The organism is Borrelia sp. P9F1, assembly GCF_030436115.1.
Taxonomy (GTDB): domain Bacteria; phylum Spirochaetota; class Spirochaetia; order Borreliales; family Borreliaceae; genus Borrelia.
This window is the reverse complement of the sequence record NZ_CP129407.1, coordinates 114,760-172,430: the sequence shown is the minus strand read 5'-3', so window position 1 is coordinate 172,430 and position 57,671 is coordinate 114,760. Positions and strand designations below refer to the sequence as shown.

At 33.6% G+C, this 57,671-nt stretch carries 50 protein-coding genes and 1 pseudogene (2 of these 51 only partly in view); 36 read left to right on the top strand and 15 right to left on the bottom strand.

Features of this window, described 5'->3' with window-relative positions; genetic code table 11:
• Nucleotides 1-1,497: the 3' portion of an SH3 domain-containing protein gene (locus QYZ68_RS00835; protein ID WP_301383666.1), read on the top strand. It extends 558 nt beyond the left edge of the window; 1,497 of the gene's 2,055 nt are visible here — the last part of the coding sequence; its start codon lies off the left edge, out of view; its stop codon occupies nt 1,495-1,497.
• Nucleotides 1,498-1,525: 28 nt separating this feature from the next.
• Here QYZ68_RS00835 and infA read toward each other — a convergent pair whose 3' ends face one another.
• Complete coding sequence (gene infA, locus QYZ68_RS00830) at nt 1,526-1,747, bottom strand: translation initiation factor IF-1 (RefSeq protein ID WP_301383664.1); 222 nt, start codon at nt 1,745-1,747, stop codon at nt 1,526-1,528.
• A 166-nt stretch (nt 1,748-1,913) separates the two neighbouring features.
• Between infA and QYZ68_RS00825 the strand changes: the two genes are divergently transcribed.
• The gene (locus QYZ68_RS00825; RefSeq protein ID WP_301383662.1) at nt 1,914-2,291 is read left to right on the top strand and encodes a TraR/DksA family transcriptional regulator; all 378 of its coding nucleotides are present in this window, start codon (nt 1,914-1,916) and stop codon (nt 2,289-2,291) included.
• Nucleotides 2,292-2,299: 8 nt separating this feature from the next.
• On the opposite strand, the gene QYZ68_RS00820 is transcribed toward QYZ68_RS00825, so the two are convergent.
• Nucleotides 2,300-3,442: an OmpA family protein gene (locus QYZ68_RS00820; RefSeq protein WP_301384386.1), complete on the bottom strand. Its 1,143-nt coding sequence runs from the start codon at nt 3,440-3,442 to the stop codon at nt 2,300-2,302.
• 177 nt (nt 3,443-3,619) lie between these two features.
• On the opposite strand from QYZ68_RS00820, the gene malQ reads away from it, so the two are divergent.
• The 4 genes from malQ to QYZ68_RS00800 all read left to right on the top strand — a co-directional run bounded on the left by malQ (nt 3,620) and on the right by QYZ68_RS00800 (nt 9,862).
• Nucleotides 3,620-5,107 (top strand): 4-alpha-glucanotransferase, encoded by a 1,488-nt coding sequence (malQ, locus tag QYZ68_RS00815; RefSeq protein WP_301383660.1) that lies wholly within the window; start codon nt 3,620-3,622, stop codon nt 5,105-5,107.
• Nucleotides 5,108-5,186: 79 nt separating this feature from the next.
• Complete coding sequence (locus tag QYZ68_RS00810) at nt 5,187-7,034, top strand: putative glycoside hydrolase (protein WP_476390615.1); 1,848 nt, start codon at nt 5,187-5,189, stop codon at nt 7,032-7,034.
• 20 nt (nt 7,035-7,054) lie between these two features.
• Nucleotides 7,055-8,032: a calcium/sodium antiporter gene (locus tag QYZ68_RS00805; RefSeq protein ID WP_301383658.1), complete on the top strand. Its 978-nt coding sequence runs from the start codon at nt 7,055-7,057 to the stop codon at nt 8,030-8,032.
• 75 nt (nt 8,033-8,107) lie between these two features.
• Nucleotides 8,108-9,862, top strand: a complete 1,755-nt coding sequence (locus QYZ68_RS00800) for a hypothetical protein (RefSeq protein WP_301383656.1) — start codon at nt 8,108-8,110, stop codon at nt 9,860-9,862.
• A 1-nt stretch (nt 9,863) separates the two neighbouring features.
• Here the strand turns inward: QYZ68_RS00800 and QYZ68_RS00795 are convergent, their stop codons facing one another.
• Nucleotides 9,864-10,031: a hypothetical protein gene (locus tag QYZ68_RS00795; protein ID WP_301383655.1), complete on the bottom strand. Its 168-nt coding sequence runs from the start codon at nt 10,029-10,031 to the stop codon at nt 9,864-9,866.
• Between the two features lie 77 nt (nt 10,032-10,108).
• On the opposite strand from QYZ68_RS00795, the gene QYZ68_RS00790 reads away from it, so the two are divergent.
• Nucleotides 10,109-11,707 carry a hypothetical protein gene (locus tag QYZ68_RS00790; RefSeq protein WP_301383653.1) on the top strand — a complete coding sequence of 533 codons (1,599 nt, stop codon included), beginning with the start codon at nt 10,109-10,111 and terminating at the stop codon, nt 11,705-11,707.
• On the opposite strand, the gene alr is transcribed toward QYZ68_RS00790, so the two are convergent.
• The 6 genes from alr to QYZ68_RS00760 form a co-directional block, all read right to left on the bottom strand.
• Nucleotides 11,699-12,799: an alanine racemase gene (alr, locus tag QYZ68_RS00785; RefSeq protein ID WP_301383651.1), complete on the bottom strand. Its 1,101-nt coding sequence runs from the start codon at nt 12,797-12,799 to the stop codon at nt 11,699-11,701. The two genes, QYZ68_RS00790 and alr, sit on opposite strands and share 9 nt — an antisense overlap.
• A gap of 55 nt (nt 12,800-12,854) precedes the next feature.
• Complete coding sequence (locus QYZ68_RS00780) at nt 12,855-13,523, bottom strand: BB0158 famile outer surface lipoprotein (RefSeq protein WP_476390614.1); 669 nt, start codon at nt 13,521-13,523, stop codon at nt 12,855-12,857.
• Between the two features lie 246 nt (nt 13,524-13,769).
• Nucleotides 13,770-14,501, bottom strand: a complete 732-nt coding sequence (locus QYZ68_RS00775) for a S2/P23 family protein (protein ID WP_301383647.1) — start codon at nt 14,499-14,501, stop codon at nt 13,770-13,772.
• Nucleotides 14,502-14,721: 220 nt separating this feature from the next.
• Complete coding sequence (locus QYZ68_RS00770; RefSeq protein ID WP_301383645.1) at nt 14,722-15,138, bottom strand: hypothetical protein; 417 nt, start codon at nt 15,136-15,138, stop codon at nt 14,722-14,724.
• A 3-nt stretch (nt 15,139-15,141) separates the two neighbouring features.
• Nucleotides 15,142-15,477 carry a hypothetical protein gene (locus QYZ68_RS00765; RefSeq protein ID WP_301383643.1) on the bottom strand — a complete coding sequence of 112 codons (336 nt, stop codon included), beginning with the start codon at nt 15,475-15,477 and terminating at the stop codon, nt 15,142-15,144.
• Between the two features lie 108 nt (nt 15,478-15,585).
• Nucleotides 15,586-16,722, bottom strand: coding sequence for an LIC_12708 family protein (locus tag QYZ68_RS00760; protein ID WP_301383641.1), 1,137 nt, complete (start codon nt 16,720-16,722; stop codon nt 15,586-15,588).
• A gap of 62 nt (nt 16,723-16,784) precedes the next feature.
• Here QYZ68_RS00760 and secA point away from each other — a divergent pair, with 62 nt between their 5' ends.
• Together secA and QYZ68_RS00750 are read left to right on the top strand one after the other, a co-directional pair.
• Nucleotides 16,785-19,481: a preprotein translocase subunit SecA gene (gene secA, locus QYZ68_RS00755; RefSeq protein ID WP_301383639.1), complete on the top strand. Its 2,697-nt coding sequence runs from the start codon at nt 16,785-16,787 to the stop codon at nt 19,479-19,481.
• 13 nt (nt 19,482-19,494) lie between these two features.
• Nucleotides 19,495-20,106 carry a superoxide dismutase gene (locus QYZ68_RS00750; RefSeq protein ID WP_301383638.1) on the top strand — a complete coding sequence of 204 codons (612 nt, stop codon included), beginning with the start codon at nt 19,495-19,497 and terminating at the stop codon, nt 20,104-20,106.
• Nucleotides 20,107-20,205: 99 nt separating this feature from the next.
• Here QYZ68_RS00750 and nagB read toward each other — a convergent pair whose 3' ends face one another.
• Nucleotides 20,206-21,009 (bottom strand): glucosamine-6-phosphate deaminase, encoded by an 804-nt coding sequence (gene nagB, locus QYZ68_RS00745; RefSeq protein ID WP_301383636.1) that lies wholly within the window; start codon nt 21,007-21,009, stop codon nt 20,206-20,208.
• Between the two features lie 32 nt (nt 21,010-21,041).
• A complete protein-coding gene (gene nagA, locus QYZ68_RS00740) occupies nt 21,042-22,247 on the bottom strand; it encodes an N-acetylglucosamine-6-phosphate deacetylase (RefSeq protein ID WP_301383634.1) in 1,206 nt (401 codons plus the stop codon).
• A 174-nt stretch (nt 22,248-22,421) separates the two neighbouring features.
• Here nagA and fliD point away from each other — a divergent pair, with 174 nt between their 5' ends.
• From fliD to QYZ68_RS00715, 5 genes are all read left to right on the top strand, one after another.
• Nucleotides 22,422-24,422: a flagellar filament capping protein FliD gene (fliD, locus tag QYZ68_RS00735; RefSeq protein ID WP_301383632.1), complete on the top strand. Its 2,001-nt coding sequence runs from the start codon at nt 22,422-22,424 to the stop codon at nt 24,420-24,422.
• A gap of 115 nt (nt 24,423-24,537) precedes the next feature.
• Nucleotides 24,538-25,539, top strand: a complete 1,002-nt coding sequence (locus tag QYZ68_RS00730) for a flagellin N-terminal helical domain-containing protein (protein ID WP_301383631.1) — start codon at nt 24,538-24,540, stop codon at nt 25,537-25,539.
• Nucleotides 25,540-25,671: 132 nt separating this feature from the next.
• The gene (locus QYZ68_RS00725; protein WP_301383629.1) at nt 25,672-26,790 is read left to right on the top strand and encodes an ATP-binding cassette domain-containing protein; all 1,119 of its coding nucleotides are present in this window, start codon (nt 25,672-25,674) and stop codon (nt 26,788-26,790) included.
• 5 nt (nt 26,791-26,795) lie between these two features.
• Nucleotides 26,796-27,695, top strand: coding sequence for an ABC transporter permease (locus tag QYZ68_RS00720; RefSeq protein WP_301383627.1), 900 nt, complete (start codon nt 26,796-26,798; stop codon nt 27,693-27,695).
• A gap of 33 nt (nt 27,696-27,728) precedes the next feature.
• On the top strand, nt 27,729-28,610 hold the full coding sequence (locus QYZ68_RS00715; RefSeq protein WP_301383625.1) for a glycine betaine ABC transporter substrate-binding protein: 882 nt from the start codon (nt 27,729-27,731) through the stop codon (nt 28,608-28,610).
• Here QYZ68_RS00715 and yidD read toward each other — a convergent pair.
• The gene (yidD, locus tag QYZ68_RS00710) at nt 28,599-28,892 is read right to left on the bottom strand and encodes a membrane protein insertion efficiency factor YidD (protein ID WP_301383623.1); all 294 of its coding nucleotides are present in this window, start codon (nt 28,890-28,892) and stop codon (nt 28,599-28,601) included. The two genes, QYZ68_RS00715 and yidD, sit on opposite strands and share 12 nt — an antisense overlap.
• Nucleotides 28,893-29,003: 111 nt before the next feature.
• Between yidD and QYZ68_RS00705 the strand changes: the two genes are divergently transcribed.
• From QYZ68_RS00705 to QYZ68_RS00685, 5 genes are all read left to right on the top strand, one after another.
• Nucleotides 29,004-30,257, top strand: a complete 1,254-nt coding sequence (locus QYZ68_RS00705) for a TolC family protein (RefSeq protein ID WP_301383622.1) — start codon at nt 29,004-29,006, stop codon at nt 30,255-30,257.
• A gap of 12 nt (nt 30,258-30,269) precedes the next feature.
• Nucleotides 30,270-31,232 carry an efflux RND transporter periplasmic adaptor subunit gene (locus QYZ68_RS00700; RefSeq protein WP_476390613.1) on the top strand — a complete coding sequence of 321 codons (963 nt, stop codon included), beginning with the start codon at nt 30,270-30,272 and terminating at the stop codon, nt 31,230-31,232.
• Nucleotides 31,233-31,249: 17 nt separating this feature from the next.
• Entirely contained in the window at nt 31,250-34,474 is a 3,225-nt protein-coding gene (locus tag QYZ68_RS00695; protein ID WP_301383618.1) for an efflux RND transporter permease subunit, read from the top strand.
• A gap of 11 nt (nt 34,475-34,485) precedes the next feature.
• Nucleotides 34,486-34,779: a PG0541 family transporter-associated protein gene (locus QYZ68_RS00690; RefSeq protein WP_301383616.1), complete on the top strand. Its 294-nt coding sequence runs from the start codon at nt 34,486-34,488 to the stop codon at nt 34,777-34,779.
• Nucleotides 34,780-34,991: 212 nt separating this feature from the next.
• On the top strand, nt 34,992-36,884 hold the full coding sequence (locus tag QYZ68_RS00685; protein ID WP_301383614.1) for an AMP-binding protein: 1,893 nt from the start codon (nt 34,992-34,994) through the stop codon (nt 36,882-36,884).
• A gap of 1 nt (nt 36,885) precedes the next feature.
• On the opposite strand, the gene QYZ68_RS00680 is transcribed toward QYZ68_RS00685, so the two are convergent.
• Nucleotides 36,886-38,763 carry a penicillin-binding protein gene (locus QYZ68_RS00680; protein WP_301383612.1) on the bottom strand — a complete coding sequence of 626 codons (1,878 nt, stop codon included), beginning with the start codon at nt 38,761-38,763 and terminating at the stop codon, nt 36,886-36,888.
• A gap of 131 nt (nt 38,764-38,894) precedes the next feature.
• On the opposite strand from QYZ68_RS00680, the gene hisS reads away from it, so the two are divergent.
• On the top strand, nt 38,895-40,265 hold the full coding sequence (hisS, locus tag QYZ68_RS00675; protein ID WP_301383610.1) for a histidine--tRNA ligase: 1,371 nt from the start codon (nt 38,895-38,897) through the stop codon (nt 40,263-40,265).
• 44 nt (nt 40,266-40,309) lie between these two features.
• Here the strand turns inward: hisS and QYZ68_RS00670 are convergent, their stop codons facing one another.
• The gene (locus QYZ68_RS00670; RefSeq protein WP_301383608.1) at nt 40,310-41,440 is read right to left on the bottom strand and encodes a tetratricopeptide repeat protein; all 1,131 of its coding nucleotides are present in this window, start codon (nt 41,438-41,440) and stop codon (nt 40,310-40,312) included.
• A gap of 182 nt (nt 41,441-41,622) precedes the next feature.
• On the opposite strand from QYZ68_RS00670, the gene QYZ68_RS00665 reads away from it, so the two are divergent.
• The 15 genes and pseudogenes from QYZ68_RS00665 to rseP all read left to right on the top strand — a co-directional run bounded on the left by QYZ68_RS00665 (nt 41,623) and on the right by rseP (nt 56,637).
• Nucleotides 41,623-42,567: a tetratricopeptide repeat protein gene (locus QYZ68_RS00665; RefSeq protein ID WP_301383606.1), complete on the top strand. Its 945-nt coding sequence runs from the start codon at nt 41,623-41,625 to the stop codon at nt 42,565-42,567.
• Nucleotides 42,568-42,597: 30 nt separating this feature from the next.
• Nucleotides 42,598-45,303, top strand: a complete 2,706-nt coding sequence (greA, locus tag QYZ68_RS00660; RefSeq protein WP_301383604.1) for a transcription elongation factor GreA — start codon at nt 42,598-42,600, stop codon at nt 45,301-45,303.
• Nucleotides 45,304-45,354: 51 nt separating this feature from the next.
• Complete coding sequence (recA, locus tag QYZ68_RS00655) at nt 45,355-46,392, top strand: recombinase RecA (RefSeq protein ID WP_301383602.1); 1,038 nt, start codon at nt 45,355-45,357, stop codon at nt 46,390-46,392.
• Nucleotides 46,393-46,427: 35 nt separating this feature from the next.
• Nucleotides 46,428-47,158 (top strand): annotated as a pseudogene (locus QYZ68_RS00650) (pseudouridine synthase).
• Nucleotides 47,155-47,814 (top strand): (d)CMP kinase, encoded by a 660-nt coding sequence (cmk, locus tag QYZ68_RS00645; RefSeq protein WP_301383600.1) that lies wholly within the window; start codon nt 47,155-47,157, stop codon nt 47,812-47,814. Before QYZ68_RS00650 ends, cmk begins: the two are co-directional and overlap by 4 nt.
• 10 nt (nt 47,815-47,824) lie before the next feature.
• Complete coding sequence (locus QYZ68_RS00640; RefSeq protein ID WP_301383598.1) at nt 47,825-49,486, top strand: 30S ribosomal protein S1; 1,662 nt, start codon at nt 47,825-47,827, stop codon at nt 49,484-49,486.
• Complete coding sequence (locus QYZ68_RS00635; RefSeq protein WP_301383596.1) at nt 49,479-50,081, top strand: tetratricopeptide repeat protein; 603 nt, start codon at nt 49,479-49,481, stop codon at nt 50,079-50,081. Before QYZ68_RS00640 ends, QYZ68_RS00635 begins: the two co-directional genes overlap by 8 nt.
• 20 nt (nt 50,082-50,101) lie before the next feature.
• On the top strand, nt 50,102-50,866 hold the full coding sequence (locus QYZ68_RS00630) for a hypothetical protein (protein ID WP_301383595.1): 765 nt from the start codon (nt 50,102-50,104) through the stop codon (nt 50,864-50,866).
• 13 nt (nt 50,867-50,879) lie between these two features.
• Nucleotides 50,880-51,158, top strand: coding sequence for a hypothetical protein (locus QYZ68_RS00625; RefSeq protein ID WP_301383593.1), 279 nt, complete (start codon nt 50,880-50,882; stop codon nt 51,156-51,158).
• A 409-nt stretch (nt 51,159-51,567) separates the two neighbouring features.
• Nucleotides 51,568-52,341: a 30S ribosomal protein S2 gene (rpsB, locus tag QYZ68_RS00620; protein WP_301383591.1), complete on the top strand. Its 774-nt coding sequence runs from the start codon at nt 51,568-51,570 to the stop codon at nt 52,339-52,341.
• 12 nt (nt 52,342-52,353) lie between these two features.
• Complete coding sequence (gene tsf / locus QYZ68_RS00615) at nt 52,354-53,190, top strand: translation elongation factor Ts (RefSeq protein WP_301383589.1); 837 nt, start codon at nt 52,354-52,356, stop codon at nt 53,188-53,190.
• 38 nt (nt 53,191-53,228) lie between these two features.
• Complete coding sequence (frr, locus tag QYZ68_RS00610; protein WP_301383587.1) at nt 53,229-53,783, top strand: ribosome recycling factor; 555 nt, start codon at nt 53,229-53,231, stop codon at nt 53,781-53,783.
• A 4-nt stretch (nt 53,784-53,787) separates the two neighbouring features.
• Nucleotides 53,788-54,480, top strand: coding sequence for a polyprenyl diphosphate synthase (gene uppS, locus QYZ68_RS00605; RefSeq protein WP_301383584.1), 693 nt, complete (start codon nt 53,788-53,790; stop codon nt 54,478-54,480).
• Between the two features lie 4 nt (nt 54,481-54,484).
• The gene (locus QYZ68_RS00600) at nt 54,485-55,333 is read left to right on the top strand and encodes a phosphatidate cytidylyltransferase (protein ID WP_476390632.1); all 849 of its coding nucleotides are present in this window, start codon (nt 54,485-54,487) and stop codon (nt 55,331-55,333) included.
• 17 nt (nt 55,334-55,350) lie between these two features.
• Nucleotides 55,351-56,637: an RIP metalloprotease RseP gene (gene rseP / locus QYZ68_RS00595; RefSeq protein WP_301383580.1), complete on the top strand. Its 1,287-nt coding sequence runs from the start codon at nt 55,351-55,353 to the stop codon at nt 56,635-56,637.
• Between the two features lie 11 nt (nt 56,638-56,648).
• Here rseP and trhA read toward each other — a convergent pair whose 3' ends face one another.
• Nucleotides 56,649-57,338: a PAQR family membrane homeostasis protein TrhA gene (trhA, locus tag QYZ68_RS00590; RefSeq protein WP_301384383.1), complete on the bottom strand. Its 690-nt coding sequence runs from the start codon at nt 57,336-57,338 to the stop codon at nt 56,649-56,651.
• A 220-nt stretch (nt 57,339-57,558) separates the two neighbouring features.
• Between trhA and QYZ68_RS00585 the strand changes: the two genes are divergently transcribed.
• On the top strand, nt 57,559-57,671 hold the 5' end (the start) of the coding sequence (locus QYZ68_RS00585; RefSeq protein ID WP_301383578.1) for a PTS transporter subunit EIIC. 1,579 nt of this gene lie beyond the right edge of the window; only the first 113 of its 1,692 coding nucleotides appear in the window; it begins with the start codon at nt 57,559-57,561; its stop codon lies beyond the right edge, outside the window.

Below are 57,671 nucleotides of genomic sequence, written 5' to 3'. Positions count from 1 at the left end.
GTTAAGGATGCGATGATTGATAGGACTCCTATATTTGGAAACATTAAGTATAGAACTTTCAATAGTAGAGAAATTTTGGACGTGCCTCTTTATAATTTTATTTTGACTCCTCTCAGGGGGGCAAAAGATGTTATTATTCCTAGTATTTCTTTTCATGTAGACGAGCATATTAGCCGTGTGGTTCCTGAACTTTTTTTAAAAGTTAAACCTATTCCTGAAGAGGTTAAGTCTTTAGCAGTTGGTAACTTTAAGATTGAATACGAGTTTCCAAACTTAAGTTCTATTGATCAGGATACCTTTACTGTTTTGATAAAAATAACAGGCCAAGGAAATCTTCCGCATATTCGTTTTCCAGAGATTGAAACTTATAATGCAAAGGTCATTTATAAGAAAGAGAATTACAACTTTGAACCTTCTAAAGATGGTTATAAGGGTAACATATCTAAGATATATACCATTAAGCCGGATAATAGAGGAAATTTATTTTTAAATATTGGTGAGTTTACTTACCTAGAACCTGAAGAGGGGAAGGTTTATAGGCTTGAAGGTAAGCGGTTAAAATATGAATATTATGGAGAATTTAAAAATAGCGATGAATCTGCTAGGGATTTATTTTCTGATTTTAGGTTGCTCTCGTATCACGATATCTTAAATTATAAGAACAAAACCTTTCTGTTTTTTGTGCCTGCTTACTATTTGGTTTTAATACCAGGATTTTTGTTTTCTTTAGTCATTTTTATTAGATATAAAAGATTTTTTGTTGCTTCAGGTTTAGGGTTAGTGATTTTAATATTAACTTTTAGCGTTAGCCTTAATGCTATAAGTGATGGTTCTTTTTCAGAAGAAAGTGTAAATGATCTGATTGAAAGTTACGAATCAAAAAACTATGAGGATTCGCTTAACAAATTGGATAATATTATAAAGAAAAATTCAAGTTATTCGGGACTTTGGTTAAATAGAGCACTTATTTTGAGCAAGATGGAAAAAGATTTTGATGCAACTTATTCTGCTTATAAAGCGTTTTTCACTTCACCAAGTAATGAAACTTTTTACAAAATTGTTGATTTGATTGAAGCTAGGAGTGGTGTTAGTGAGAATATTAGGAATAATAGTTTTGTGTTTTCTAATGTTTTTTTCATCTTTAGTTTGATTTTAATAAATGTTTTAATAATAGTGCTTTCTTATAGATTTTATGCAAGGAATTTAAAGAAGATAATTTTGTTCTTGCTTTGTCCTGTTATCTGCTTTGCTTTGTTCCAAACATATTATTTCTATACAGAGCAACAGGCCGAAATTGGAATCATTAAAGGAGACTTAGTTTCTCTCTATAAGGTTCCTGACAACTTCTCAAGGAGCTGGAAGTTTATAAAGGGCAATGTAAGTGTCTATTTGCTCGATAGAAAAGACGATTTTGTGCTTATTCAAACGAGCCACGGGCTTCAGGGGTGGGTTTATAAAAACTTTATTTCATCTGTTAAGGATAACTTAATAACCTGATACATAAGCGTAAACAGGCTTCCTCAAGTTATTTCTCTCTGTATATTATTCTTCCCTTAGTAAGATCATAGGGCGAAAGTGCAACCTTCACCCTATCGCCGGGGACTATCTTAATGAAGTGTTTTCTCATCTTTCCAGATAAATGAGCCAAAACTAAATGTCCATTTTTAAGTTCTACTCTAAACATGGTATTAGGAAGAGATTCTTTAACAATACCTTCGGTCTCAATAGCTTCTTCTTTAATATCCAAAACGCCTCCTTTTATTCATACAGCATGATAGATTGTACACAATTAAGAATATCATTGCAATTATTTTTTAATAAAAATTAATGTTCTAGTTTACATTGTATGGGATTGTTTATATAATTACACGAAGTTTTTTAAAAATTGTAATTTATTATAGGGAGGTAGGATCATGCAGAAAAGTAATTTTGAGCATGAGTTTGTTTTAAAGATGAAAAATCTTCTTTTGGAAGCAAAAAAAGAAATATTGAATTCTATAAAATCTGTTGAGGATAGTAAGAGGGAAATTATTAGCAATGATCTTCATCTTAAAGATGTGGTTGATATTGCCTTTGACAACATGGATGGAAACAACCTTGAAGCTTTAAGTTCTGTTGAGAAAAAGAACCTTCATTTAATAAATCAGGCACTTTATCGTATTTCTCAGAATACTTACGGAAGGTGTTTAGCTTGTGATAAGGACATTGTAAAAGAAAGACTTGAAGCTATCCCCTATGCATTTTTGTGCATAGGATGCCAGACTAAAAAAGAGAAAAAGAGGAGAAGGTAAAATTGTGTTCAATTATTCAGAATTGTGATCTCTACTCTTCGATTTTTTGATGCTAAATGAGATGAGCTCTCGTACTTAGGTTTCTTAGCACCCCATCCTTTGAAAAATATTTGGTCTTTGTTTTTTACTTTCATTTTTAGTAGGTAGTCTCCAATTGAATGAGCTCTTTTCTCAGACAATTCTTGCATTTCCTGTTCTGTTCCAAATTTTGCTGTATGTCCTTCTATTAGAATATTGTTGTCTTTAAATTTTTCTAGTAGCTTGGCTATGTGGTTTAGCTTTGTGTACTCCTTTTTCATTACTTGAAAAGAATCAGGATGAAATTCAATATCTAAGCTTAATTTAATTCCCTTTTCGATTTTCTTTACATCAACAGAGGCTATTTGTTTACTCTTAATATACTCTTTGACTTCATTTTCCACTAGGCTGTCATTTTGCAATTCAACAGAGATTGTCTTTCCAGATGAATTGCCAACCATCTTAATATTATCTTTCTCGTTTTTCATTTCAAATACATACGTATCATTGTACTTATACGTATTTCCTGCTGCCGAATCAAAGTAGATTATTTGGCTAACTTTTTGAGAGAACGAGATGTTTTTTACATTATAGTTAGACTCGTAATTTGAATGAATAACATCGTAATTTTTCCCTTTTATTCTTTCTTTGCCTTTGTATACGTAATGTACATCAAATTTCACAATGAAGTCTTTTATTTCTTCTGAGATAGTAGAAGCTTGAATATATTCCTCTGCTGGATATGTCCAGGTCTCATTTATCCTTATGGGCCTTTTGGGGAATCTTGGAATGCCCCTAACGGAGGGCCGTTTTTGGCTGTTATTTATTCTATACTCACCTTGGCCATTTATACTGAAATTACCTTCAAACTCCTCTTTAAGCAAAAAGACATCACGCTCGTGATCCCTTTTTAGTACCCTAAAATAAGATCTAATGTCGGCAAAGTCGTCTTTTACGTCCTTTACCTCGCTTGAGACTTGAATACTTGTTTTAGTTTTTGCATTAAGTATCCCATTCAGATAAATCACTTGATTGTCTGTGGTTTCTATTCTAAATTTGGTTCCTTTAGCGTACTTAAATTCCAACGTCTCTGAAGCGATCAATAGGTGTGGCACCAATAACGATAAAAAAATAATTTTAAAATCCACTCGAGGAATTATATCACAATTTTGATGATATCTTCAGTTGGAAATATTTCATTAAATCTTTTTAATAAATCTTCAATGTTATTTCATTTTAGCTATAATAATTGTAGGTAGATTATTGTTTTAAATTTTTAATTAAGTCTAATATTTTTTGAGGTATAAATTATGAGAAAAAGTGGAATTTTACTAAGCATTAGTTCTTTGCCTTCTAAGTATGGTATTGGAGATTTGGGAAAGGGGGCTTACAAATTTATAGATTTTCTAGCCGATTCATCGCAAACTTATTGGCAAATATTGCCCTATGCACCTACAGATTTTGTAGGCTCTCCTTATTCCAGTTGTTCAGCCTTCGCGGGTAATATTAATTATATTGACCTAGAAGGCATTGCTAGATTTATTGATACAGATTTAGCTACTCTTGAATGCTTGGAAAATAGGTACGTTGATTATAATAAGCTCAAAAGAGTTAAGGAAAATGTTCTAAGAAAAGCTGCTTTGAATTTTTTGCATAGAGCAACTGAAGGTGAGATGAAAAAGTTTGAAAAATTTATGAAATCTGCTTCTTATTGGCTTTTAGATTTTTCAAGCTTTGTTGTTTTTAAAGAGTATTATTCTAAATCAGAATCTTCGGAAAACTTTAATGTTTTATTTAGTAGAGAAATTCTTAAGAGAGATAATAAGGCCCTAGCCAATCTCAGAGAAACTCTTGGTATTGATATTAAAGTGCAACAAGTTTTGCAGTATTTCTTTTTTTCACAATTTAGTGCCTTAAAGAACTATGCTAATGCCTCTGGAATCAGCATAGTAGGAGATATGCCTATCTTTGTTTCTTATGATTCTGCTGATGTTTGGGCTCATCAGAGGTATTTTAAGCTAAAGTTTGATGCAAGTAAGGATAAGGTAACAGGCGTGCCGCCCGATTATTTTTCTGAGGAAGGACAGCTTTGGGGTAGTCCAGCTTACAACTGGAAAACTTTAAGGAAAAATAACTATGAATGGTGGATTAATCGAATTGGTTTTTTGCAGAAATATGTAGATATTGTTAGAATTGATCATTTCAGGGGATTTGTATCGACTTGGGAGGTGGATGCAAGAGAATCCACGGCTATTAAGGGGCATTGGGTTAAATGTCCAGGTAAAGACTTTTTGAAGCATCTTTTAGACAAAATTGATAATCTTAAAGTTTGGGTAGAAGATCTCGGAGTGGATCTTGAAGATACATTTAAATTGAGAGATTATTTTAATTTTCCAGGGATGAAAGTAATGCAATTCGCCTTTGATTTTGATGCTAAAAATCCATATCTTCCTCATAATTATGTAAGAAATTGCATTGTCTATACAGGGACTCATGATAATAACACTACCCGTGGGTTTATTAATTCTCTTGATTATGAACACAAAATGTATATTTTCAATTATTTCAATACCGATGAAGATTCTGTTATTTGGGATATGATAAGGGGCGCGATGGCTAGTGTTGCAGATAGTGTAATAGTTCCAATGCAAGATTATCTTGGTTTGGGATCTGAATTTAGGATGAATACACCGGGTACAATTTTTAACAACTGGGCTTTTAGAATTATTGAGGGTGACCTGACGGATACTTTGAGCAAGAGAATAAGTGACATTACAAAACTTTATGGGAGAATTTAATAACAGCTTCGATAATTTGTTAAAATAGTATTTGTTATCAAATAATACTTATTTTAAAAAGGGTTGGATATTGTTTGTTATGAAGTTTGATGTATGTAGTATGTTTTTTTGCCCGATTTATCTTCTTGTTTTCTGTTTTTTTCTATGCTTTCATCTGTATTCTTTAGATGGTGCTGAATATTTTAATAACAATGATTTATTTTTTGTTCACAAGGGAGCCCTATATAAGAAGCATGGTAATGCAATATTTAAGGTCGAACCAGAAGGTCTGGAGACCAGATGGGTATATCCTTTTGCAAAACCCGTTCCTAAAAGGATAACTTCAGTTTATGAAGATTTTTATTCATCGAATGCTCTCTTAACAACAAGTGATTCTGTTTATTTTTCTCATAATTATTTTAAAAGCTTTGTGAAGTTATTCGGGAGAGATAGCTTTAATGAAAATTCTTATATTACATCTAGTGCATTATCTCAGGGGGAGAATAAGCATATTGCTATTGGAACTTCTAATAGCGGAATATATTTAAATATCAATGGTAGTCTGGATTTTAAAAGCTTAAATTCTTTAATTTCTAAAACCTATTTAAGTGCTGGTTATTATGATATTATCAGTGCTGTAGAGTTTTCAAGGAACAACCAAGGGGAATTATATTGTTCTTATGGAATCTATGGAGATATTATTTTAATTAATGCTGCTGTAGGAATTGTTAGAAGTTTAGATTTCCCTTTCAAGAAACAGATAGTTCGGATTATTGATTTGTCTAGTGCAAAGATAGAGAAATTGTTGGTTAGAACTTATGATAATCATTTTTATTCTTGTGTTGATGGTGAATGGATTTTTGAGGGTCAATTTTCTGTTTATAGGGAAGATTTTTTTGAAAAAACAAAGAGGCTAAATCTTGCCTCTAATAAAGGGTCTATTTATTTAACAGCATATACTCTTAGAAATAAATCTGCTATTGATAGTAGATTTGAATTTATAAAAAAATTAGGAATGAATGCTGTTATAATTGACTTTAAAGATGATAGTGGTATTTTAACTTATCCGAGTGAACTGGCTCTGTCAAATAAAGTGAGGGCTGTTAGAAGCTTGCTTGATGTGCCTTACATTTTAAAGAAGGCGAAGGAGCTTGGCATATACGTTATTGCTCGGGTTGTTGTGTTTAAAGACGAAAAACTTTATTCCTATAATAATTTTGAGTATGCTCTTTGGAATAAAAAAACTAATCAACCTTGGGCAAATATGATAAGGGTTAGTGAAGGTGGTTCTTTTAAGTACGTTCAAAGGGAACACTGGGTAGATCTTTTCTTAAAAGATGTATGGAATTATAATATATCTATTGCAAAAGAAATTCAGTCTCTTGGTGTTGATGAGGTTCAGTTTGATTACATTAGATTCCCAACAGATGGACCCGTTTCTCTTATATCTTCGAGGGCCAGCAAGTATAACATGAGAGCAATCGATGCTCTCGAGTCCTTTTTAATTATAGCTAGGGAAAATATTTCTATCCCTATTTCTATTGATATTTACGGTAATAATGGGTGGTTTATTACAAACAGCATTGGACAAAATATTTCCATGATCTCAGATTATGTTGATGTCGTTTCTCCTATGTTTTATCCTTCTCACTATACCAATGGTTTCCTTGATAATGAATTGTATTACACGACGCGTGCTTACAAGATTTACAAGGAGGGGAGCAATAGGGCTGCTGTGTTTTCTTTCAATAAGGTTATAATTAGACCTTATGTACAAGCTTTTTTAATTGGACAAGAACGAAGTGTAAGTAAGGAAACATATTTAGGATATTTTTTTCATCAGTTAAGAGGAATTAAGGAATCTTTGGGTAATGGGTTTAGTCTTTGGAATGCATCTAATACTTACTATATGGTTAAGAGTGATTTAAGTGAATTCTTGTCTGATTAACGTAATTTAAGGGGAGATTTTTGGAATACATTCATTTTTTTTATGTAGCATTTGGTATATTTCTGTTGTATCTCGGTGGGGACTATCTTTTAAAGAGTTCTGTAAGCATTGCCACTTATTTTAAAGTTCCTAGTCTTTTAATCGGTGTTACTGTGGTTTCATTTTCAACCAGTGCACCAGAGCTTTTCACAAGTTTAATAGCATCCTTTAAAGGTAAAAATGAAATTATTGTTTCTAATATTATTGGAAGTAATATTATCAATATGTTGCTTGCACTTCCCTTAACGGGTGTTTTTTTGAGTATTGAAACGGAGTTTAAAAGACTTAGGCTTTCTTTTATAGTTCTGTTTTTGCTAATGTTTCTTCTCTTGTTGTTTTCTTTTGACCCAAATGCGTTAGCTTTTTTTAAAATGCCTTATTACAAGACTAGTTCATTGATAATTTTTGCTTTCTTTTTGTTTTACCTATTTTTGTTCTACAAAGAAGAGAGAAAATACAATTTTGTTTTAAAAGAGGCAGAAGAAATTAATTATGATTCTGGCGCTAAATTTTTATTATTGAATGCATTTTCATTGGTTTTAAGTATTTATTTTTTGTATTTAGGTTCAAAATTACTAGTAGATAGTTCAGTGTATATTGCACACAATATTTTTAATGTTAGTGAGAAGGTTATCGGGATTATTCTTGTAGCTTTCGGAACTAGCATACCAGAAATTGTAGTTTCTCTATTTTCTGTGGCTAGGAAAGAAACAGAGATTGCTATTGGAAATATTATTGGGAGTAATATATTCAATATTGGGTTAATTTTAGCTAGTAGTAGCTTTATAAGACCAGTATTGATGAGTGATGTTTATTTTGTTGACTTTGGTGTAATGGTTGCTGTAGCTTTGATTTTATTGTTAGTAGTTAAGTTTAAGGGGGTTTTTAGCAAGGGGCCTTCTATTCTTTTTTTGCTGTTGTATGCTTTGTATAATGCATTTTTATTTGTAGTTGTTTAGTGCCCCTTGGTATTATGTTAATGTGGTCGTTTTGTGTTATTATTGTTCTTCGTGTGGGGAGGTTGAGAGTATAGAATGAAAAAATTACCCGAAATTTTCTACCTAAATGATAAGGATTTGGATATATTGATATCTCAGATAGGGGTTTCTTCAGATGCTCAGAAGATGATTTTGAGAGTTATTATAGAGCATAAACAAAATTATTTAGATTATGCTGGGTTTATAGAGGATTATTCTGTTAAGATTCGTGGTCTTAAGGGTGAGCTTGATTTTTTGTTTCGTAAGCTTTATGAAGTTAAGAGAGGAATTATTGTTAATAGCGTGACCCCAGACGGGGAGTTTGTGCCCTTTCGGATAATCATAACAGATGAGGGGAGTTATGATTTTTATTATTATGCTATTGAAGATTTGTTTTTAAAACATTATGTAGGGATAGAACTTTTTAGTACCTTGCTTACGGTTAAGAACATAGATTCAAGTTTGCTGGCTTTTGAGAAAAAATTTGTTACCGTTTCTGATTCAGATATTAATTTCAAGTACTTTCAGGAAAATTCTTCATTAAACAAGGTATTTGTTTTAAATTCTTTAATAATTCCGTCAGGAAAAGCTTTATATTTCATTGAATTTATTAAGAAAGTTTTATTTAATATTGCTTCCAATGGCATTGTTAAAGATATTTTTGTCAAGGCTAAAAATTTAAAACTTAGTGAATATGATCGAATTTTAGAAGATGGTATAAGTGGGGTAGGGGTTGTTCATAATCTTCTTTTGGGGATTTTGGAAAATAAGGATGAAATTTTAAACAAGAAGGGAGTTAACATTCCCAAAAATTACTTTACTTTTTTAGAAATATTGAGTACCTACATTTCTAATGAAAAAAATTTAGAAGAGCTCAAGGCTGTAGAAAATATTAGGATAGATGAAACTTTAAAATCAATTGAAAAAACAATGGAGTTTAGGCCTGGGTATATTAATATGGAGGAGTTTCAGAAAATTCTTAAAGAGCATTCCGGAGAATTATCGGATCCTGAGTACTTTTTAAAAGTTGCCGGTGAGTACTTTTTTGAGTCCAAGATTAAGGACGTTTTACCCAGGGTATTTAGTATTAAATCTGGTGTGTATTTATATAAACCATGTGTTTATTCCATGTTTTTAAAAGAATTTGATCGAATCTTAATTGATATTGAAGATGAGTTGAGAAATGAGTTGTTTAAAATTCTTAAAGGTGGCCTGGATTCTTCTTCTATTCTTACGGAGGAAGGATTGGATAAAACTTTAAGGGAATTCATTTTAAGTTATGACATTAATGATTATTGTTTTAGGAATAAAGTTGCATTTCTTGATTTTATTGTCTCTCATTATAGACGAGTTTCTAAAACTCAAAGTATTCAGACTCATCTTAAAGATATAATTAAAACGGAAGCGGCTAAATATTTTAAGAATAGTAATGAATTTTGGCCACTTTACAGGGTGTATAAAGTTGACTTGCCTGGTATTTTAAAATCCGCCTATAAAGATTTGGGTTTGTTAAAGAAAGTTCTTCTGTTCTTAACAGGAAGGCATCAAAGTTACAAAGAGGCGCTTTCTAGGCTAGATATTAGGGTGAGTACGAAGAGCAGTGCGGGCCTTTTTGATCCAGGCGAGAGAGAGCGGAGACAACGAGATAAGAGACAAAAGCAAAGAGAGGACAAAAGAGAGCAGTCCAGGAACTCTTATGTCAGAAAAGGCAAGGAAGCCCTTTCTTCCGAGGCAGCAGAAACGAAGAACTACAGCAAAACAGAACAAGACGAAGCTTGGACTAAGTTTGGCGATAGACTTAACAAGAAATAACCTAAAATAAATCCTTAGGTCTTCTTGCTGTATTCTTCGAAGTCTGGCATTCGGCGTAGTGTCTTATCTTCCCGTTTTCAAATTTGGACTTCATTATAATCTTACCACCCCACCTACTCAACAACTCCTTAAATCCACCCCTCTGAGCATTCTTGGAAAGTTTTGCCATCTTAAACTCCTAATCGCTATGTTAACTTGCTGTATAATAAATCTATCAAAATAATTTTAATTGATCAAGGAATGATTATGTTTTTTATGATGGTTTTTATATCGTATAACCTTTTTTCAAAAGAGGTTTATTACAGATATGTTGATTATGATATTAACTATAAAATAAAGGGAAAATATAAGATAAGTAAGGAAGAAGCTGAGGAAGAATGTGGATATAAGTTTAGTTATAGTGATGATAATAAGCTTGTGTTTGTTGATTATATTGGTAAGCTTAACATTCTAATGCCCTCTTTTTTTTGTGCAAATCAGATCAAAATAGAATATTCTAAGAATACAGAAAGGCGTTCGTTTTTAAATGGAGGTTTTGCTGCTAAGAATGCAAAGGGCGTTTACATTGAGCAGATAGAATACTCGTCGGGGAACAGAATTAAGAATATTTTTAATTATAATAAATCTAATGAAATTATAAAGGATAAATATGGAGTTTTTTATTATTATTTTGTTTATCATAATGATAACAGCTTTGATGTTTACAGGTTTAGCGAGGCAGGATTTCAAATTAAAGATTTAAATGATGTGTATTATACCAGAGTTACATATGATGATTCCGCTCGTACGAAAACGGTTTTCTACTATGATGATGGAAGCTATAATATGAAGGCTAAGAATGGGATATATGGATTTAGATTAACTTATGATGGTGAGCATAATGTTATAAAGGAAGAGTATCTGGACCAAGCATCTCATTTGTATGGGAATCCTTTCTCTGTTGCACTAAAGACATATCGTTATGATGTTGAGGGGAAGATTATTGAAATTTTAAATTATGATCTTAAGCATAATCTGACTCCTGATGAGAATAATGTAGCGGTATATAGGTACGATTATAATTTAAAGGAAAAGGATTATTTTCATAAAGAATATAACTATGACCCCGATAATAAATTAACTATTAGTCAAAATGGTTATGCCATGAAAAAGACCATTTTTTACATACAAAACAATGAAAAAAGAGTAATAAATTACAGTAATAAAATAAGTAAAAATTACAAAAGTGATGTTCCTGCTACTTATGAGGAAAAGTATGAGATAATGGATGATTTCAAAGGCATTGCCGTTTATAGCTATAAGTATGACAATCGTTTTTATTTGATTGAAAGCCTTTTTTTTGATAAGAGTTTTAATTTAATAAGTGATTTAAATGGCGTCATGATTTATAAGTATTCTTATGATGAGGGTGGGCTTCTTACAACCCAAGAGCATTATGGGGATTTTGATAATCCTATAGAAAACTTCGAAGGTGTTTTCAGATATAGGTTTACTTATGATGTTAATGGTAATATGATTTTAAAGAGTAATTACTCTAGGAGTGGTGTTTTGGTTGCAGACCTTAACTCTGTTTTTGAGTATGCTTATGAGTACGACAAACAAAATAGGCTTATTAGTCAGAAAAATTTTGGAAACTTAGGGCAATTGCAAGATGATGTGCATGGTGTTAGTGTGTACAAATATGAATATAACAAGTTTGGGAAGATCTCTAGAAAAACAAATCACGGGCCAGATTTAAGATTAAGAGATGATATTGGAGGTATCTCGATTTTTAAATGGATTTACGATAGTAAGGGCAATTTGGTTGACTTTCAAAAGTTTGATTCTTTGGGTAATTTAATATAGATATTTTTTGTTATTATGCTTGCCAATTGAGCATAGTATTTCATACTTGCTCACCCTAGATTCTCTACTAAGTTCATCCAGAGGTAAATTTTCAGAGACTATTTCTACCCTCTCTCCTATATTTATTTTTAAATCTTTAGGTATCTCAATTATTGTTATGTTCATGCAAACTTTTCCTCTGATTGGGCACTTTCTGTCTTTTACTAGACAATAACAATTATTGGATGTATTTTGTGGAATGCCATCAAAGTATCCAACAGGCACAAGGCCAATTTGCATGTTTTCTTTTGCTGTAAATAGGCCTGAGTATGATACTGATTCTCCTTGGCTTATATTTTTAAGAAATATAATTTTTGAATACAAACTTAATACAGGTTTGAGATTTAAATTGTTTTTTGGCCTATTTGGATTTGAATGGTATCCATATAAAATAAGACCAGGTCTTACCATGTTGAATTTTTTACTTATGGTGTAGTTCTCTGTATGCTCTGAATTGGATACATGGAAAAATTTGGGATTTATGTTGTTTTGGCTAAGCTTATCTATGAAACATGTAAATTTTTCTGTATGTTCTTTAGTGATTTTTGTATTTTCTGTTGTGGGTAAGTGAGTGCAAACTCCTTCTAATTCTACTGATTTTGAATTATGTATTTGATCAGCCAAGCCCAAAGCATTTTCTATCTTAATTCCATATCTGTTCATTCCGACATCAACTTTTAAGTGAACCTTTATTTTTTTATCTTGCCTTAAGCATTCTTGTTCTATTAAAGATAAGTAGTAAGGGTCGGCTACAAAGGGAGTAATATTAAACTTAACCAGATTTTTTATTTCATTTCTATCTGTGTTAATGTAGAGCAATGTTTCTGCATTTTTGTCAATTTTTTTAATCTTTATAGCTTCATCTATCCAGAAAAGACCAAAATAATTTACCCCTTTTTCTTTCAAAAAATTGAATGTTTTAATCAGTCCGTGTCCGTAAGCATCGGCTTTCAGAGTAGCCGTTAATTCCCTACCCTGAATGTGCTTCTTTATTGACATTAAATTATGTTCCAAACTTTTAAAGTTTATGACGATCTCTTTACGCTTGCTCATCTCCAGTAATTATATAATAGTGGATTTGAAATAAATTTTTTATTCTTAAGTTTGTTTATTCCACTGGTATTGGAAAATAACTAAAATTTTGATCCTTATAAACTGTCCTTAATTCCTTTTGAAAGTTATTATATATTTCAGGATTGATTCTTATTTTGTATTGCTTTTCTGAATTATCTATCCTATCTTTTACTGTTATTCTTGCAATAATATAATACCAATTCGAGTTCTTGTAATATCCAGCGATCGTTTTTGCTAGTGTGGGAGTTCTTAATACTCCAAAAGAATAAGCATCTGTGCAGCCTTCTTTTTGTGAGTTTTGTTTTCCAGTTGCCATTCCATTTAAGTAATATATAAAATCTCCATCATCGGGAGTTAAAAATTCTAATTGTGTTATTTCGTATTTTTCAGAGGCTTCATTTGACAAATCAAATGAAATGGCAGCCGCTGAACCAATTACTACAAAGGCATTGACAAATGAGTAAGTTATTCCCTCAAGTTCTTTTATTTTTTGTCCTTCAGGATTTGTCAATTCCATATAAGGTGTGCTAATCACAACTTCAGCCGTTATAAAAAAGATGCTTTGCTGCAATGTTCTAACTTTTACTTTTACATTTTCCCTTACAATGTATTTAGAATTCTGAAATGGGTCAAGCACGTCCGTTGCAAACAGAAATCGACTTAACCCTATGAAGAGAAGAAGTAAGATTAATTTTCTTGGCATTAGCATTAGAGTCCTTTTAAGTGATATATTGTTTTAAATGTAAAACCATTTAATTGTATCATACCTGAGGGATTTTGGTGTAACACTGTAAAATTAACATGAAGCCAGCAACGAGTTGTGATTTTTATTTCAGGAAGAACTGGAATTACTCATTTTCAGTATTGAGCTTGTTCTGGGTGAAATAGTAAGGATACCACTTTTATTGTAGATGCTGATTTTGAGACTTAAAATAATGCGCTAGGCACATTATTTTAAGTCGGCGAATAAATCATAATTTTTTTCTTTGATATCTGGATACAGACTGCTTACTTCTTTTAGCAGCTCATGTACAAATTTTGAATTAAGAGATATTTCATAGGTTTCTAATTTTTGAGTTTTTTTGTTTCTCAAAGTTAATTTAGCGATCATGTAAGTCCATTTCTCGTCTATATATGTGTCATCAAACGCCAATTTAACTTCGTTAGTTATTGCTAATCCGAAAGGAAAGGATGTTACATAACCTGTTTCTCCTGATGGCTCCGGTGGAAATAAAACAGAGTTTTTAATGTCTAGGTTAGCGCCGGATGTTGCTAGTCTTAAGTTGTCAACTGTATATTCCGGATCTCCTTTTGTAGTAGTCTCAATAAGAATAAAAAATGAAGCAGAGTCACTTAGTTCTTTATTCATTTTAATAGGAGAGACTACGTAAGAGTATCCCATCTTTCCCTTAAGAGCAAGAATTTCTTGTCCTTTTTTATCAAAAATTGGCATTGCTTTTGTTTTTTTCCAGGTCACGGTTGCACTTTTATTTATTACAGGTAATTTTTCTATGTATTTTTTTCCATCAATGAATTCTAATTTTTGATCACCTATCCGCATTCCAATCTCTTTTTCATTAAAGATAGGTTCTTGAGGGCCTTTGAAAAAAGAACATCCAATTGTTAGTACAATTAACGTAAAAAACACAATGAATTTCATATTTTTTATTTTCTTCAGCATAATATTTTCTCCTTTTATGACTAGTCATTTAAGCAATAGTATTAAACATATTGATATGAATTACATGCATAAATTGAGTTGTCATATTCTCCTTCTTTTATGATAATAATTATCATTTTAAATTTATACAATAATGTTAAACATGATAACACGATTGCATAAATTTCTAGTCACTTTGTGCAAATTTGGTTAGAACTGTAGATGTTTATCTTGGGATAAATTATAGCAAGGGCACTCTTGCTGCGAAAAAATGAATTATTCCAATAATTATTGAAAAGATTCCTATTAATTTTTTATTGTCTTCAAGTAGGGACTTGAATTTTCCATATTCTTTGCTGTTTTGAATGCTTGATGGGATCTTTTGGCTTAGGAAAAAGATGAACCCTATGAAAAATAAGCTAATAGCAGGAAATAAATTTCCAATTATCGGTAGACCATAAGGTGTAATTATTTCAAAAATGCTAGCTACCAAAAATACCGTGCCAAAAATGCTTTTTATGCTCCTGTTATCATTAACTAGACTTACAAACTCTTCAAATACAACGAAAAACTTAAATTTCTCCCTTAAAATTGGGAATGCTAGGACTATGCCTCCCAATATATTAAGCAAGACTGACATGAAATATATCTGCAACATCACTCAACCCCCAAAATTCAATTGCTTACCAAAGTAGAACTGATTTCCTCTTTTGTTTACCAGGATCACACTTAATAAAACCTCATCTCTGTACTCTAAACTAGTATATAACGTATAATTGATCTTGTCTATGTAAATCATGTTATTTTCGATAAGCTTGTTGTCTAGGTATATTTCTAAGCTAGCTTTTCCTAAATCTTCATTTGGGCTTTGAATATTTATTTTAAGATATAAATTTTTATTTCCTTTCTTATACTCTATTACTACTGTGGGTTCATGTCCCAGCCTCCCTGATTTTTTAAGTTCGGGAATGAGTAGTATTTTTATAACAAATAACATTATGACAAAAAACGCTCCTAGGATTAAGTGCTTTTTTAGTCTTTGGTTATATCTGCTTTGTGTTTGAGTATTACAATCTTTGTTTCGCACAGGTGTTGATGCCTAGGGTTATAGCTTAAGCAGGGTGTTTAAATTCCACCAATAAACACTTACTCCACTTTTCTCGCCATAAAGTATGCTAAGTATTCCATCCCTAGATAGACTTTCAGCAAGAAATGTAAGGTTTGGGGGTTCAATTAAAATCATTTGCTCTTTAATTTGTCCCTTATTGTCAAGACTCCACATCAAAGTATTGAGCAGATTTTTTATATTAGTGGATGCTATTATCTTATCTTTTTGAATTCCAATGATATTGATAAAACTTTCCTGTTGATCATCTAATAAGTTTTTAGGCAGGATAATCCTGTTCTTTATTTCAAATTTTCTATTTTTGTCTAGGCTTATTGTGTATAAATGTTGATTTTTAATTCTCACGCCAAGATCGCTAATATTTTCATTAGTTCCGATGTTTTCATAATAAGTTGTCTTCACATAGATAATTTTCTTGCTTACTTCGAAGAATACTTTATCTATCGATATATTATATTTTTTTGTTTCGTCTTCAGGTATTTGTAACATATGTTTATTGACATAAACCTTGTAAAGGGGCAATAACTCGTTGTCATAAGAATATATGATGTATCCTTCACCATATATTGTTATTATAGCTATATGATTTCCGTCATCAATGTTTATGTCGTAAACTTGTGGGAATAGTGTTCCATCTTTCCCTTCCTGTCCCAGTACCTCTATGGATAAATCTTTATTTAAAATGAATATTTTCGTAAAGTATGCAATATTTTCTTTCTCATCGAATTTAGATTTTTCACTATCGAGCTTGTCTGACACTACAATAAAATCTTTTGAAGGATAGACGGCTTGGATATTTTCAAAATCTACTTTTTTGATCTTAAGGTCATGATTTGTTTTAAATATTCCATTTTGGTACGCTTGAATTAGTTTTCCATAAGAATTAAAAATCATTAATTTGTTTGCTTTTGCCTCTATAATGTATACGAGGCCGTTGTATGTTTTAATATCAAAACTTGAATTGCTAAATCTATTCTCAAGTGGTGCGATTTCTCCAGGTAGTGTTCCGAATGGTATTTCAAATTGCTTCTCGCCTAGTTCATTTAAAGTTTTAGTGTTACATGATACAATTACAGAAAGTAGGCTTAGTATGTAAATTTTGTAAAACTTTCTCATGCTTTAGATGGTATTATTTTAAATGGTTAAAAGTCAATTATTTGGGAGAATTGATACTTAGTATGTTAAGAGCGATATTTGAGGCGGCTGTTGGCTCAAAGAATAAAAGAGATTTAAAAAATTATCTTCCTGCTTTAAGGAATATTAATAGGCTCGAGTCTTGGGCACTTTCTTTGGCTGATGAAGACTTTAGTAGGGAGACGGAGAGATTTAAGGGTGAACTTAGAGAAGGTAAGACTTTGGAAAATATACTAGAGAGAGCCTTTGCTCTTTCTAGAGAAGCTGCTAGGAGGCGACTTAAGGAGAGACCTTATGATGTTCAGCTTATTGCAGGACTTGCGCTTCACCAAGGTAAAATAATAGAAATGAAGACGGGAGAGGGTAAAACTTTATCTTCTGTTCAGGCTGCTTATCTGAACAGTTTAACGGGTGATGGGGTTATCATTGTTACTGTTAATGATTATCTTGCTGAACGTGATTCAAATTGGATGAGGCCAGTTTTTGACCTTTTGGGGGTTAGTGTTGGTGTTGTGCTTTCTGATATGGATCATGGCAGAAGGAAAGTGGAATATGGTAGAGATATTACTTATGTTACAAATAATGAGCTTGGATTTGATTATTTAAGAGATAACATGCGCTTCGATTTAGCGCAGAAATCTTTAAGGAATTTTAATTACTGCATTATTGACGAGATTGATTCTATTTTAATTGATGAGGCTAGAACTCCTTTAATTATTTCAGGTTCTACTGAAGGGGATACTAGGGCTTATCTTGAAGTTAATTCTCTTGTACCCCTTTTAAAGGAATGTTCTAGGGATCCAAAAACCGGAGATTATCCTTTAGAGATTGATGATCTTGATGGAGATTTTACGGTTGATGAGAAGAGCAAGAGGATATCTTTTACGGTGAATGGATTGAATAACCTTGAGAAAATTTTGGTTTCAAGAGGCATAATTAAGGGGTCTATGTATGTTGATCCTAATTTTAATTATGTTCATTATATGACCCAAGCTCTAAAGGCTCATTTGCTTTTTTTAAAGGATAGAGAATATATTGTTGGAGATTCTGGAGTTGAGATTGTTGATGAGTTTACGGGTCGTGTTTTAACGGGACGAAGATATTCTGATGGATTACACCAAGCTATTGAAGCAAAGGAGGGTGTTAGGGTTGCGAGTGAAAATAAGACCATGGCAACAATTACATTTCAGAATTTGTTTAGGATGTTTAAGAAGATTTCTGGTATGACGGGTACGGCTGATACGGAGGCTAAGGAATTTCATAGGATATACAATCTTGATGTTGTGGTTATTCCTACCAATAGGTTGGTGGCAAGAATAGACGAGGATGATATTATTTATTACACTGAGGAATTCAAGTTTAATGCGATTACTGATGAAGTTTATGAGGCTTACAATAGGGGGCAGCCTGTACTTGTTGGAACGGTCTCTATTGAGAAATCTGAAGTTTTGTCAAATATGTTTAAAAATAGAGGGATTAGGCATGAGGTACTTAATGCGAAGAATCATTTTCGCGAAGCTTTAATTATTGCCGAAGCAGGAGCAAAGCATGCTGTTACGATTGCTACTAACATGGCTGGTAGGGGTACTGACATTAAGCTTGGGGGTAATCTTGAGCATCGAGTTCGTAAGAAAATTGGGACGGGGGCGAGTCTTGAAGAGTTTCAAAGAGCTGTTTGGGAAGAAAGGGATCAGTATTTTAAAGACTATGAGGAAGTGAAAAAACTTGGTGGGCTTTATGTTATTGGTAGTGAGCGGCATGAGTCGAGAAGAATAGATAATCAACTTAGAGGTCGAGGAGGAAGGCAGGGAGATGCCGGTCGGTCAAGGTTTTATGTATCCCTTGAAGATGATTTGATGCGTCTTTTTGCAGGTGATAGTTTAAGGTCACTAATGGGGAAGCTTGGTATGGCCACAGGTGAGCCTATTGCACATTCTTTGTTGACAAGATCCCTGGTTAATGCACAAAAGAGAGTAGAAGATAGAAATTTTGAAATTAGAAAGCACCTCTTGGAATATGACGATGTTATAACGAAACATAGAGAATTTATTTATGCACAAAGAGATTCAATTCTTGCCGATGACAATATTAAGGAGCGCCTTCTTCTTTCTTTAAGGGAATATCTTGACTTTTTGTTTGATGAGGTTAAAGGTGGCGTGGTCACGGGTTCCATTTTAGGCGAAATAAATTCAATTTTTGCCCACATGATGGAGGATATTGGCTCTTTGGAGGGAGTTAGTATTTTATATTTAAAAGATAGATTGATGGAAGTTGCTAAGACTAATTTAGCTGCGAAAGAAAATTTAATTGGTCCTGAGCTTTTAAATGAATTTCTGAGATACGAATATTTAAAAAATATTGATTTTAAGTTTCAAGAACATCTCGCAAATCTTGATTCTTTAAGAGAGTCTGTTTATCTTAGGTCTTATGCTAATAAAAATCCGATTACTGAGTACAAGGAAGAGGGTTTCATAATTTTTAGTGAGCTTGTAAAGGATATTAAGGTTGAGACTATAAGGCGAACTTTACAAATGAAGGTTGACGTTGATTCTAGTGATTATGAAAATAAGCCTCTTAAGAAAATAAGAGCTACTCATAAAAAGTTTACGGATTTCGTTTCTGGAGAAGGGAATAATGCTGGAGGTGTGCAAATAGTTAGAAGTAGTCCCAAAGTGGGGAGAAATGAACCTTGTCACTGCGGGAGTGGTAAGAAATATAAAAATTGCCATGGAAAAGGCTAGAGAGGAGGATTTTGTGTTTAAATTGCCAGAACTTGGTTACGCTTATGATGCATTGGAGCCATATATCGATGCTAGAACTGTGGAACTTCACCATAGTAAACATCACAACGCGTATACAGTAAATTTAAATTCTGCCCTTGAGAAAGCAGAAATAAATTATTCTGAAGATATTGAAAGTGTATTAAAGAATATTCAACGTTTTCCTCAGGAATTACAAACGACGATAAGAAATAATGGCGGTGGGTATTCTAATCATGCCATGTATTTTAGGGTGCTAAGGCCTGGGAATAGAGATAATATTTTAGAGAATTTTGAAGAACATGTTAATACTACTTTTGGAAGCCTTGATAAGCTTAAGGTGGCTTTAAAGGATTCAGCTATGAAGATTTTTGGAAGTGGTTGGGCATGGTTAGTCCTTCATGCAAAAAAGGAATTGCAAATAGTAGCAAGATTAAATCAAGACAGTCCTTTGATGGAAGACTACAAACCTGTTTTAGGTATTGATGTTTGGGAGCATGCATACTACCTTAAATATCAAAATAGAAGAGCTGATTATCTTGATGCATTCTTCAAGGTCCTAAATTGGGAAGAAGTTTCAAGAGTGTACAACGAGATAATAGAGTGATGTTGTTTTAAGGACTTTGAGGCCAATCTGGGTAGGGAGAGTCAAAGGGGGCGCTTTCTCCTATCAGCAGGTTTGTGGCTAATTACTAGGTTGAAAATATTACACGTCGTTATCGAAATTATCTTTTTCGATATCGTTGAAGTATTTTACCGTGCCGACCTTAAGTTCATGCGTTGCAGATTCATCCGAGACGATAATTGCTTTTGCGTGTAGCTGTAGGGCGCTAATTGTCCACATGTGGTTAACTCCGCTTTCGATTGCATGTTTTAATGCTCTCGCCTTGTTGTGCCCGTTTACAATAATTAGCACTTCTTTTGAGTCCATGATAGTTCCTACTCCTACAGTCAATGCACTTTTGGGAACTTTATTAACATCGTTGTCGAAAAATCTTGAATTTGCAATGATTGTGTCCTGAGTTAAGGTTTTAACCCTTGTTCTTGATTGAAGAGATGATCCTGGTTCGTTAAAAGCAATATGGCCGTCAGGGCCAATTCCGCCCACAAAAAGTTCAATTCCACCATAGGATTTAATTTTTTTCTCATAATCTTCGCATTCTTGATAGGGGTTAGTAGCATTACCATCTAGAATATTTACATTTTCGTTCTTTATGTCTACATGTGAGAAGAAGTTATTCCACATGAATGAATGGTAGCTTTCGGGATGGTTTTTATCTAGTCCTACATATTCGTCCATATTAAATGTAACTACGTTTTCGAACGAAATTTTGCCAAGTTTGTACATTTCAATTAGGCTTTTATACATTCCAAGAGGAGAACTACCTGTTGGAAGACCCAAGACAAAGGGCTTTTCTTTTGTTGGTAAGAATTCTTTTATTCTCATGGCTACATGGTTGGCGGCCCACCTTGAAATATCTCTATATTCGGGTCTAATTATTAGTCTCATCTATATTTGTCTCCTTGTATTTGTAATTAAAATCAAAGTTTGTTAAATATTATTTTTGATTCTACCATTGTTAGTTTTAAGTCTAGATCCTTATCAATGACATTTATGTTTGCGTCATAACCATGACATATTAATCCTTTTTTTTCAAGATTAATTATTTTTGTTGGGTTGTATGAACTTGCTTGAATGGCGTCGCTTAAGCTATAGCCAAATTCTACTAAGTTTTTAACGCCTTGCACCATTGTAAGTGCCGATCCTGCAATTGTATCATTCTTTACTGTGTGAAATAATCCATCGTCTTTAAGATAAACTTCATCTCCATTGGCGAACAACCTTCCAGTTGTCTGTAGCGTTGGTGTTAATCCGTCGGTTACAAGAATCAATTTACTTATGTCTTTAAGCTTTCTAAGCATTAAAACAAGTTTTGGATGAATGTGATGTCCGTCAGCAATAATTTCGCAAGAAATATCACCATGGATTAAAACAGCACCTATTGCATTTGGATTTCTATGATCAAGCCTTGACATTGCATTGAAGAAATGAGTTGTGTGAAGTATTCCCACTTGAAAACCTTCAATCATATTTTCATATTTTGCATTAGTGTGACCTGCTTGAAGTGTTATGTTGTTCTGCATGCAAAACATAGCAAGCTCTCTCATTCCTTTAAGCTCAGGGGCAACCGTCATTGTAGCAATATTTGTCCTTTTCCTTCCAAAAGAATCTGTAAAAGTACCACCCGATGCTTCTATAAATTTTTTCATGATTTCAATACTTGGCTCTTGAAGATAAGAGATAGGATGAACACCCTTTTTTTCAGGAGAGAAGAAGGGCCCCTCAAGGTGAAGTCCTAAAATTTTTGCTCCCTTTTCCTTGCCCATTGCATTCGTGCATGCTTTAATAGTTGCTATCATTTCATCGATTGGACGAGGATAAAGCGTGGGCAAGAAACCCACTACGCCATACCTTGCCAAATGATGTGACATTTGAATTATCGAATCTGTAGAACATTGATCAGTTCCATAGCCGCAAAAGCCATGTATGTGATTATCATAAAGGCCTGGTGTCACGTAGTTGCCCTTAATATCAATCATCTCATATTCTCTTAGGTCAACTTTTTCAAGTCTATCAGCCGTTATGATATCAAAAATTTTACCGTCCCTAATAAGGACAGCCGAATTTTCTATTTTATCGTTTCCTGTCAGCACAGATTTCGAGTTGAATAAGCAGAAATTTGCCACATTTACTCTCCTATTGACTTAAATTTTACTATAAGCAAACGTGTTTTTAAAGTCATTTATCTTCTTAACGTGTTGGCAGTCTCACATGTTATCCACTTTGCTGATTTTCTAGGGAAATCCCGTCACTAATGTTTTAGCACCTTCTGTGTTAAACTTTCCACAGGGGGTATTTTAATGTCTTCCGGATTTTTTGTTCCAGGTGTAGATAGCAAGTATAATACTAAGGAAATCCGAGAGTCAATGCTTAAGGGCGACAAGGCTAAGATAGATACATCCTTGAAGAAGCTTGAACACCTAGAGCAGGAAAAGAGCGCTTGGCAGGTGATTAACAGGAAGGTATCTACGCTAAATTCGCTTGCAAAGCAAATTACATCTCTTAATAGCCCTTTCAATCACATGTCAGGAAGGTCTAGTAACAATGATGTACTGTCTATGTCCGCTCGTTATGGGGCTAAGAATGAAACTTATAAAATCAATGTTAATCAAATAGCAAATTCGGATGTTTTTTTATCTGCAAATTTTAAACAAAAAGAACTCGAGGTTCCTGTGGGCGATTATACGTTTTTAGTTGGGACTAAAGAGATTAAGTTTAAAAATAACGGAGATATTGTCTCTCTTGTAAGGGATATTAATAATCGCGGTAAAGGATTTTTATCCGCAAAAGTTGTCAAAAGTGATAATGCTGGTAATAGTAGACTGGTTTTGCAGTCTTTAAAGGAAGGCGAATCCAATAAACTTATTATGAGGGATGAAGCCTTAAGGCTTGCTAAAAAAATAGGTATTTTAAGTGCACTTGAAACGAATTTCACCCCAGATCTTACAGAAATTGTTAATAGTCAACGGAACAATAGTAATAACATTTCTCTTAATAAAGAAAACATTATATTGCAACCCCTCTCGGAGGTTTCAATCAGTATTCCAGAGAATATTGAGATTAGCAGTGGTAGTAAAATTAAATTTGAGATTAAATATCATGATACGGAAGATGAGGGTGTTTTAAATAAGATTGTTTTTAACCCCGGCGAGGCTACGTTCGAGGATGCTAAGGTTGAAGGCGAAGATAGCATAATTAATCTTGGGCCTGATCATAAACTTCCCTTAAAGGAAAGGAAATACATTCAAATGAATATGATTAAAATCCACAGCAATTCGGGGTCTCTAGAATTGCCACCAATAAATGTTTCTAGTGAATTTGAAAAAGTTGAAGTTGAAATCGGAGCACTTCTAGATTTAAAGGAGATAAATGTTGAGAACAAAGTTAACAACAAGGTATTTACTATTCGTGGTATTGAGATTTTTGACCCAAGAAATAGAGATGGTTATTTACCAATAAATGCTAAAAGCTTTGCAGAGAATGCGAAGTTGAGATTTGATGGGATAGATGTTGAACGTGATTCAAATGTTATTAATGATTTAATTCCCAACGTTACGTTAAATTTAAAAAAAGCATCGGAGGAAGTTATTGTTGCTCAGGTAGAGCCGGATTATGAAGGAATTAAGAAACTTTTATTGGATTTTCTTGTGGCTTACAATGAAGTTCTTGCTGAAATTAATATTGTAAATTCCAATGAAGATAATGCAGAGGGCAAGAAGTCAGATGTGTTGGAGGAGTTAACTTATTTAAGTGAGGAAAATAAGGAAGAGGCCTATAAGAATTTAGGGATTCTTAGGTCAGAATACGCATTAAAGAATCTGAAAGCAAGATTAGAATCAATCATATTCAATAGCTACAGGACTAGTGATCCTGATTTCTCCATAATAAGTCAAATAGGAGTGTTTACTAACTCTATATCTTCTTCCGGTGGACTATCTCGTTATTTACAACTTGATGAGAAAAAATTTAATGAGATAATACAAAACAACATTGACTCAGTAAGAGAGCTTTTTGCTTTTGATCTTAATGAGGATCGAATTTATGATGATGGACTTGCTAAGGTACTTGGGGATTATTTATTTCCTTTAGTAAGTTCTGGAGGGTTTATTTACAATAAAGTAAGGAGTTATGACCTTAAGATTCCTAACCAGAAGAGTGTAGTTGAGGACTACAGGAAGCAATACGAAGAACGAGAGAGGAAAGTGGAGGGAGAGCTTAATACTTTGGATTTTACTGTGAAGAAAATGAAAGAACAGGAAGGGATTCTTAAATCTTTTGATTTACAAAGACAAAATAAGTGATGAATTTAATTTATAATCGGCATTGTATTTATATTTTTCTTATTTTTGTGGTATCCTTCTTAAAAGGTGAAGGGATTCGCCAAAAAGTGGGTAATGAATCAAGGAGGAACGTTATATGATCATAAATCATAACACTTCAGCTATTAATGCTTCAAGAAACAATGGCATTAATGCTACTAATCTTAGTAAGACTCAGGAGAAGCTTTCTAGTGGTTATAGAATCAATCGTGCGTCTGACGATGCTGCTGGTATGGGTGTTGCCGGGAAAATTAATGCTCAGATTAGAGGATTGTCTCAGGCATCTAGGAATACTTCAAAGGCTATAAATTTTGTTCAAACAACAGAGGGAAACTTGAATGAAGTAGAGAAGGTGTTGGTAAGAATGAAGGAACTTGCGGTTCAGTCTGGTAATGGTACTTATTCAGATGCGGACAGGGGGTCTATTCAGATTGAAATTGAACAACTTACAGATGAAATTAATAGAATTGCTGATCAATCTCAGTATAACCAGATGCATATGTTATCAAACAAATCTGCTGCTCAGAACGTAAGAACAGCCGAGGAGCTTGGTATGCAACCTGCTAAGATTAATACACCTGGGTCATTGTCTGGGGCGCAGGCTTCATGGACTTTGAGGGTGCATGTGGGTGCAAATCAAGATGAAGCTATTGCTGTTAATATTTATGCGGCTAATGTTCCTAATCTTTTTGCCGGAGAGGGTGCACAACAAGCTCCAGCTCAAGCAGGGAATCAGCAGGAAGGGGCAGCAGCGCCGGCAGCTGCGGCAGCGCCAACACAGGGAGGGGTTAATTCTCCTATTAACGTTACAACTACTGTTGATGCTAATATGTCACTTGCGAAGATTGAAAATGCTATTAGGATGATAAGCGATCAGAGAGCTAATCTTGGTGCTTTCCAAAATAGACTTGAGTCCATTAAGAGTAGTACTGAGTACTCTATTGAGAATTTGAAGGCTTCTTATGCTCAAATTAAAGACGCTACGATGACAGATGAGGTTGTTTCATCTACAACCAATAGTATTTTGACCCAGTCTGCTATGGCGATGATAGCTCAAGCAAATCAAGTTCCACAGTATGTGTTGTCGCTTCTTAGATAAATTTGATTTTTAAGTAAAAAGGGTCTTTTAAAAGACCCTTTATTTTTGCTTACATCAAGAAAAATATGTGATGTTTTGGTATAGTTTTTGTTGGTATGTTTTCCTTGAGGTGTTTTAATTAGGAGTGCGCTTTTGTATAAGACTAGCGTTAGAGTCAGGAACCTTTATAAAACATTTTCTTATAGTAATAAGAAAAAGCAAATAGTTAGGGCTATAAACAATTATGAGGCGGGTAGGGATAGAACTGAGATTTATAAGGAATCTTCCGTTTTTATTGCAAATGCTAATATTAGCCTTGATGTTTATGAAAACGAGATTTTAGTTATTATGGGGATGTCGGGTTGTGGTAAGTCTACTTTTGTTAGATGTCTAAATGGTATATATAAAATAGATTCTGGGTCTATTTTGGTAGATAATATTGAGATGAATGATATTAATCAAAAAGATCTTTCTGCTTTAAGGAAGGATAAATTTGCAATGGTGTTTCAAAATTTTGGACTTTTCCCACATATGAATGTTTTAAGAAATGTTACTTATGGACTTGAAGTTAAGGGGATTAGCAAAAAAATTAGAATACAGAAAGCTCTTGACATATTAAAACTTGTAGGCCTTGAGGATGCTCGGTATAAATATATAAACGAACTTTCAGGTGGAATGAAACAAAGGGTAGGAATAGCACGTGCTTTGGTGGTCGACCCAGATATACTTTTAATGGACGAGGCTTTCTCAGCTCTTGATCCTTTAATCCGAGGAGAAATGCAAGATGAGCTTTTAAGATTGGTAGATAAATTGAAGAAAACAGTTGTGTTTATTACTCACGATTTAATTGAAGCTTTTAAGCTGGGCAACAGGATTGCTTTCATGAAAGATGGAGAAATTATTCAAGTAGGAAAGCCTTTAGAAATATTAGCAAATCCTAGTACGGCCTTTATAGCTAATTTTATTAAAAATCTTCCTGTTTTAAACATTTTAAAGATTAAGGATATTATTAAGGTAGATTTTGCTCTTAATATGGGTTCTGATGGATTTAATGTTATTATTGAAAGAGATGGGGATGAGTTTAGCTTGTACAATACAACTAGTCAAATAAAGTATAGTCATCTTGTTTCTTTAAAGTTAGAGTTGGATGATGAGATAAAGAGGGTTGTACATTATTTAAATAAATTAGAGTATTTAATAATAACAGATAATCAAGACGGTGTTTTTGGATATATTGATTTAGGAGAAATTGCTACTTTGCTATCAAGATAGAGCTTATGGACAGAGATTTTGTAGTGTCTAGCATAGATAGATTTTTTAACTTTTTGGTTGACAATTTTGCAGATTCTAATGGTATAGGATTTTCAAGAGTTGTTCTTTTGTTTTATGAAAATCTAAAAAAATTATTTATTTTTATTAATCCTATTTTTTTTATTGTTATTATTTGTGTTTTCAGTGTTTTATTTTTAAAGAAAAGATTAGCTTTATTGATTATGTTGGGGTTTTGTTTTATTTTGTACTTCGATCTTTGGGAAGTTTCAATGGATACTATATCGATTATTTTTGTATCTGTGTTATTTTCGGTAATTTTGGGAATTCCGGTAGGTATTTTAGGCGGATATTATTCCAAATTTTATGTATTCTTAAAGCCCATACTTGATTTAATGCAAGCAATGCCTCCGTTTATTTATTTAATACCGGCCATACCCTTTTTTGGTATGGGAACCTCTTCAGCTATTTTTGCTACAATAATTTTTGCAATGCCTCCAGTCATTAGGTATACAAGACTAGGGATTGTTCAGGTGCCGGGGGAGGTGGTTGAGGCAGCAAAATCTTTTGGGAGTAGTAATTTTCGTATTCTTTTTCAAATCCAGTTACCATTGGCTCTTCAAAGCATAATAGAGGGAATTAATCAGTCGATAATGATGGCAATATCTATGATAGTTATTGCAGCGATGGTTGGATCTTCAGGGCTTGGTAGGACTGTAATATATTCTGTTGAAAGGTTAAATTTTGGGGAAGGTTTAATATCAGGGTTAGCTGTTGTTGTGATAGCTATTATTCTAGATAGAATTATGCAGACTATTTTTATTAAATTTAGCTATTTAAATACTGATAATTACGGAATTAAGAAAGAAAATAAATTTAAAAGATTTTTAGAAATGTATAATAAGTGATGTGCGGTTGTGCGAGTGGTTGGAGGTTTGTTGATGAAGAAGCTATTTAGCAGTATTTTACTTATTCTTATTTTTTTCTTATTCTCTTGTGATAAGAATGAATCCTTGGAAACTACAAAAAAGGTCAAAATTGCATATGTTAATTGGATAGGGGAGACGGCCGCTACTAATGTTATTAAAGTAGTTTTTGAAAGAATGGGTTACAGAGTTGAAATATTTCCCGTTACAACATCTGTGATGTATCAATATTTGTCAACGGGTCAGGTAGATGGAATGGTGTCTGCTTGGATTCCAACGGCCGATAAATTTTATTATGAAAAGCTTAAGGATAAGTTTATTGATCTTGGTGCTAACTACGATGGGACGGTGCAGGGATTTGTGGTGCCAAGTTACGTTACAATTTCTAGTATTGCTGAGCTTAAGGGTAGGGGAGCTGAGTTTAAAAATAAGATAGTAGGGATAGATGCCGGGGCGGGGACGCAACTTTCTTTAGAGGAAGCTCTTAGGCTTTATGAATTGGAGAAGGAATATGAACTTATTCCTTCAAGTGAGACTGTTATGCTTGCGAGTTTGGAGGCTGCTATTAAGAAGAAGGAATGGATTGTAGTTCCTTTGTGGAAACCCCATTGGGCATTTGCCAGATATAGTGTTAAATTCTTAGATGATCCCTTGGGGTCAATGGGTGGAACGGAAAGTGTTCATACTCTTGTTAGGCTTGGACTTAAAGAGGATGATCCTGACATATTTTATTTATTTGACAACTTTTATTGGGATGATAGCTTGGCGTTGCCTTTAATGGATAAGAACTATAGGGAGCCTGGGAGAGAATATAGAAACGCCATTGAATTTGTCGATAACAATAGGGAAGTTGTTAAGAATTGGGTGCCGGAAAGATATAAAAATTTATTTGATTAATCTCTTTTTGAATTCTCTTAATGAATTTAATATTGGTTTTTCGGTTGGTAGTGATTCGATTCCTCCTTTAAATAATGAATTACATCTCAGTAGTCTTAATATGATTAGAATCAATGCTATTACAATATTATGTTTTCTTAAACATCCTAATGCATAATGTGAACAACTATGCACGTATATGCAATGAAACCCAATAATCTTGGAAAAAGTTTTTTGGTAAGCTAAAACCAATAAGATGGCTATTAGGTTGAGTGTTAGAAATAATTTTTTTAAGGTATTCATGTTTGAGATTATACTATGTTATGATTGATCCATGGCAATAAAAGCCTTGGGGTTGTAATTAATACAGATTAGGTATGACTTTGCGTCTTGGAGGAGAGTATTAAAAAATTAATGTTGATTTTTGTTTTGGTGTTTTCGTCTTATGCAGAATCCATTCAAATAACTCCTGAAGATGCTGTTCGTATGGCTTTAGAGAATAGTTTAGATGCTAGGAATGCCGAGTATAGAGAAAAGATTAAAAAATTATATAAAGATAACTCTTGGAATTTTTTCGTACCAAATTTAGGCGTTAATGCGGGACTTTCAAGGGCAGGTTCTTCTGTTACTAATGCAGAGGAGAAGGAACGTTGGGGAGTGGGACTTGGAGTCGCTGCTGATCTTGGGTTAATTCCTTCTGCTTTCAAAAGGCTTCAATTGACTATTCTTGATTATGAAAGGGCTAAAATAGACAAAGAAAAGGCTGTTAAGAGTATTAGATTGAGTGTTCTTAAAATGTATAACGAGTTGATAGCTTTAAAAATCACTTTGGAAGTTTTAGAAAGTCAGCTTAAGAATAGCAAGCTCAAATTTGATCAAGCCAGAATTGCATACAATAACGGTCTTTTGTCTGAATTAGATTATCTTGATGCTAAGCTTAGGTATGATAAGTCTCAACCTGCTTTAGATGAGCAAATTATTAATTTTGAAAAATTGAAAGAAACATTTAAATTACTAATAGGGTTGGATGTTTTGCAAGATTTTGAGACTGTAGGGGAATTGTCAGACGAGATACTAGATTTTTCGTTACTTAGTGAAGTCATAGATGTGAATGAATTGCCAGATATTAGATTATTAAATAATTCTTCTAGTAGCATTCAAAAATCCCTTGATTCCATTTGGTTAGATACTTTCTTACCGAGTTTTTCTTTTGGGATCTCTTATTCTGCTACTATTCCCTTTAATGGCAATTCAGGTGGTTTTTTGAAAGATGGATTTTCTGCTTCATTGGGGTTAAAATATAATTTAACAGGGATGTTGCCATTTTCAGGAAATTTTACAAATATATGGGATAAGGATTATCAATTAGAAATGTTGAAAAATCAAGTTTCAAATGAGATTCGTAAATTTAAATCTAGCGTTGTACACAAACGTAAAGATGTGAGAAGATATAAAGCTATCCTAGATGCTTCAAAGATGAATTTAGAGTTATCTAGGAGAAATTATCAGATGGCGTTTGATGCGTTTAATTCAGGTGGAATAGATCTTTTAAAATTAAATGACATTGAAGTTTCTTACAAAAAGAGCGATTTGCAATTTGTAAGAGATAAGCTAAATTATGCGAACGCAATTCTTGAATATAGAGATTTAATAAATGCATTGGATTGATAGGGATATTTTATGAATTTAATTCTGAATATTATGTTTAGTGTTAGGTGCTGTTTATTTTGTTTAAGTATGTTGTTTTTTTGTTCATGTAATAGGAGCACTGAGAAAGAAGTGCAAGAGGGGATGATAGGGGAGGGTGTTGATGAGCCTTATAAATTTCCAGTGATTGTCATGAAAGCTAGGAAGGGGGCTTTAAGTGATTATATCGCTTTGAATGGCGATGTAGATACCAAGGTTAAGGCGGATGTGTTTCCAGATACTGCAGGTAAAATAATGACCCTTAATGTAAGACTTGGGACTTATGTGAAGAAAGGGCAAGTAATTGCAACTCTTGATCCGTCAAAGCCAGGGGCTCTTTATTTAAAAAGCCCTGTAAAGGCTCCGATTTCTGGGTATGTTTTAACCGTTAATCGTAAAATTGGTGAAACAGTTGGACCCCAAACAAGTATTGCTTTAATAGGTAGAATAGATACGACCCAAATTAGGGCTTATGTGTCTGAGAGATATATTCTAGATGTTAAGCCTGGTAATAATGCAGTTATTGAGATTGAATCTTATCCTAGTGAAAAATTTGGAGCAAGAATTTCAGAAGTGTCTCCTGTGCTTGATATTAAGAGTCGTGCAGCTGAAGTATACCTTGATCCTGTGGGGAAGAATACAAAAAAAATGATTGTTGGGATGTTTGCAAAAGTAAAAATTGTCACTAATCACTTAAGTAATGTAATAAAAATTCCAAGCAGTGCTGTTGTAGAACGAGACGGTAGGCGTTTCGTATTCAGGATAAGCGATGATACTAAAACAGTTCAGATGCTATACCCTCTAATAGGATTTGAAGTAGATGATATTGTGTCTATTAGGGATGGAATTAACGAGGATGATTTGATTGTGGTTGAAGGTATGTCGGCTCTTTCCGATGGAGCTTATGTGAATATATCAGAGATTAGAGATGGGCTTGCAAGTGAAGACAATGTGTGATTTTATTGGAGAAAGGTATGCTAGTAAAGAAGGTCGTTGATAAGCCAATCACCATGTTAATATTGTTTTCATTAATAACTATGGTCAGTGTTTATACCTTTACAAGGTTAAAGGTAGATTTGCTACCTGCAGTTGAAAATAGTGTAATTACTATTTACACATCCTATCCGGGAGCTTCTCCGAAAGAAGTCGAGGAAAGAGTATCTAGTGTACTTGAGAGTGGTCTTGCTTCTGTAAAGAATGTAGAGAAAATAGACAGTTCATCTTCTAAGGGGGCAAGCAATATTGTTATTAAATTTCATCATGGATCTAACTTGGATTTGGCTTTAAATGAGGTAAGAGATGCATTTGAATCTTTAAAAGATCTTTTACCCAAAGAGGCTAGCTCACCTAAGATTATGAGATTTCGTTCGGGTGATATACCAGTATTGACTTTTGTTATCTACTCAGATAGATCTGTCTCAGAGCTTAGGAAGTATGCGGTTAGTATTATCAAGTCTAAATTGGAGAGCCTTAATGGGGTTGGTTTTGTTGAGGTTTTAGGCGGGAGTGATAAAAATATTTTAATTGAAATTTCTCAAAACAAACTGGAGTCATATGGGCTTACTTTGTCAGAGATAGCAACCTCAATTTCTTCTCAAAATTTTGAATTGTCGGTAGGCAACATAACAGATAACGGGTTGCAGTACCTTGCACAAGTGACTGCAAGATTTGCTTCAATTAAGGATTTGGAAAATGTGGTTGTTTCTTATAGAAATCCTGATAACTATTCTACGGATAGTGTCTCTCCTGTTCAGGTCAAGCTTAAAGATATTGCAACAATTAAGAGTACCTTTAAAGAATTAGAGGCTTACAGTTACTATAATGGTAAACCTTCTATTGTGTTAAATGTGCAGAAACATAGCGATGCAAGTCCTGTTACAGTTTCAAGTGTAGTTAATGCAGAAATTGATAAAATCAAGCTTTTGCTTCCAAGAGATATATCCTTAGATCTTGTATCGGATACATCTGAATTTATTAAAGAATCTATTTCTTCTGTCACAGGTTCAGCTTACTATGGAGCAATTCTTGCAATATGTATTATTTTTTTCTTCTTAAGAAGTCTTAGGGCAACGATTATTATTGGAATTTCAATACCATTGGCTGTAATTATTACCTTTTGTTTGATGTATTTTGCAAATGTTTCGCTTAACTTGTTAAGTCTTTCGGGACTTGCCTTGGGAGTTGGTATGCTTGTTGATTGCTCTATTTCTGTAATATGTAATATATACAAGTATAGACAAAAGGGGACAAAGATTATTCCATCTGCAATACTTGGAACTCAAGAAATGATGCTTCCGATTGTGTCTTCGACTTTAACATCAATTTGTGTTTTTGCTCCCGTTCTTGTTTTTAGGTCTGAGTTAGGATTTATTGCTGATGTGGTTAGGGATTTTGCCTTTACCATCGTCATATCTCTAGCAACTTCTTTATTTGTTGCAATTTTTTTAGTGCCTGTTCTTGCGACTCACTACGTAGGTCTTTACACTACTTTTCAAAAACCCATTAAAAATAAATTTATTAAGAGGGTTGATGATTTATTTTATAGGATTTATCATGTTGGAGAAGTTTTTTATGTTAACTTGCTAAAGTGTGTTTTGGCTCACAAAGTAATTTTTTCATTCATTATTATTTTTAGTTTTTTTTTAAGTTTATTTTCTTTTTTATTTTTAAATGTATCTTCTGGGCCCAGTATTAGGTCTCCTTTCATTAATTTTACTTTTCAGTTTCCGGATAGGATAAATTTGGAAAGTTCAAAATTTTATGCGGGTAAGTTTTTAGAAGTCATAAAAGATGAAATTAAAGTTTACAAGAGCATCATTACCCAAGTGTATTCAAGTGAAGTGAATTTTCAAGTTAGATTGTTTTCTGAGGCGGAGAAAGGTGAGAAAATTGTTGAGAACCCGGAAATTCTTCAATATAGAGTTTACGATCGCATTGCAGAGCTTTATCCTTATTTAAGTACTAAAGCTTCTACGGGAGGGGGGGGATTTTTTGGAGGCTCTCCTATTGACATTAGGATTATTGCTGCTGATTTTGAGGCCGCAAGAGATTATGGAAATTTATTGGTCAGTGCCTTAAAGAGGGAATTCCCTAACCTTGTAAATATTAGACTTAATGTAAAAGAAGAAGAAAATCAAATTAGTGTGGATATAGATAGAGATAGAGTTTATTCTTATGGAATTAGTATGAGTGATCTTTCTAGAGAGATTAAGGCTAATATTGATGGAATTTCTGCAGGTAAATATATGGAGAACGGCTTAAATTACGATATTTTACTCAGACTTGACAGGCGTGATATTGCTAATTTAAAAGATTTGGATAAGATATTTATTAAAAATACATCGGGAGTTAAGATCCCTCTCTCTTCAGTAGCTAAGCTGAAAAAAACAAAGGGAGTTGGAGTTATCTTCAGGGAAGATCAATCTCCAGTAGTTCGTCTTAAGGCTGGTATTCCTCCAGGTGAAAATTTGGCTTTAATCACAACAAAGGTGACAGATTTTGTAACTAATAAATTTCCCCAAAGGGATGGTGTATTGGTTGATTTTAAAGGGGAGTATGACTCATTTACTAAAAATATGGAACAATTTAAGGTCGTAATTTTTATGGCTATTTTGCTTGTATTTGGCATAATGGCATCTCAGTTTGAATCTCTTTTAAAGCCATTTATTATTTTTTTTACAATACCACTGACTGTGGTGGGTGTTGTGCTTATTCATCTTATAACAAGAGAAACCATTTCTGTTTTTACAGGAATTGGTATGCTTATGCTTGTTGGAGTTGTTGTTAATACGGGTATTGTTTTAATAGATTATATTAATTTACTAGTTAAGAGGGGTTTTGAGCTTAAAGAAGCAGTGCTTGAGGGCGGTAGATCTAGGTTTAGGCCTGTTTTAATGTCTGCCTTAACATCAATCATAGGTCTTATTCCCATTGCATTTTCAGATACGAGTGGGGGTGTGCTTGTAAAGCCTATTGCTATTACCTTTATAGGCGGAATGACAGCTAGTACATTTCTTACTTTACTTTTTATTCCTATGGTTTTTGAGATTTTTGCTAAAATCTCTGTAAAAAATTTCATCTTTTCAAAGTCATTACAATTGGCCGATAAGAGTTCTTCACAGAAAAACATAGAAAATGTTGATTATGTTAAAGACAATGATGAAGTTGATAACTTCTTTGTTGAAGAGGAGGATGATTAGTAGGATTTTGTATGTATAGAGTAGAAATAATTTCTAACTTATCTTTAGAACACGATCTTCATGAGCGTATTAATGGGATGGAAAAAGAGTTAGGTGAGTCTATATATTACTCAAAGATATATAATGTTCACGGGAAAGGAAGAAAGGGCGAAAAACAGGCTAATGGAGTTTGGCCTGAAGAAAATTTTATTCTTATAGTCTATACTGGTGATTTAATTGTTATGGAAGGGTTAAAAAATATTGTGGAAGTTTTGGATAAGGAATATCCTACAGAGGGAATTAGATTTTTTGTTATGGGTGTTTGATATTTGAGTACGCTGTATCATGCATAGAGCTAAAAAGCAATATCTTCTAGCCTTGTTGAATTTATTGTTTTTTCGTTAATTATTTGTAATATTTGTTTTTTGTGGTACCATACTATGGTGGGGGGGGGGTATTGTTGAAGAATGGATTTACAATTTATTGATTTAAGATGGTATAATTAGAGCGTAACACCGTGGGTGTTGAGTGAGATTGTATGTCAATAGTAAGGTCATTTTTTGAGGTTGCCGGTAGGCGTGATGATGGGGTCGCTCAAGTATGTAGGAGTGGCAAGGGTTATTTGAGGGTTACTTACAAAGATTTAAGAGATGATGTTTTAAGATTTGCTTCGTTTTTGAAGGGGGTGGGTCTAGGTTATCGGGATAAGGTGTTTATTTGTTCCGAAAATAGGAGCGAGTGGACCGTTATAGATTTTGCAATTTTGTCTTTGGGTGCTGTTGATGTGCCTAAGGGGGCTGATGTCACTCTTCTTGAAGCAGAGGCGATTATTAATTCTGTTGTTCCTAGCATAGTAATAGTTGAAAATCTAAATTTGCTTAATTTGATTTCTCAGGTTAAATTTCAAATAAAGCCCATTATTATTGTCATTGATGATTTATCGGATAGGGATAGGGAAAAATTTAATGACTTTAAGATCTACTCTTACAGAGAGTGTGTCTCGATTGGGGATAGAGAGAGGAGAGATGATGAGATTATTAAGGCTTTAAACGGTGTTAATGGCCACGATGTGGCCACTATAATATACACTTCTGGTACTACGGGAAGTCCTAAAGGGGTGGTGCTTTCGCATTCTAATCTTCTTTATCAGGTGTCCAGCTTTGGTCGGATGGCTAATACTAGCGAAGGTCAGATATTTATGTGTATCTTGCCGATTTGGCATTCGTTTCAGAGGTCATTTTCTTACAATATTTTTCTTAAGGGTATGGTTTGTTTATTTTCAAGTATTGTGCCAAGAAATATGCTTGATGATATTAAAAGTATTAACCCTCATTATATTGCTGCTGTGCCTAGGCTTTGGATTGCTATAAGGCAAAATATTTACAAAGAGGTGGCAAAGAAGTCATTCTTAGCTAGGTTGTTGTTTAAGTTTTTTGTTGGTGTTGCCTGTTTGAATGATGTTTTTTATCGGATAACTAGGGGGCTATATCCTGATAATGGATTTGATTTGTTAATGCCTGTAAAAAAGGTGGTGGGGGTGTTGGGTTTAGTTACATTGTTTCCTCTTAGGGCTTTGGGTGATTTAGTGATATTTAATAAAATAAGGAGAGTTTTAGGCAACAATTTTGTTGTAGGTATTACCGGTGGTGGCAGTATGGCTTTGTCTGTTGTCAGATTTTTTAATTCAATTGGGATTGAGCTTGCTAATGCTTATGGCTTAACGGAGGCAGCTCCTGGTGTTGCTTCTAATGAACAGGGAAGGACGATACTTGGAACTTGTGGTAGGATACTACCTGGGACTATTGCTGAGATTAGAGATGAGGATGGTAATAAGCTTAAGAAACCTGGGAAGGGTGTTTTGTTTGTTAAGGGACCTCAGGTCATGCTTGGGTATTACCAAGATGAGACGGCTACAAGGCAGGTTATTGGGTCTGATGGATTTTTAAATACGGGGGATATTGTTAAGTTATCGAAGGATGATGTTGTTCAGGTTGTTGGGAGAGAAAAGGACACTATTGTTCTAAATAATGGGGAGAATATTGAACCTGCGCCCATTGAAGTCAAGCTTGAAGAGTCTTTATTAATAGAAAAGGCTGTTGTGGTCGGGCAGGATCAAAAATTCTTGGGAGCATTAATTCTTCCTAATTTTGAAGAGATAAATAAGTATTTAGAAAACATGGGACAGAAGATTCTTGATCTTGATAATAGACGTCAGATTATTGCTAATAATGTAGTTCTCAAGGCTATTAACGACGAGATAAGAAAACTTATCAACAGAGCCAATGGGTTTAAGCCCTTTGAGCAGATATTAAAATTTACTCTTTTGGAAAAGCCGTTTGAGGTGGGAAAGGAGATGTCAATCAAGATGGATATTAAGCGCAACTATATTTTAAGTTTTTATAGAAATGAAATAAAGAATTTGTTTTCTTAATTTACCTGAGGTTTATTTCAAGGGTGTCTATGTCTTTTATTTTTGTGTTAGGGGGGGGGGATTGCTTGTATACAAATCCGTTTCCTTCTATCTTTATTTTTGTGTTCGTGTAAGTTTTCAATATTTTCATTAAGTCCCTTTTAGAAATTCCTGTGAGATTTGGTATGTGTTTTGCCTTATCATGTTCTATTGCGGGCTTTGGCAGGTTAATTTTTGAGGGTAGTTTGATTTTGTTGTATTTGTCTATATTAGTGCGATACTCAATTAGTTCTATTATTTCTTTTGCCATTGGGGCGGCGATTCTTGTTCCGTATATTATTTTTTTAGGGTATCTGTATACAATGTATATGATGTATTGTGGGTCTTCTGTGGGATATATGACTAATATCGATGATGTATAGTCTTCTTCTGAATATTTCCCTGTGGCTTTGTCAATGACTTGTGAGGTTCCGCTTTTTGCTGAGATATTTATATTTTTTATCTTAAGTTTTGGTATCCCGCCCTTGTTTACAACTTCTCTCATCATTTTTAAAACTCCTTGTGCTGTACTGCTAGATATTACTTTTCTGATTTCTTCTTTTTGAAATTCTTGAATTGTATTTTCCATTTCATTACTGATTTTTTTTATGATCTTTGGCTTTATCATAATTCCGTTGTTGCTTAGTACGCTAGCAGCTTGCAGAATTTGAATGGCTGATACTCCTATTTCTTGTCCGAATCCGATTGTGGGTTTACTTCTTCCTGACCATTTGGAGTGATGCTTTAGCAGTCCTTTTGTCTCTCCAGGAAAAGGGAATCCGACTTTCTCTCCAAAACCGAAATCAAGGAGTTTTGCATAAAAATACTCATTACTTACTTTATCTGTAATGTGGGCTATTCCCACATTCGATGAATGGATTAAAATCCCACTAGAATCAATGTAATCATAAGGAGGATTTAAGGTTTTTATTGTAATTATTTCTCCAGATTTAAATTTTTTTTGATATATGCCGTTATCTAAAAATTTTTCATTTAGATTTAGGCGACCACTGTCCAATATAATTGCAACTGTGAAAATCTTGTTAATACTGCCAGGTTCATAAGTCAAGGAAGTGGCAAAATTATTCCATATATCTTTGGGGTATTTTGAATAATAGTTAGCATCATATTGTGGAAATTGAAGCATGGACAGAATATCTCCGTTCTTGGCGTCCATTATAATAGCAAGCATACTTTCAGGATTATTTTCTTTAAAGTATTTCTTAGTTATTTGATTTACACTCCTTTGTAGGTCTATGTCTATTGTTAGGTATATGTTGTTTGTAGTCAGGTGTTCGTTTATGGATTGTTGTTTGGTTAGGTCTTGATTTAGTGTGCTATTTAAAGATAATTCAATCCCGTTAAGCCCAATATTGTCAGTACCTACAAATCCTGTAATGTTACTTGCTAGACCTCTGAAAGGATAAATTCTTGTATGATTAGGATAAAGAGTGATTTCTTTTAATCTTCCCTCTGATTGAATTCTTTTAATCAAATCAGATTCTTCTCTTGGAACTTTTCTTTTTATGTATATGAAGCCTTTTTTCTCTGATAATTCTTTCTTAAGCATTTCGGGTTCAATCTTAAGAATTGCTCCAAGGGTTTCTGACATATTTACAATATCTTTTATTTTATTTGTATCTGTACCAACCGAATATGATTGTGAGGAGAAAGCCATTACTTTGCCATTTCTATCATAGATGTTTCCTCTTTTTGAAGTAAAGTCTATATTATTAGGGAAATAGATTGTATTTTTAAAAGACATCAGAACAAAGTACTTGTAAATCGATAATAATGTGATTATTAAGAAGACCATAAGAACTATATTTAATCTCAACTTATTGGTGAAATTTTTATGCATTAAGTATTGTTAGTGCTCCTTACGTGTAACAAACATTAAATTGTTAAGAATTTAAATATTAAATTTTTCTCGTATTTATAATATCATATTACGATAAGATTAAATTTGAAATTGGCAGAGGTTTAAACAAAGTGAACGTTAGGACTTTAAAAGGCTTTAGAGATTATTTACCCAAGGAAGCGTTAATTCGTACCCATGTGGTAAAGCAAATATATAGTGTTCTTATGTCATATAATTTTGATTTAATAGACACTCCCATACTTGAATATTCCGAGTTTCTTTTCATGAAAGGTGGAGATGAAGTAGAGAAGCAAGCTTATAGATTTAAGGATAATGGCGGTAGAGATGTTGCTATGCGTTTTGATCTGACGGTTCCTTTCGCAAGGTTTATTGCCACCAATAGAGCTAAAATTAAATTTCCTTTTAAAAGATTTCAGATAGGAAAGGTGTTCAGAGGTGAAAATACTCAAAGGGGAAGATATAGAGAATTTATGCAATTTGATTTTGACATGATAGGTGAGGATACTTTTCAAAGTGATGCTGAAATTTTATCTATTGTTTATTGTGGCCTTGAGGAGGTTTTTTTAAATTTTATAGAAGGTATTCATAGAAAGTTTATTATACATTTCTCTCATGTTGGAATATTGCATTCTTATGTAAAGATGTTAGGGCTGACTGATAAGAGTGTTTTTATTTTAAGAAATGTAGACAAATTAGATAAAATTGGAGTTGAGAACGTTAAGAAAAATCTGCTTACAGAGCTAAGTGAAGAACATGTTGATTTGATATTGAAATTTATAAATTTACAAGGAACTTTTTGGAATAAATTGGAGACTCTGAAAAATATTTTAGGGGATAATGATGCTATTAAAAGACTTGGGGATGTTTTTGTGCATTTGAGTTCGCTGGGGATTCAAGATGCTTTTAATTTAAATCTTAAGATAGTACGTGGGCTTGATTATTATACTGGGGTTGTATTTGAAGCGGAGATATCAGGAATTGATATGGGTAGTATTTGTAGTGGAGGAAGATACGATAATTTAGTGTCGTCATTTTCTAATTCTTTGCAAAAAGTTTCAGGAGTTGGAGGATCCTTCGGGGTTGATAGAATCAAAGATGTGATAGACAATGAGAAATTTAGTTATATTAAATTGTTTGTTACTAAAGCCAGTTCTAGAGTATTGATTGTTAATATAGACAGTGGGCTTGAAGCTTATTATTATAAACTTGCAGATAGATTTAGGAGGCATGATTATTCTAAGTCGAACAATATTGCTTGCGAGGTATATCCAAAGAACAAAGATGGTAAAAATATTAAGGAGCAAATTGAATATGCCCTTAATAAGGATATAAGATTTTTGGTTTTTGTTGGGCAAGAGGAATATAGAGAAGATAAGATAAGGGTGAGAGATTTAACTAAAAAGGAAGAGTTGTTATTATCTTTCAGTGAGGCCATAAAAGTTATTAAGGGGAATGATAAGTTTTTATGTACACCTTTTTAATTTAAATGAGCCTAAATTAATTTTAACAGTATATTTGAAGGGAATTAGCTTTTTGATTTCTCTATTGTTCGAATTGTAATTGCATTTAGGGTAAGTTTGTTTTTGGTGTAGTCTATTTGCCCAAGTATTTCAACTGAGTCTTTAGAGTCGATATCAATGTCAAAAGTTGTTTTTGCTGTGATAATACCCTCAAGGGCGCTCTTGTTGTATCCTACGTAAAAATCAAAATAAACTATGCTATCTCTCTTCTCAATATTATTTACAATCCCTTCCCATTTTACATATGCATTTGAATAAATTAATGGAGTTTTTTTAATTTTTTTTAAATCCAAGTAGTCATTAAATGTAATAAAATCTGGTCGTGATATAAAACTAGCGAGATTCTTAGCTTTAAGTTTAATTGATTCTGATGCGTTTGAGTTTAGTATTTTGTTTATTTCAATTCTTGCGAAGTTATCTTTATTTTCCTTTAGGTGAGTTTTTATTTTTTGAAATGAATTTTTGATTTCAGTTTCGGTTAATATGAATACAAATTGTCCTTCATCGTTTTCGATCTTCTCTTTGTTATTTATTTTAATGTCATCAATGTATGCTGTTATGTTATTGATATTTTTTTTATTTTTTGATTTTGAGATAGATTGCGGCGTGAACACTTCTTTAGAATCTGTAAATAAGAATATTGCTGACACTAGGGAAACAAGCCCCACCACCGCTGCCGATATTTTAATTGACCCGGATAAGGTTTCCCCTCTTTTAGCTTTGATTTCTGGAAACAATTTATCATACATGTTTCTTTTGTTTAAAAATAGAGTTCCCTGAATTGGATTTCTTCGGATAGTTTCTAAAGAAAGTTCTGAGCGTTTTGTGTCTTGATTTTCTTCTATCATTTTAAGCCATATCCGTATGGCCATATCTTCCTTGCCTTGGGCTACTAATAGTATTGCAATTGATTGCTTGATATCCGGGTCTGTTGGGTTTAATGTGTAGGCTTTCTTTAGATATGTTTGAGCGTTTGTTAAATTGCCCATTCTAAGGTAAGCCATCCCTAAAATGTAATGATAGAAGTAGTAATTTTTATACAAAAAAATTTCCTTTTCTAAAAGCTTGACTACCTCGGAATATCTTTGAGAGTTGTAATAGTAAATGGAGTTACTAATAATCTTATTAGGCTTCATAAGTTAGAAGATACCCTCATGATTTTATTTTTAACATCGCTACATATAGATTTTATCTTAAAAAAATAATAAATAAAATATTGTTTTTTGTTTAAAAAAGTCAGGTTTGACTAAAGAATGATTAATGATATAATTTACACAGGTTCTTTTGGGATTTATTTAAATTATGAAGTGGTGGGAATGTGTCATCGGAAAAAATCACGGAATTAACTAAGGAGATTTACTTAAACTTCAGGAAAGGTGACTTTAGGACAGCTTTGGTGAAATCGGAGGAAGCGCATTCTCTTGATTTTGATAATGTTGAAGTTTTAACTGCGCTTAAGAGTTCTGTGTATTGGAATGGCCAGGTTGAAAGCCTTGATAGAATAGGCAAAGAGTATGAGAGGGCTGAGTTTTTAATAAGGGAATGGAATAATTTTGCAAGAAGATATTTAAAGAAGATGGATTTTGATTTTATTCAAGGGCGTAATTCAATTAAATATTTTGTATTCCAATTGTGCTTAGGAATATACAAAAATATATACAAGTTGCAACCAGAAAACCTAGATGTTTTAACAAAGATTGCTAAGTCTTACAAGGGGATGGGTAATTATGAGAAGGCTATAACTGTTTTCTTACAGATATTGGGAGATGCTAAGGAAAATTCAGATGTGGTAGCCGAGCTTGCGGATTCTTATGCTCTTATTGATGAGATTAAGGAAGCTAAGGTATTGTTTAGAGAAGCTTTTTTTATTAATCCTCAAAAGATAGATATAGATGCCCTTGAATCTGAGATGATACTTAAATTGGTAGAAACTATCAAGTGTGATAGGAATGTATCCGACACTCTTATTAAGGAGTGGATACCTGTTTATGGGACGTTGAATGGCGTTTTTAATATAAAGAGAGAATTAAGGCCTATTGAACTTGGACATTTAAAACAGTCTGTTTATAGTTTGCGTAATGAGCTTAGGGCAAAATCTTATAGGTCAATAAACGAGAGCGTATTGCTTCCAAGGCTTATTAATAAGTATTTTTGGCTTATTGATCACTATGTGAGGATAAAAGAAGACCGGGTGCGAATTGATGAAATTTTATCTTATATTAAAGAGATAGATATAGGGGTGTATCAGCAATACGTGAATTAAGTTTAATAAAATTGATATTAGGAGAGTTTAATGTCTAATATTACTATAGAAAGATTAGATGATGTTTTGCAAGAGGATAAGTGGACAAGAATAGTTGTTAATAATTATTCTCTTGCTAAGATAAAAGAATTGGATGAGTTGGTAGAAGATATAATTTCTGAAAGTTTAACGGAGGAGGCTTTAGATATTTGTGGTAAGCACTTAAAGGATGTCAAGAAGAGTATTGCTGGTCTTTATGTTTCGGGTATGCTTATATATAGCAGGAGGCCCCTTAATGATATGAGCTTGCTTACAGTTGTGGATTTGTTTTCTCAAAATCTTAAGTGGACTCTTGTTGAGCATATATGTAATAAGATGCTTTTAATTTCTGAGAATAAACATGCTCTTTATACTCTTGCAAAGATATATGCTCAAAATAATGAAAATAATGATAAACTTCCAGATATCTGGATGCGCATTGTTGAGGCTGATGCTGATGACACTACTTTTGTAAGACAACTTGCTTCTCATTATGAAAATATTGATTTACAGAAGTCTATATATTTTTTTAGGAAAGCTATTTATCGTTTTATTGAAAAAAAGCAGATGTCAGGTGTTAGAGAGATATGGGCGAAGCTAACTCGATATGTATCTGACGATTTTGATTCTTTTCTTCTTATACTGGCAAAGGTTGAAAAGGAACTTGGCTTTAAAAAGGTTGTAGTTCTTTATGAAGACTTATATGAGCATTATTCTGCAAGTGGGAATGTGGATGAAACGATAGAGATTTTAAAAGGGATTTTAAAGCTTGACAATAAAAACCAGAAGGCAAGAGAAAATTTAGTTATTTTTTTAAGGGAGAAGTATAAGGAAGTTAAAAATATTGAAGAGTATCTTGAGAAATCCGATATTGAAAACCTTGATAAGAATTTTGTTGATGTCTACTCGGATTTTGAAAAATATTTATTCTTTGCTAGGGGTAATTTTGTATATCATCAAACTTGGTCTGTTGGAATAGTTAAGGACGTAAATGATCAGGGTATTGTGGTGGATTTTTTGTCCAAGAGGGGGCATTTTATTAGTTTTGATATGGCTATGTCTGCGTTGGCTCCTCTTGAAAAAGAAGATATAAGAGTTTTAAAGGCTACTAGGCCGAAAGAGGAACTTATAGAAAATATTAAAAGGGATGTTGAATGGGCATTGAGGATAATTATTAAGAGCTATAAGTCAATCGATCTTAAGGGAATTAAAAAGGAGCTTGTTCCAAGTTTAATGACTCAAAATGTCTGGAATGCTTGGAGTATTAAAGCGAAGCAAATTTTAAAGGATAATCCTCATTTTGTGATGGCGTCCGGGAAGATTGATCATTATGTATACAATGAAAGGGCTTCTAATTTCAATGAAAAAGTTTACGACAAGTTTAAAGTGGAGAAAGATTTTTATAAGAGATATGAAATTTTTATGAACTATTGTAATGTTAGTGGTGTTGTCAGGAATTCGCATGTTGCGGAGGAAATGCTTAATTATTTTTTAATTTATGTGAATAATTTTACAAAAGTTGATCATTATGTTATAAGTTCTTATGTAATACTTAAATCTTTAAAAAATTCTGAAAGTGAACTTGCTTCGAAGATTAATATGGAGAAGGATATCAATTTGGAGGTTCTTTTAAGGGAATACTCTAGGGATGTTGTTGATCTTTTTGATTCGATTTTGAATGCAGAAATCAAAAGGGAATTGACTTCTCTCGTTAAGGAAGAATTGTCTAATTGGGTTGTTTATTATAAGAAGCTTTTTCCTCACGTTGTTAACAAAAAGCTGATCGATGCCCTTTACAGGGAAGATGTAGGAGAGACAGAGCAACTTTTCAATTATATCGTAAAAAATTATAAGGTATATAAAGACGCATATATTTGGCTTTTAAAGCATCATAGTTCTTATTCACTTAATTTGGAATATGCTGACTCAGAGCTGTTGGTAAATTTAATCAAGATCTTAGCTGACAGTGTTATCAAGATTAACAATAAAAGCAATTCTGTTGCTAATAAGAGAACTTATAAGATGGTTATTAATCTTTTGATTAAAGATAGATATCTTAACACAGTTTTAAGTGAAATCATGGATGAGGAACTTGCCAAGAGGTTGTATATGACTTGTTTTTATATAAAAGATTTTCCACCAAAGGACCTCTTAGCTATTAAGACTGCGATAAGAGCTGTATTTGATGATATTGAATTTGAGGATGAGAAAATTCAAGTCTCAGGAGATAAAACCGAAGTAGGGTTTTTAACTATTTTGAGCTCTTTGAATAGAAAGCAGAAAGAGTTGCAACATTTAAAGGATGTGGAGATTCCGGAAAATTCGAAAGAGATTGGTAAGGCGCGTGAACTTGGTGATTTGAAGGAAAATGCGGAGTATCACTCTGCAAAGGAGAGGCAGCAGTTTTTAACAAAAAAATTGAATTCTCTTATGTTAGAGATAGAAGTAGCTAAAGTTATTGATATTAAAGAGCTTCAAAGTAATGTTGTTGGGTTTGGAACAAGGGTTACTATCCTTAATAAGGACACAGGACAGGAAGAATCTTACCTAATATTTGGACCTTGGGAGTCAAAGCCTGATGAGGGTATTATCTCTTATAAGTCTCCTTTTGGAGAAAATTTGCTGGATGCTAAGGAAGGCGATGATCTTGATTTTGTGATAAATGATGTTCGTTTTAGGTATTGCGTTAAAAAAATAGAGGCTGCTAGGATAAATTAAAAGAGAGAATATGTCGCATTTAAGAGGCAAAGAGAGACTGGAGGGGATAGTATGAGTGACAAGTTAAATAAGGAAAAGGCCATTGAACTTGCTAGGATTCAGATAGAAAAAGATTTTGGAAAGGGAAGCCTTATTAAGATGGGGGAATCTCCTGTGGGTAGGGGAATAGAGATTATACCGAGTGGGTCTATTTTACTTGATGAGGCAATGGGTGTTGGGGGATATCCTAAGGGAAGGATAGTGGAGATATTTGGGCCGGAGTCTTCCGGGAAGACTACTTTGACTCTTCAAGCAATTGCTGAGGTACAAAAGGGAGGTGGGATAGCGGCTTTTATTGATGCTGAGCATGCTCTTGATCCTGCTTATGCAAGGGCTTTGGGTGTAAATACTGATGAGCTTTGGCTTAGCCAGCCTGATACGGGAGAACAGGCACTTGAAATTGCTGAATATTTAATTAGGAGTGGGGGGGTTGATTTGATTGTTGTTGATTCTGTTGCAGCTTTAACTCCCCAGGCAGAGATAGATGGAGAAATGGGTGACGCTCATATTGGACTACAGGCGAGATTGATGAGCAAGGCTTTAAGAAAGATTACTGGAATACTATCTAAGGCTAACTCTTGTATTATGTTTATTAACCAAATAAGAATGAGGATAGGTGTTATGTTCGGAAATCCGGAAACTACTACGGGGGGGAATGCTTTAAAATTTTATTCTTCGCTTCGGCTTGAGGTTAGGAAGATTGAGCAGGTTACGGGAAGTTCTTCGGATGATGTTGTTGGGAATAAAATAAGAGTTAAGGTTGTTAAGAACAAGGTGGCTCCTCCCTTTCGTAAGGTAGAGCTTGTCATTTATTTTGGGAAAGGTATTTCTCGTGAGGCTAGTATTTTAGATGCTTCGGTTAAATATGGCTTAATACAAAAAACGGGTTCTTGGTATTCTATGGGAAGTGATAAATTAGGACAGGGTAGGGAAAGTGTTATTAACTATCTTGTTGAAGAAAAAGAGCTTGCTGGTGAACTTGAGGGCAAGCTTAGGAAAGTAATTTTTAAAGATTTTTTTGAAACTGGGGATTTGAAAGATGGAAACTAGTTTGGCTTTAAGTGAGGGAAGTGTTGAAAGAAGAAATTAAGGGACTTAGGGTTCACGTTTTTTTAGCAGGAAAGGGCATAGGCTCAAGGAGGCGTTGCGAAGATTTTATTAAAAAAAAAATGTAAAAATAAATGGTGTCCTTGCTGAACTTGGAGATAAAGTAAGCTTGGGTGATAGAGTGGAGTGTGAGGGACGTGTATTTGTTTTTAGGGGCCCAAGAATTGAAAATAGGCTTTATGTTGCTCTACACAAGCCCAGAAATTATTTGTGTTCTACTTTTGATCCAGGTGGAAGGAAATTAGCAATATCTTTGGTTCAGCCTTTGTTTCAAGAGAGGTTGTTTTCAATGGGTAGACTTGATTTTAAGAGTTCTGGTCTTTTGCTTTTCACTAATGATGGGCAGTTTGCAAATGGTGTTGTTCATCCAAAGGGTGAGATAGAAAAGGAATATTTAGTTGAGACTAAGAAAGATATTGATGAGCGCTTGCTTGTTGATTTTAAACGTGGAATAAGGATAGGCGGGGAAATATTTAGATTAAAATCTTACGTGATGCTTAGCAAGAATTCTGCTAAATTGATTTTAACAGAAGGTAGGAACAGGGAGATTCGTAAAGTTTTTTTAAGTAGAAATATTTTTTTGAAGACTCTTCACAGGGTTAGAATAGGGAGTATTAAATTAAATGATTTAAAAGAAGGACAGATTAGAATTATTCCTCTATCTACAGTTAATAAATTAAAGTCTGAATTCTCGGGGAATATCAAGTGATCATAGCGATTGATGGTCCTTCAGCTGCGGGTAAAAGTTCAATTGCGAAAGAGTTGGGAATGAGGCTAGGATTTAAGTTTATTAGTTCTGGTTATCTTTATCGAATAATAACTTTAATTGCTCAGCAATTCACTTTAAATGAATATGATTTGCTTGGTGAGGATAAAATTTTGGAACTTGTTTCTCAAAATGATATTAAGTTTGACGGTTCTGAGTTTTTGCTTAACCACAAGAGTGTGGTAGATCATGTTTTTAGTGAGAAGATAGATCTTCAGGTGTCGCTTTATTCCTCCTATGTGGGTGTCAGGAATATTGTGAATAAAAAGTTGAGAGAAATAGTTAAATTAGAAGGCGGTAATTATATAATAGAGGGGAGGGATATTACTACCGTAGTTTTTTCAGAGGCGGATTTTAGGGTGTATTTGGATGCTTCTGTTAGGGTTCGTGCCCTAAGGCGGCATGTACAAAGAAATAAAAATATGGATTTAAGTGAGCTGGAGCGTGCGCTGGAGAGACGAGATGAGATTGATAAGAATAAAGAGTATGGCAGGCTAGAATTGGCTGACGATGTTTTTTATATTGACACAAGTTATAAATGTTTAGAAGATGTGTGTGATAGCATTGTGAAAGCTTTGAATTTGAAAAAAATGATATAGAGAGGTGAGCATGGAAAATCAAGAAGATTTGCAAGAAAATTATCTGAAGGTTCTTGAAAGGGTAGATCTTGGGAGTAATGTTTCTGGTGTTGTTGTAAATATCATGAAGGATTATGTGCTTGTAGATGTTGGTTATAAATCTGAAGGATTTATTAGAGTTGATGAATTTGAGAACATTCCAGATATTGGGGATAGGGTTGATGCGGTAGTTACGAGGATAGGCGGTGAGTTGGGCTTGGTTCTTAGCGTAGAGAAGCTTGACTCTTTGAGTTTTCAAGACAAAGTTGATGAGTATATTGCAGATAGGAAAGTGGTTAAGGGTAAGGTTCTGTTTGAGACGGCTAGTGGGTATAAGGTTCAAATTAATGAAAATGTTACCGGATTTATGCCTCTTTATTTAAGCTCTAGGACTAAAGATGAGAAATTAAAAAGAGGCTCGATTATTGAGTTTTATGTTGTTGAGGCGAATAAGACTGATGGTTTGAGGCTTATTCTTGATAGGCGGACTTTGGAAAAGGAACGGGATCTTGAAAAGAGGAAAGAGTTTATTAGTTCTTACAGTGAGGGGGATATAGTTGATGGAGTTGTTGAAAAGATCATAGAATATGGAGCTATTATAAGGGTTAGGGAGTTTGTTCTAGGAATATTAAATAAAAGGAATATTGCCTTTACTCGTGTTGAAAATATTGAAGATTTTATTAATGTTGGTGATAGGTTGAAGTTAAAAATCATCAAGATAAACTTGAAGACAGCAAAGATGGAGTTGTCGCTTAAGGCTTTAAGGACAAATCCTTGGGATTCTATTGAATCTAAATATGCGGTTGAAAGCATTGTTAAAGGAAAGGTTGTTAAAATATTGCCCTTTGGTGCCGTTGTTGAACTTGACAATGAGGTATCGGGTTTTCTTCATATAAGTAATTTTTCTTGGGTAAGAGTGACGAAGAGCCCACAAGAGGTGGTTAAGATTGGACAAATTGTAGAGGTTAAGATTTTAGAAATAGATAAGGAAAGGCAAAGAATATCTTTGGGGATTAAGCAGGTTAATGAAAACCCTTGGGATAATTTATCTGAGAGATTTTCTGTTGGAAAAGTTATACAGGGGGTCGTTAAAAATATTACAAAGACGGGCGCTTTTGTTAATATTGAAGAGGGCATAGATGCGTACATTAGTAAATTTGATATTTCTTGGGTAGATGATGTTAATCCGGAGGATTATTTTGAAGTGGGAAGTTCTGTTAGTGGAAAAGTTATTGAATTTGATGCAAGGAAGCAAAATATTAAACTAGGAATTAAGCAGCTGGAGGAGAATCCTTGGGATGATTTTGCTAAGAGCTATAAGAAGGGTGATTCCCTTGAGGTGGAAGTTGTTGAGAAGAAGTCTAAAGGACTTCAGGTAAGAGTTTATAATAAGATAATGGGGTTTATTAGTAAGATACAACTTGGGGATACAAAAGAATCTAGCATGAGGACTTTTGATAATTTGAGTGTCGGAGACAAGCTTAAAGTTATATTGACAAATATTGACTCTAGGAACAAATTGGTCTTACTTTCTTATAGAGAGTATGAGAATCAAAAATCGAGAGAGGAGATTTCTTCTTATTTGTTTAAGGAAGATGACAATGAGTCTTATAAACCATTTGCAAATTTACTGAAGAGGAATGTTGATGTTTAGGGGTAAGATTTTTATAGGAATTCTTGCAGTTATTGTTTTTGTGAGTATTGTGGCTGTTTTTTATAGTTCTATGGATGTGGATTATGTTAAGACGGGAGGAGAGATAGTAGAGAAACTTGAGGGCGATTTAAATCTTTACTTAAGGGAAAGAGGTGATGAGGAAAGAAGTAAGATAGAACTTGGAATAAAGGAATCTATAGGTAAGGTGGGGGAGATTGCACACGAATTTTTTCCCAGATTTTATCTGGCAAGGTCTACTTATTTGCAGAGCAAGGGATTATACAAGGAAGCTCTTGATGATTTGGATATTGTGCTTAAATCAAAATGGATTGAAAGAGAAATTGCGTACCTTAATAAGGCTGTGATTTATGAAAAAATGGGACAAGTGGAAGATGCCTTGTTAGTATATGATAACATTATCAAGCAGACAAAATTTGAGTTTATGAGGATTAAGGCATTGCTTAGTAAGGCGTTGATCGTTGAGGTAAAGGATAAAAATATGGCTGTAGATATATATGAGCAGATTTCTAATTTTTCTTATGAAAATAATTTGTATGTGAATATAGCTAAGAATAAGCTTTTACAGCTTAAGTGATTTGATTTTATTCTTTTGAAGTGAAAAAAAATTTCGGTATTTTATTAAGTTTTTTTTTGTTGATTTTGGGGTGTGGCATCGAAGATATTGTTATAGTTGACTCTCCTGTTAAGGTTGATAGTAGGGCTTCCAGAGATACACTTGCCTTTTTATTGCCTTTTGGGTATTTTAATAAACCAAATACAACCAGAATTAAGGGATTTGATATATACTACAAGTTCTATCCTGAGGGCTCAAATTATCATTCGGATGGTTTTACAAAGACGGTTCAGAAAGATTTTGATGCTTTGAAGGGAGTTTTTAATAATGTTGCTGAGTTTAATAATAGGGGATTTTATAAGATAAATTTAAACGATAGGCGTTTTTCGGGGAGGCCAACTTTAAAATTAGATAAAAGTTGGATTGATGGGAAGTTCCCTTTGTATTTTGAACTTAGCTTTGAGGACTTAAGAAAGAGTACCCCTGGGTCGGCCTTTATTAGTGTAAGAAAGGGTAGTGATTCTTCTGCGCCTCTCCTTACCGATATTAAAACCATATATAGATCTCATGTTGTTGATGGCTTATATGCTGAATTTTCTGAAGCGCTTAAGAAGAGTAGAGTTTTGGATGGAGATAGGAGACCGATTGATCTTAAGCATATTAGCAATGATTTTTTCACAAGGGATGTTTCCCCTAAGTACAATTTGGTGATTTTTGTTATGGCTGTGGGTAATGTGATAGAGGATGATTTTTATGGTGTTATTCTGGATATAGGTAGTTTGGATAGTTTTAGGTTAGAGGCCTAAGTAGGGGTACTGCATGATAACATTTTTTTTTCATTTGATTTTGACTAACATTGTTATTTCCTTCTTGGTTAGTTTTTTTGTTGTTTTTTTCGGAGTATTAAGGTTTGGATTTTTATTGGTTTATTTTATAAGTTTTTTGGGTAGCGTCTTGTTTTTGTTTTTTATATCTTTTTTTTATTCTGATTATTACAATAGGCAAATAAATCTTCTGTTTTATTTATCTCCAATAATTGGTTCAATAGCTTTTATATTTTTATTAAAATTTTCTGAGAGAAATAAGAACGATTTATAGTAAGTGGTTTAAGAAACTCTATATCCAATTTTTTACAGCAAAATTTTTAGAACATTTTTCGTTTTTCGATGATATAGGTTAGTGTAATTTTAATACTAAAAAGCTCCTTTTTCATTTTTACCACCTAATCAACCCCCTGCTTCTTATTTTTTAACAGCGTCAGCAAATTTAAAAGTAATTATTCCCTAGCATTAGTTCTGTCTTGACAACGGGAAAGGTAGCCTTGTTGAGATACGAATTAGTTTTTCTGTGTTTACTTTCTAAGGAGGGGCTAATTCTAAATTTTATTTATCATTGTGAACGTTTGGACCCAATGACTTATCAATTGCTTTATTTTGTGATATTCTTACTAGATGAAAGTATCCGCTATATAGATAGTGAGTAAAAGAGAAGGACTTAGGAGGTTGTTTTGGCAGTTATTACTATGAAGAGTCTTTTGGAAGCTGGAGTCCATTTTGGGCATCAGGTGAAGAGACTTGATCCAAGGATGAAGAGGTTTATCTTCTCTGAGAGGAATGAAATACATATTTTGGATTTACAAAAAACTTTGCAAGGGATTAAGGATTCTTATGAGCTTGTTCAGAGTGTAGTAAAAAGCGGTAAGAAGGTGTTGTTTGTTGGGACTAAGAAGCAGGCAAGTGAAATAATTGAACAAGAGGCTAAAAGAAGTGATATGCCTTATGTAAATAATAGGTGGCTTGGGGGAATGCTTTCAAATTTTAATACTATTAGGAAATCAGTTCAGAAGCTAAAAAAATTGGAGAAGATGGAAGTTGATGGGACTTTCGATATGATTAGCAAAAAGGAGGTTTCTCAGCTTAATCGTGAGAAGTTAAAGCTGGCTAAGAATCTGACGGGGATCAAGGATATGGAGGATCTTCCGGGTGCGGTTTTTATTATTGATCCTAAAAGAGAGCAGATAGTTATTAATGAAGCAAGGAATCTTGGCATACCTATTATTTCAGTAGTTGATACAAATTGTAATCCAGATGTCATTGACTGTCCAATACCTGGAAATGATGATGCGATTCGTTCTGTTGCTTTATTTACCAAGATTATATCTGACGCTATCCTTGAGAGCGACAAGGAAGTTGGGATTCAAATAGTTGAGAACTTGAATGAAGAAGACTTGATAAGTGAAATTGAAGTTAAGAATGATGATGAGAAGGAATCGAAAGAATAAAAGGAGAATGGTATGGGTATTAGTCCTCAAGAGGTAAAAAAGCTGAGGGATGTAACTGGAGCTGGATTTGGTGATTGTAAGAAATCTTTAGAGCTTGCTGGTGGTGATTTTGAATTGGCTAGGAAAAAACTTAAGGAGATGGGGATTGCATCGGCTGATAAGAGAAGCGATAGAGATGCTAGGGAGGGACGTGTGTTTTCTTATGCAAGCAGAGAAAGAGTGGGTATTTTGCTTATTTCGTGTGAAACAGATTTTGTTGCTATGAATAGTGATTTTGTGGCTTTTGGGAATTCTTTGATAAAAAGATTAGTTGAGGATGGTAGAGATTCTTTAGATGAGGAACAAGAAGATGGAATTAAAAATTTAGCGGCTACGATAAAGGAAAATATTCAGGTAAAGAAGATTTTTATTACAGATGTTTCGTCTAATGAACTTGTTAAGAGTTATCTTCACGGGGAGCAGTCTAAAATAGGGGTGTTTGTTAAATTAAGGGTTGACGATGCTTCTAAAGTAGAAGATGAGAGACTAAATAATCTTGCAATGGATTTGGCTTTACATGTGGCAGCTTTTGCTCCGCTTTATTTGTGTGTTGATAATATTTGTCCTGATTACATTAAGGAACAGGAAGAGATGTTTATTAAGCAGATGGAAAATAGTGGAAAGCCTGAAAATATAGTTAAGGGGATTGTGTCTGGGAAGCTTAAAAAGCATTTGGGAGAGATTTCTCTTTTAGAACAAAGTTTTGTAAAGGACGATAAATTTACTGTTAGAGAAAAAGTTGAAGAGATTTCAAAGTTGATTTTAAGCAAGATAGAGGTGATTGATTTTAAGTGTTTGTGTGTTGGGTGATAAGTTGATATTGTCCTTTTAATTTTAAGGAGGCTTGAGTGGAGGAATATAAGGCTTTATTGAATGAAAAGATGAATAAAGTTCTTTTGTCTCTTGAGAATGAATATAAATCTTTAAGAACAGGTAGGGTAAGTAGTGCTCTTTTTGATAAGGTATTGGTTGATTATTATGGGGAAAAAACTCCTTTAACCAGAGTTGCCAATGTTAGTATCCCAGAAGCAAGGCTTGTTGTAATTCAACCTTGGGACAAGACTTTGTTGGGTAAAATAGAACAGGCTATACTTAATTCAGATCTTTCTATGAACCCTTCAAGTGATGGGTCAGTACTTAGAATTAAAGTACCTGCGTTGACTGTTGAGAGGCGTAAGCAGATAGCGGGTCAAGCGAAGAAGATAGCTGAGGAATATAAGGTTATTGCTAGGAATGTTAGGCAAGAGTTAAACAATAAGGCAAAAAACCAGGAAAAGGAATCTGAGATTACAGAAGATGATTTACGTCGGATTTTAGATGATGTACAGAAGAGTATTAATTCTTATGTTAAAAGAATAGATGAAATTTTGGATTTAAAAACAAAGGAGATCATGGAAGTTTAAGTTTATGAATAGATGTTCTCTTCCTATGCATGTTGGCATCATAATGGATGGCAATAGAAGGTGGGCTTTAAAGAGGGGTGTTTCTTTACTTGAGGGGTATCAAGAAGGCTTAAGGAGAGTTAAGGATATAATACAACATTCTGTTAAACTGGATATAAAATGTTTATCCCTTTATGTGTTCTCCACAGAAAACTGGAGCAGGGATAAGAGTGAAATAGAATATTTGATGTTTTTGATTGCTAACTATTTAAGATCTGAGTTTGCTTTTTATAGTGAAAATAGCATAAAGATAGTAGTTTCTGGGGATATTGAAGCTTTGGAAGAAGAAGTAAGAGAGGCAATTGTTGACGCTGTCGATTTTACTAAAAATTTTGGTGGGCTTATTTTAAACTTGGCCATTAATTATGGTGGACGGGATGAAATAGTTAGGGCAGTTGGAAAAATTCTGAAGAGCGATTTAAAGTTTGATTCTCTGAGTGAGGTTGAATTTGCAAGGTTTTTAGACAATCCGGAACTTCATGAACTTGATCTTTTGATACGTACGGGAGGAGAAATGAGGATAAGTAATTTTCTTTTGTGGAAAGTTGCTTATTGCGAGTTTGTTTTTTCAAGTATTTTATGGCCAGAATATTCTATTTCTCATTATAATGATGATTTAATGTGTTTTGGAAAGAGGAAAAGAAATTTTGGGAAATAAAAATTTGTATGAACTTAGGTCTAAAAAGCTGGCATTTGTTAAGCGGCTTGGAACATTTTTGTTTTTCGTGCCCTTGGTTTTGTTTTTGATATTTTTAGAGTTCAAAGATTATTTATTTATCAATATTTTAATTTTTATTTTTAGTGGAGTTTCTGCAAAAGAGGTTAATGATCTACTTAAGGCTAAGTCTTCTTCTATTTCAAATACTTTAGCATTTTTTTTAGGGATAGCGCCTCCAGTTTTGACGTATGTACACTTCAATATTTTTGATTTAGGTATCAATATAATATTTTATTTAGTAATAACTTTAATTTTTAGCAACTGGATCGTTAATTTGGTTTTCATTAAAGAGCATGAAATTGTCAATTTTCTATCGCAGGCTACCTCAATAGTTTTTATACTCATATATCCTGGTATTTTGATTTCATTTATTGTTGCTATTACCACTTTGCCGAAAGCTCCTGTTCTTTTGTTAATACTTTTCTCTATGGTGAGTGGTAATGATACTTTTGCCTATCTTGTTGGTTACTTTTGGGGAAAGAATAGCTATAGGCCTACTATTATTAGCCCCAATAAGACGATAATGGGGTTTTTGGGTGGAATATTATTTTCCGTTCTTGTTGCAATAGTTGTAGTATTTTTAGGGGTTATAAATTTAACCTATGGGGAAGCTGTGATTTTTGGTATTTTAATGGGATTTTTTACTATTGTTGGTGATCTATTTGAATCTGGACTTAAGCGCAGTGCATCGGTTAAGGATTCTGGAAATATTATTCCTGGTAGAGGTGGTGCCCTTGATTCAATTGATTCATTTCTTTTAGCAGGTCCTATATTTTATTTGTGTCTATCATAAAGTGTTAGGAGGAATTTATGTATATTGTGCTTAGCATGTTAGGTTTTACTTTAATAATATTCATCCATGAATTGGGTCATTTTCTATTTGCAAAGCTTTTTAAGGTTAAGGTTGAAGTTTTTTCTATCGGAATAGGCCCTAGCGTTTTTAAATTTAAAGTAAGGGATACAGAATATAGATTTTCTCCAATTTTTTTAGGGGGGTATTGCAGGCTTAAAGGAGCTGAGCACTTGGAAAATGAGCTTAAATTGAATAGACAAATTGAGGCAGATAGAGATTCTCTTTTCGGTATCTCTAATTTTAAGAGAATATTAATATATTTTGCAGGGCCTCTTTTTAATTTAATCTTGGCATTCGTTATTTTTATTGTAATAGATATCATAGGAGTTATATCTCTTGATTATCCTAGCAAAATAACCTCTGTAAGTAATAATAATTTAAGTAAATTTAGAGATGGAGATATTATTTTAAGTGTTAATAAAAGGGATATAGTTTCTTTTTCAGATTTGAAGAGAGTTATACCTGTGGAGGAAACTAGAACAGCTTTCACAGTTTTAAGAAACAATGAGAAGATTGATTTCGAAGAGTATCTGAATTTGGAAAAATTTTTAAAGGAAATTGGTCCTTGGGTGGACCTTGTCATTTCTAAAGTTGAACCAAATTCCCCAGCAGAAGTTGCGGGCATGAGGCAATATGATAGGATAGTAAGTATCAATAATGTTATTTTAAATAATAATAAGCAGTTGCAAAATTGCATTATGAATCTCGATTCTGACGTGGCAGAGATTAAATACGATAGAAATGGAGAGATTTTAACTTCAAGATTGGTATTTCAAGATACGAATAAAGTTTTAGGTGTTTATTTTTTGCCTAGCGTAGAAAGATTAGTTAGGGCAGATAATTTAAGGGTTGCTATTATAAACTCTTTTAATAAGGTCTTGGGTGTACTAAGTAGCATTCTGTATTCTATTTTTGATTTGTTAACGAATTTTACAAAAAACTTTAGGAACGTCGTGGGTCCCGTCGGAGTTATTAATGTTATTTCTAGTTCTTCTGCCCTCGGGGTCTTATATTGGCTTAATACCATAGCTATTTTTAATTTGCTAGTTGCTGGTATGAACTTATTCTTTGTTATAATTCCGATACTTGACGGAGGACAAATTCTTATTAGTCTGATTGAGATCCTACGCGGAAGGAGATTTAGGGCTAGATCCATTTATTGCTTTTACAGCATCGGTATCTTCCTAGTATTGGGACTTCTCATTCTGGGACTCTTTAATGATTTAAGTAACATCTTAAGATAGATTCGATTGGTTTAACCAACAGGTAGTACATAACCCAGCATGAACCAAAAGTGAGAAAAAGAACCCAGCAATATCAGAACATGGAAGACGTCGTGTACCCTCATACTCACTATTGGATCAAACTTCTTGCTTATTGCGTAGACCACACCCCCTATTGTGTAAAGAACCCCCCCTAGCACTAGCCACAAAAATCCTCTCAAAGGAAGTGCATTGTAAATAAGCTTGACACCAAACACAATCGTCCATCCCATAAGTATGAATATCAATCCATTAACCCAGCCAGGACTGTTTACGTACACTGATTTGAATACAATCCCTAACAAGGCAAGGCCCCAAACAGTCGAAAGAATTAACTTCCCGCAAATATTGGGCATGAGAATTAGACAAGGCGGAGTATAAGTCCCCGCTATCAACAAAAATATGGAAATATGATCAAGCTTTCTAAATATTTCTTTCACTCTACTGCCCTTCAAGCAAATGTGGTAAAAAGTGCTCATCGTGTACAGAAGCACCATCGAAAGGCCATAAGCGAAAAACACCGCCGCATGAAACTGCTTTCTTGAAGCAATCGACAGGGTAATAAGAACGGTACTCCCTATCACCGACAAAACAACTCCAAACAAGTGAGACAACGCACTAAATAACTCATTTCTGGGTACTTGACACACGCATGACCCATAATCTTTGTCCTTCAGAAGCATAAACCTACCCTCTATTCCGATTTTTTGTAAATTCAAACCTATCCCCAACAGCATTATTAATGCAAAAAAAATATAATTCAAGTGAGAACGGGAATGGAAACATGCAAGACTTTAGTTTCGTGTAATGATTAAGTTTGCCTCCATTACATGATTTTCTTCTCAAATTTGAAAAAAAGTTATATAATTGCTACTTTAAGTTTTTCAAGTGGAGAGGAAGGGAGTGATAAATTTTTTAAGGGTGCGTGGGTTTGCAAAGCTGCAGAAGTTTGCGAGTGCGATAAATTTACCGATTTCTGTTTTGCCGATTTCTTGTTTGATGCTGGGGATTGGGTC

Coding starts and splice junctions, on each gene's coding strand:
- QYZ68_RS00680 (WP_301383612.1), bottom strand. CDS start 38,763: ATGCATAAAAATTTCACCAATAAGTTGAGATTAAATATAGTTCTTATG.
- QYZ68_RS00770 (WP_301383645.1), bottom strand. CDS start 15,138: ATGTTGCAGATATATTTCATGTCAGTCTTGCTTAATATATTGGGAGGC.
- QYZ68_RS00760 (WP_301383641.1), bottom strand. CDS start 16,722: ATGAGAAAGTTTTACAAAATTTACATACTAAGCCTACTTTCTGTAATT.
- QYZ68_RS00705 (WP_301383622.1), top strand. CDS start 29,004: ATGTTGATTTTTGTTTTGGTGTTTTCGTCTTATGCAGAATCCATTCAA.
- uppS (WP_301383584.1), top strand. CDS start 53,788: ATGAATAGATGTTCTCTTCCTATGCATGTTGGCATCATAATGGATGGC.
- greA (WP_301383604.1), top strand. CDS start 42,598: ATGTCTAATATTACTATAGAAAGATTAGATGATGTTTTGCAAGAGGAT.
- QYZ68_RS00720 (WP_301383627.1), top strand. CDS start 26,796: ATGGACAGAGATTTTGTAGTGTCTAGCATAGATAGATTTTTTAACTTT.
- QYZ68_RS00790 (WP_301383653.1), top strand. CDS start 10,109: ATGTTTTTTATGATGGTTTTTATATCGTATAACCTTTTTTCAAAAGAG.
- QYZ68_RS00765 (WP_301383643.1), bottom strand. CDS start 15,477: ATGTTATTTGTTATAAAAATACTACTCATTCCCGAACTTAAAAAATCA.
- QYZ68_RS00685 (WP_301383614.1), top strand. CDS start 34,992: ATGTCAATAGTAAGGTCATTTTTTGAGGTTGCCGGTAGGCGTGATGAT.
- QYZ68_RS00640 (WP_301383598.1), top strand. CDS start 47,825: ATGGAAAATCAAGAAGATTTGCAAGAAAATTATCTGAAGGTTCTTGAA.
- nagB (WP_301383636.1), bottom strand. CDS start 21,009: ATGAGACTAATAATTAGACCCGAATATAGAGATATTTCAAGGTGGGCC.
- QYZ68_RS00635 (WP_301383596.1), top strand. CDS start 49,479: ATGTTTAGGGGTAAGATTTTTATAGGAATTCTTGCAGTTATTGTTTTT.
- QYZ68_RS00695 (WP_301383618.1), top strand. CDS start 31,250: ATGCTAGTAAAGAAGGTCGTTGATAAGCCAATCACCATGTTAATATTG.
- QYZ68_RS00700 (WP_476390613.1), top strand. CDS start 30,270: ATGAATTTAATTCTGAATATTATGTTTAGTGTTAGGTGCTGTTTATTT.
- tsf (WP_301383589.1), top strand. CDS start 52,354: ATGGGTATTAGTCCTCAAGAGGTAAAAAAGCTGAGGGATGTAACTGGA.
- QYZ68_RS00775 (WP_301383647.1), bottom strand. CDS start 14,501: ATGCTGAAGAAAATAAAAAATATGAAATTCATTGTGTTTTTTACGTTA.
- trhA (WP_301384383.1), bottom strand. CDS start 57,338: ATGCTTCTGAAGGACAAAGATTATGGGTCATGCGTGTGTCAAGTACCC.
- QYZ68_RS00730 (WP_301383631.1), top strand. CDS start 24,538: ATGATCATAAATCATAACACTTCAGCTATTAATGCTTCAAGAAACAAT.
- QYZ68_RS00800 (WP_301383656.1), top strand. CDS start 8,108: ATGAAAAAATTACCCGAAATTTTCTACCTAAATGATAAGGATTTGGAT.
- fliD (WP_301383632.1), top strand. CDS start 22,422: ATGTCTTCCGGATTTTTTGTTCCAGGTGTAGATAGCAAGTATAATACT.
- QYZ68_RS00670 (WP_301383608.1), bottom strand. CDS start 41,440: ATGAAGCCTAATAAGATTATTAGTAACTCCATTTACTATTACAACTCT.
- QYZ68_RS00810 (WP_476390615.1), top strand. CDS start 5,187: ATGAAGTTTGATGTATGTAGTATGTTTTTTTGCCCGATTTATCTTCTT.
- recA (WP_301383602.1), top strand. CDS start 45,355: ATGAGTGACAAGTTAAATAAGGAAAAGGCCATTGAACTTGCTAGGATT.
- QYZ68_RS00715 (WP_301383625.1), top strand. CDS start 27,729: ATGAAGAAGCTATTTAGCAGTATTTTACTTATTCTTATTTTTTTCTTA.
- malQ (WP_301383660.1), top strand. CDS start 3,620: ATGAGAAAAAGTGGAATTTTACTAAGCATTAGTTCTTTGCCTTCTAAG.
- QYZ68_RS00780 (WP_476390614.1), bottom strand. CDS start 13,523: ATGCCAAGAAAATTAATCTTACTTCTTCTCTTCATAGGGTTAAGTCGA.
- QYZ68_RS00795 (WP_301383655.1), bottom strand. CDS start 10,031: ATGGCAAAACTTTCCAAGAATGCTCAGAGGGGTGGATTTAAGGAGTTG.
- alr (WP_301383651.1), bottom strand. CDS start 12,799: ATGAGCAAGCGTAAAGAGATCGTCATAAACTTTAAAAGTTTGGAACAT.
- QYZ68_RS00690 (WP_301383616.1), top strand. CDS start 34,486: ATGTATAGAGTAGAAATAATTTCTAACTTATCTTTAGAACACGATCTT.
- rseP (WP_301383580.1), top strand. CDS start 55,351: ATGTATATTGTGCTTAGCATGTTAGGTTTTACTTTAATAATATTCATC.
- secA (WP_301383639.1), top strand. CDS start 16,785: ATGTTAAGAGCGATATTTGAGGCGGCTGTTGGCTCAAAGAATAAAAGA.
- yidD (WP_301383623.1), bottom strand. CDS start 28,892: ATGAATACCTTAAAAAAATTATTTCTAACACTCAACCTAATAGCCATC.
- QYZ68_RS00625 (WP_301383593.1), top strand. CDS start 50,880: ATGATAACATTTTTTTTTCATTTGATTTTGACTAACATTGTTATTTCC.
- QYZ68_RS00825 (WP_301383662.1), top strand. CDS start 1,914: ATGCAGAAAAGTAATTTTGAGCATGAGTTTGTTTTAAAGATGAAAAAT.